This window comes from Methanobacterium sp. BRmetb2 (genome assembly GCA_003491285.1).
GTDB lineage: Archaea > Methanobacteriota > Methanobacteria > Methanobacteriales > Methanobacteriaceae > UBA117.
The window spans coordinates 1,251,885-1,309,555 of the sequence record CP022705.1; the positions used below are offsets into that span (position 1 = coordinate 1,251,885).

At 34.0% G+C, this 57,671-nt stretch carries 60 protein-coding genes and 1 tRNA gene (2 of these 61 cut by a window edge); 24 read left to right on the top strand and 37 right to left on the bottom strand.

The annotated features are described in order from the left end of the window. A protein-coding gene (locus tag CIT01_06235; GenBank protein AXV37821.1) for a hypothetical protein crosses the window boundary here: on the top strand, positions 1-1,709 show its 3' portion. The gene continues 61 nt to the left of window position 1, outside the view; 1,709 of the gene's 1,770 nt are visible here — the last part of the coding sequence; the start codon falls outside the window, past its left edge; its stop codon occupies positions 1,707-1,709. An 18-nt stretch (positions 1,710-1,727) separates the two neighbouring features. Here CIT01_06235 and CIT01_06240 read toward each other — a convergent pair whose 3' ends face one another. After that, entirely contained in the window at positions 1,728-2,666 is a 939-nt protein-coding gene (locus CIT01_06240) for a GTP 3',8-cyclase MoaA (protein AXV37822.1), read from the bottom strand. A 215-nt stretch (positions 2,667-2,881) separates the two neighbouring features. After that, positions 2,882-3,589: a molybdopterin-guanine dinucleotide biosynthesis protein B gene (gene mobB / locus CIT01_06245; protein AXV37823.1), complete on the bottom strand. Its 708-nt coding sequence runs from the start codon at positions 3,587-3,589 to the stop codon at positions 2,882-2,884. Between the two features lie 244 nt (positions 3,590-3,833). Here mobB and CIT01_06250 point away from each other — a divergent pair, with 244 nt between their 5' ends. Beyond that, positions 3,834-6,509: a formate dehydrogenase subunit alpha gene (locus tag CIT01_06250; GenBank protein ID AXV37824.1), complete on the top strand. Its 2,676-nt coding sequence runs from the start codon at positions 3,834-3,836 to the stop codon at positions 6,507-6,509. A gap of 40 nt (positions 6,510-6,549) precedes the next feature. Here CIT01_06250 and CIT01_06255 read toward each other — a convergent pair whose 3' ends face one another. Both CIT01_06255 and CIT01_06260 read right to left on the bottom strand, forming a co-directional pair. Continuing rightward, on the bottom strand, positions 6,550-6,807 hold the full coding sequence (locus tag CIT01_06255) for a hypothetical protein (GenBank protein AXV37825.1): 258 nt from the start codon (positions 6,805-6,807) through the stop codon (positions 6,550-6,552). Between the two features lie 216 nt (positions 6,808-7,023). Continuing rightward, a complete protein-coding gene (locus tag CIT01_06260; protein AXV37826.1) occupies positions 7,024-7,143 on the bottom strand; it encodes a hypothetical protein in 120 nt (39 codons plus the stop codon). A 715-nt stretch (positions 7,144-7,858) separates the two neighbouring features. On the opposite strand from CIT01_06260, the gene CIT01_06265 reads away from it, so the two are divergent. The 9 genes from CIT01_06265 to CIT01_06305 all read left to right on the top strand — a co-directional run bounded on the left by CIT01_06265 (position 7,859) and on the right by CIT01_06305 (position 14,927). Then, positions 7,859-8,308 (top strand): tRNA CCA-pyrophosphorylase, encoded by a 450-nt coding sequence (locus CIT01_06265; GenBank protein AXV37827.1) that lies wholly within the window; start codon positions 7,859-7,861, stop codon positions 8,306-8,308. Between the two features lie 4 nt (positions 8,309-8,312). Further along, positions 8,313-9,347, top strand: a complete 1,035-nt coding sequence (locus tag CIT01_06270; protein AXV38744.1) for a ferredoxin — start codon at positions 8,313-8,315, stop codon at positions 9,345-9,347. Between the two features lie 15 nt (positions 9,348-9,362). Beyond that, a complete protein-coding gene (locus CIT01_06275) occupies positions 9,363-9,593 on the top strand; it encodes a ferredoxin (protein ID AXV37828.1) in 231 nt (76 codons plus the stop codon). A 93-nt stretch (positions 9,594-9,686) separates the two neighbouring features. Then, complete coding sequence (locus CIT01_06280) at positions 9,687-10,139, top strand: formylmethanofuran dehydrogenase (GenBank protein ID AXV38745.1); 453 nt, start codon at positions 9,687-9,689, stop codon at positions 10,137-10,139. 12 nt (positions 10,140-10,151) lie between these two features. Then, positions 10,152-11,504, top strand: a complete 1,353-nt coding sequence (locus tag CIT01_06285; protein AXV37829.1) for a formylmethanofuran dehydrogenase subunit B — start codon at positions 10,152-10,154, stop codon at positions 11,502-11,504. Between the two features lie 10 nt (positions 11,505-11,514). Continuing rightward, the gene (locus tag CIT01_06290; GenBank protein AXV37830.1) at positions 11,515-13,224 is read left to right on the top strand and encodes a formylmethanofuran dehydrogenase subunit A; all 1,710 of its coding nucleotides are present in this window, start codon (positions 11,515-11,517) and stop codon (positions 13,222-13,224) included. A gap of 2 nt (positions 13,225-13,226) precedes the next feature. Next, positions 13,227-14,045 (top strand): formylmethanofuran dehydrogenase subunit C, encoded by an 819-nt coding sequence (locus CIT01_06295; protein ID AXV37831.1) that lies wholly within the window; start codon positions 13,227-13,229, stop codon positions 14,043-14,045. 76 nt (positions 14,046-14,121) lie between these two features. After that, positions 14,122-14,415: a hypothetical protein gene (locus tag CIT01_06300; GenBank protein AXV37832.1), complete on the top strand. Its 294-nt coding sequence runs from the start codon at positions 14,122-14,124 to the stop codon at positions 14,413-14,415. A 203-nt stretch (positions 14,416-14,618) separates the two neighbouring features. Next, on the top strand, positions 14,619-14,927 hold the full coding sequence (locus tag CIT01_06305) for a hypothetical protein (GenBank protein ID AXV37833.1): 309 nt from the start codon (positions 14,619-14,621) through the stop codon (positions 14,925-14,927). Between the two features lie 28 nt (positions 14,928-14,955). Here the strand turns inward: CIT01_06305 and CIT01_06310 are convergent, their stop codons facing one another. The 3 genes from CIT01_06310 to modA all read right to left on the bottom strand — a co-directional run bounded on the left by CIT01_06310 (position 14,956) and on the right by modA (position 17,711). Beyond that, positions 14,956-16,050: a Fe3+/spermidine/putrescine ABC transporter ATP-binding protein gene (locus CIT01_06310; GenBank protein ID AXV37834.1), complete on the bottom strand. Its 1,095-nt coding sequence runs from the start codon at positions 16,048-16,050 to the stop codon at positions 14,956-14,958. A 13-nt stretch (positions 16,051-16,063) separates the two neighbouring features. Further along, complete coding sequence (locus CIT01_06315) at positions 16,064-16,846, bottom strand: molybdate ABC transporter permease subunit (GenBank protein AXV37835.1); 783 nt, start codon at positions 16,844-16,846, stop codon at positions 16,064-16,066. A 73-nt stretch (positions 16,847-16,919) separates the two neighbouring features. Beyond that, positions 16,920-17,711: a molybdate ABC transporter substrate-binding protein gene (modA, locus tag CIT01_06320; GenBank protein AXV38746.1), complete on the bottom strand. Its 792-nt coding sequence runs from the start codon at positions 17,709-17,711 to the stop codon at positions 16,920-16,922. Between the two features lie 318 nt (positions 17,712-18,029). Here modA and CIT01_06325 point away from each other — a divergent pair, with 318 nt between their 5' ends. Continuing rightward, positions 18,030-18,239: a molybdenum-pterin-binding protein gene (locus tag CIT01_06325; GenBank protein ID AXV37836.1), complete on the top strand. Its 210-nt coding sequence runs from the start codon at positions 18,030-18,032 to the stop codon at positions 18,237-18,239. A 37-nt stretch (positions 18,240-18,276) separates the two neighbouring features. On the opposite strand, the gene CIT01_06330 is transcribed toward CIT01_06325, so the two are convergent. From CIT01_06330 to nifH, 17 genes are all read right to left on the bottom strand, one after another. Then, on the bottom strand, positions 18,277-18,429 hold the full coding sequence (locus CIT01_06330) for a hypothetical protein (protein AXV37837.1): 153 nt from the start codon (positions 18,427-18,429) through the stop codon (positions 18,277-18,279). A gap of 55 nt (positions 18,430-18,484) precedes the next feature. Continuing rightward, entirely contained in the window at positions 18,485-19,072 is a 588-nt protein-coding gene (locus CIT01_06335; GenBank protein AXV37838.1) for a formylmethanofuran dehydrogenase, read from the bottom strand. Positions 19,073-19,192: 120 nt separating this feature from the next. Continuing rightward, positions 19,193-19,801 carry a hypothetical protein gene (locus tag CIT01_06340; protein ID AXV37839.1) on the bottom strand — a complete coding sequence of 203 codons (609 nt, stop codon included), beginning with the start codon at positions 19,799-19,801 and terminating at the stop codon, positions 19,193-19,195. Continuing rightward, entirely contained in the window at positions 19,802-20,548 is a 747-nt protein-coding gene (locus CIT01_06345) for a hypothetical protein (protein ID AXV37840.1), read from the bottom strand. After that, positions 20,548-21,114, bottom strand: coding sequence for a formylmethanofuran dehydrogenase (locus CIT01_06350; GenBank protein AXV37841.1), 567 nt, complete (start codon positions 21,112-21,114; stop codon positions 20,548-20,550). The genes CIT01_06345 and CIT01_06350 overlap by 1 nt, the downstream gene beginning before the upstream one ends. 333 nt (positions 21,115-21,447) lie before the next feature. Next, positions 21,448-22,440, bottom strand: coding sequence for a ferredoxin (locus tag CIT01_06355; protein ID AXV37842.1), 993 nt, complete (start codon positions 22,438-22,440; stop codon positions 21,448-21,450). 4 nt (positions 22,441-22,444) lie between these two features. Continuing rightward, a complete protein-coding gene (locus tag CIT01_06360; GenBank protein ID AXV37843.1) occupies positions 22,445-22,636 on the bottom strand; it encodes a ferredoxin in 192 nt (63 codons plus the stop codon). Between the two features lie 281 nt (positions 22,637-22,917). Next, positions 22,918-24,885, bottom strand: coding sequence for a trimethylamine-N-oxide reductase (locus CIT01_06365; GenBank protein ID AXV37844.1), 1,968 nt, complete (start codon positions 24,883-24,885; stop codon positions 22,918-22,920). 125 nt (positions 24,886-25,010) lie between these two features. Then, on the bottom strand, positions 25,011-25,232 hold the full coding sequence (locus CIT01_06370) for a 4Fe-4S ferredoxin (GenBank protein AXV38747.1): 222 nt from the start codon (positions 25,230-25,232) through the stop codon (positions 25,011-25,013). 18 nt (positions 25,233-25,250) lie between these two features. Next, positions 25,251-25,571, bottom strand: a complete 321-nt coding sequence (locus CIT01_06375) for a nitrogen fixation protein (GenBank protein ID AXV37845.1) — start codon at positions 25,569-25,571, stop codon at positions 25,251-25,253. Between the two features lie 78 nt (positions 25,572-25,649). Continuing rightward, complete coding sequence (locus tag CIT01_06380) at positions 25,650-27,074, bottom strand: nitrogenase (protein ID AXV37846.1); 1,425 nt, start codon at positions 27,072-27,074, stop codon at positions 25,650-25,652. Further along, positions 27,074-28,468, bottom strand: coding sequence for a nitrogenase iron-molybdenum cofactor biosynthesis protein NifE (gene nifE, locus CIT01_06385; GenBank protein AXV37847.1), 1,395 nt, complete (start codon positions 28,466-28,468; stop codon positions 27,074-27,076). Before nifE ends, CIT01_06380 begins: the two co-directional genes overlap by 1 nt. A 172-nt stretch (positions 28,469-28,640) precedes the next feature. Next, on the bottom strand, positions 28,641-30,029 hold the full coding sequence (locus CIT01_06390) for a nitrogenase molybdenum-iron protein subunit beta (GenBank protein ID AXV37848.1): 1,389 nt from the start codon (positions 30,027-30,029) through the stop codon (positions 28,641-28,643). Further along, positions 30,026-31,498: a nitrogenase molybdenum-iron protein subunit alpha gene (locus tag CIT01_06395; protein ID AXV37849.1), complete on the bottom strand. Its 1,473-nt coding sequence runs from the start codon at positions 31,496-31,498 to the stop codon at positions 30,026-30,028. Before CIT01_06395 ends, CIT01_06390 begins: the two co-directional genes overlap by 4 nt. Positions 31,499-31,616: 118 nt before the next feature. After that, positions 31,617-31,985: a nitrogen fixation protein NifHD gene (locus CIT01_06400; protein AXV37850.1), complete on the bottom strand. Its 369-nt coding sequence runs from the start codon at positions 31,983-31,985 to the stop codon at positions 31,617-31,619. A 34-nt stretch (positions 31,986-32,019) separates the two neighbouring features. Then, entirely contained in the window at positions 32,020-32,337 is a 318-nt protein-coding gene (locus CIT01_06405) for a nitrogen fixation protein NifD (GenBank protein AXV37851.1), read from the bottom strand. A gap of 90 nt (positions 32,338-32,427) precedes the next feature. Then, entirely contained in the window at positions 32,428-33,255 is an 828-nt protein-coding gene (gene nifH, locus CIT01_06410; GenBank protein ID AXV37852.1) for a nitrogenase iron protein, read from the bottom strand. Positions 33,256-33,570: 315 nt separating this feature from the next. On the opposite strand from nifH, the gene tsaA reads away from it, so the two are divergent. Continuing rightward, positions 33,571-34,068, top strand: a complete 498-nt coding sequence (gene tsaA / locus CIT01_06415; GenBank protein AXV37853.1) for a tRNA (N6-threonylcarbamoyladenosine(37)-N6)-methyltransferase TrmO — start codon at positions 33,571-33,573, stop codon at positions 34,066-34,068. Positions 34,069-34,104: 36 nt separating this feature from the next. Here tsaA and CIT01_06420 read toward each other — a convergent pair whose 3' ends face one another. From CIT01_06420 to CIT01_06430, 3 genes are all read right to left on the bottom strand, one after another. Continuing rightward, positions 34,105-35,811: a hypothetical protein gene (locus CIT01_06420; GenBank protein AXV37854.1), complete on the bottom strand. Its 1,707-nt coding sequence runs from the start codon at positions 35,809-35,811 to the stop codon at positions 34,105-34,107. Between the two features lie 92 nt (positions 35,812-35,903). After that, a complete protein-coding gene (gene glnA / locus CIT01_06425) occupies positions 35,904-37,232 on the bottom strand; it encodes a type I glutamate--ammonia ligase (GenBank protein AXV37855.1) in 1,329 nt (442 codons plus the stop codon). 280 nt (positions 37,233-37,512) lie between these two features. Continuing rightward, on the bottom strand, positions 37,513-38,274 hold the full coding sequence (locus tag CIT01_06430) for a molybdopterin biosynthesis protein MoeB (GenBank protein AXV37856.1): 762 nt from the start codon (positions 38,272-38,274) through the stop codon (positions 37,513-37,515). A 167-nt stretch (positions 38,275-38,441) separates the two neighbouring features. Here CIT01_06430 and CIT01_06435 point away from each other — a divergent pair, with 167 nt between their 5' ends. After that, positions 38,442-39,077: a hypothetical protein gene (locus tag CIT01_06435; protein AXV37857.1), complete on the top strand. Its 636-nt coding sequence runs from the start codon at positions 38,442-38,444 to the stop codon at positions 39,075-39,077. Positions 39,078-39,198: 121 nt separating this feature from the next. Here CIT01_06435 and CIT01_06440 read toward each other — a convergent pair. Then, positions 39,199-39,307: transfer RNA gene (locus CIT01_06440), tRNA-Met, on the bottom strand. Positions 39,308-39,486: 179 nt separating this feature from the next. Between CIT01_06440 and CIT01_06445 the strand changes: the two genes are divergently transcribed. Then, positions 39,487-40,317 (top strand): hypothetical protein, encoded by an 831-nt coding sequence (locus tag CIT01_06445; GenBank protein AXV37858.1) that lies wholly within the window; start codon positions 39,487-39,489, stop codon positions 40,315-40,317. On the opposite strand, the gene CIT01_06450 is transcribed toward CIT01_06445, so the two are convergent. After that, a complete protein-coding gene (locus CIT01_06450; GenBank protein AXV38748.1) occupies positions 40,314-40,694 on the bottom strand; it encodes an inosine-5-monophosphate dehydrogenase in 381 nt (126 codons plus the stop codon). The genes CIT01_06445 and CIT01_06450 overlap by 4 nt on opposite strands. Before the next feature lie 46 nt (positions 40,695-40,740). Between CIT01_06450 and thiC the strand changes: the two genes are divergently transcribed. From thiC to CIT01_06470, 4 genes are all read left to right on the top strand, one after another. Beyond that, positions 40,741-42,015 (top strand): phosphomethylpyrimidine synthase, encoded by a 1,275-nt coding sequence (thiC, locus tag CIT01_06455; GenBank protein ID AXV37859.1) that lies wholly within the window; start codon positions 40,741-40,743, stop codon positions 42,013-42,015. A 150-nt stretch (positions 42,016-42,165) separates the two neighbouring features. Beyond that, positions 42,166-42,444 (top strand): NrdH-redoxin, encoded by a 279-nt coding sequence (locus tag CIT01_06460; protein ID AXV37860.1) that lies wholly within the window; start codon positions 42,166-42,168, stop codon positions 42,442-42,444. Further along, a complete protein-coding gene (locus CIT01_06465) occupies positions 42,441-42,947 on the top strand; it encodes a ferredoxin:glutaredoxin reductase (protein AXV37861.1) in 507 nt (168 codons plus the stop codon). The genes CIT01_06460 and CIT01_06465 overlap by 4 nt, the downstream gene beginning before the upstream one ends. Positions 42,948-43,160: 213 nt before the next feature. After that, positions 43,161-44,948, top strand: a complete 1,788-nt coding sequence (locus CIT01_06470) for a hypothetical protein (protein AXV37862.1) — start codon at positions 43,161-43,163, stop codon at positions 44,946-44,948. A 73-nt stretch (positions 44,949-45,021) separates the two neighbouring features. On the opposite strand, the gene CIT01_06475 is transcribed toward CIT01_06470, so the two are convergent. Further along, positions 45,022-45,579: a hypothetical protein gene (locus CIT01_06475; protein ID AXV37863.1), complete on the bottom strand. Its 558-nt coding sequence runs from the start codon at positions 45,577-45,579 to the stop codon at positions 45,022-45,024. A 354-nt stretch (positions 45,580-45,933) separates the two neighbouring features. Between CIT01_06475 and CIT01_06480 the strand changes: the two genes are divergently transcribed. Beyond that, positions 45,934-47,595: a DNA ligase gene (locus tag CIT01_06480; GenBank protein ID AXV38749.1), complete on the top strand. Its 1,662-nt coding sequence runs from the start codon at positions 45,934-45,936 to the stop codon at positions 47,593-47,595. 189 nt (positions 47,596-47,784) lie between these two features. Then, positions 47,785-48,177, top strand: coding sequence for a DNA-binding protein (locus CIT01_06485; GenBank protein AXV37864.1), 393 nt, complete (start codon positions 47,785-47,787; stop codon positions 48,175-48,177). 3 nt (positions 48,178-48,180) lie between these two features. Here CIT01_06485 and CIT01_06490 read toward each other — a convergent pair whose 3' ends face one another. Both CIT01_06490 and CIT01_06495 read right to left on the bottom strand, forming a co-directional pair. Beyond that, entirely contained in the window at positions 48,181-49,185 is a 1,005-nt protein-coding gene (locus tag CIT01_06490; GenBank protein AXV37865.1) for a hypothetical protein, read from the bottom strand. Beyond that, positions 49,182-49,865, bottom strand: coding sequence for a dolichyl-phosphate mannose synthase (locus CIT01_06495; protein ID AXV37866.1), 684 nt, complete (start codon positions 49,863-49,865; stop codon positions 49,182-49,184). Before CIT01_06495 ends, CIT01_06490 begins: the two co-directional genes overlap by 4 nt. Before the next feature lie 99 nt (positions 49,866-49,964). On the opposite strand from CIT01_06495, the gene CIT01_06500 reads away from it, so the two are divergent. The 3 genes from CIT01_06500 (at position 49,965) to CIT01_06510 (ending at position 53,581) form a co-directional block, all read left to right on the top strand. Continuing rightward, the gene (locus CIT01_06500; GenBank protein ID AXV37867.1) at positions 49,965-51,383 is read left to right on the top strand and encodes a hypothetical protein; all 1,419 of its coding nucleotides are present in this window, start codon (positions 49,965-49,967) and stop codon (positions 51,381-51,383) included. Positions 51,384-51,495: 112 nt separating this feature from the next. Next, positions 51,496-52,854, top strand: a complete 1,359-nt coding sequence (gene glmM / locus CIT01_06505) for a phosphoglucosamine mutase (protein ID AXV37868.1) — start codon at positions 51,496-51,498, stop codon at positions 52,852-52,854. Between the two features lie 61 nt (positions 52,855-52,915). After that, positions 52,916-53,581, top strand: a complete 666-nt coding sequence (locus CIT01_06510) for a hypothetical protein (GenBank protein ID AXV37869.1) — start codon at positions 52,916-52,918, stop codon at positions 53,579-53,581. A gap of 18 nt (positions 53,582-53,599) precedes the next feature. Here the strand turns inward: CIT01_06510 and CIT01_06515 are convergent, their stop codons facing one another. The 5 genes from CIT01_06515 to CIT01_06535 all read right to left on the bottom strand — a co-directional run. After that, positions 53,600-54,733, bottom strand: coding sequence for a peptide transporter (locus tag CIT01_06515; GenBank protein ID AXV37870.1), 1,134 nt, complete (start codon positions 54,731-54,733; stop codon positions 53,600-53,602). A gap of 160 nt (positions 54,734-54,893) precedes the next feature. After that, positions 54,894-55,610: an anaerobic ribonucleoside-triphosphate reductase activating protein gene (locus tag CIT01_06520; protein ID AXV37871.1), complete on the bottom strand. Its 717-nt coding sequence runs from the start codon at positions 55,608-55,610 to the stop codon at positions 54,894-54,896. A gap of 50 nt (positions 55,611-55,660) precedes the next feature. Next, on the bottom strand, positions 55,661-56,761 hold the full coding sequence (locus tag CIT01_06525; protein AXV37872.1) for a histidinol-phosphate transaminase: 1,101 nt from the start codon (positions 56,759-56,761) through the stop codon (positions 55,661-55,663). Beyond that, entirely contained in the window at positions 56,727-57,233 is a 507-nt protein-coding gene (locus CIT01_06530; GenBank protein AXV37873.1) for a gamma carbonic anhydrase family protein, read from the bottom strand. Before CIT01_06530 ends, CIT01_06525 begins: the two co-directional genes overlap by 35 nt. A gap of 15 nt (positions 57,234-57,248) precedes the next feature. Continuing rightward, a protein-coding gene (locus CIT01_06535) for a glucose-1-phosphate thymidylyltransferase (protein AXV37874.1) crosses the window boundary here: on the bottom strand, positions 57,249-57,671 show its end. The gene runs 870 nt beyond the window's last position; the window shows 423 of its 1,293 coding nt (coding positions 871-1,293); the start codon falls outside the window, past its right edge; it ends in the stop codon at positions 57,249-57,251.

The window sequence follows — 57,671 nt, forward strand, 5'->3', positions numbered from 1 at the left end:
TAAATGCCCCACCAGGATATGGAAAAACTTACGTTATTACAGAAAGAATCAAATATCTAATTTCAAGTGGAAATGTGAAACCTCCTCAAAAAATCCTTGCTTTAACATTTTCTAATTCCGCTGCAAATGAAATGAGAAAAAGAATTCAAAAAGAATTATTTAATTCAGAAAAATACATTGATATAATGAATTTTCATACATTTGCATATCACTTATTAAAAATTTATGGGAATTATGTGGGAATTAATAGAAACTTCACTATAATTAACGAAAGCAGAGAATATGAATTTAAAAAGTCTTATTTTAAGAATATTGGTCTTTTAAATGATCCTTATGATGATTATAAATTAATACAGAAATATGATGAGTGGTATTCTAAAAATTTTTTGGCTAATGAGCCATTTGAATTGGAAAACATTCATTTTGATGATTTAAAGGACAAAATAGATAATGAGATGATAACAGAAGAAGAACTGAATTTCAATCACATGTTACATAAATCTTTAAAGTTATTAAAAAATCATTCTTCAATTAAAAACTCATTTTATAATAAATACAAATTTATTTTAGCTGACGAGTTTCAGGACACTAATTATATTCAGTACCAATTGTTTAAAGAGATTTCAACCAATACTAATGGTGAAAGAAGAACAGTTTTCGTTGTAGGTGATATTAAACAAGCTATAATGAGATTTCAGGGAGCTAACCCTAAAAACATTATTCGAGTTTCGTCTGATTTTGATTGTAGGGAAATATGTTTGGAAGAAAACCATAGGGTTTCTTCTAAAAAAATAGAATTAATTACAGCTCGATTAAGGGGTTTTACAGATGAATCTTCTGATCAAAAGTTTGAATTTTTCATAGCTAGAACAGGAAAAACCGTGGAAAAGATTAATAATCGTATCGTCAATCTATTACTCGAACAAAAACAAAAAAATCAAGCTTTTCATGATATATGTATTTTATCTAGTCAAGAAAAAACTCAGAATAAACTTAAAAGAAGTTTAAAGCTGAATGATATAAATTATGTTTCACTAACGGAGTATAACTTTAAAAATATTAATAAAAAGTATTTTAAATTGTTTAAATGTATTGAAAGTCTAATAAATCAAAAGTATAATAAAAATAGTGTCCAAAAAATTGTTAATACACTAATCGTTAAGTTTTATCCTGAAAACCAAGGTAATTTGATTTTGAGTACAATTAAAAATTTCTCTAAAAGATTTGATAATATAAAATATTCTTCTTTAGAAATTTGGAAAAGGTTACAGGAGTTTTATAATCACTTGCAAATTGATATAGACTGGTCAAAACTATTAATATCTGCTGTTAGGGATAAAATATTTCTATCTACAATTCATTCAGCAAAAGGACTGGAATTTAAATATATTATTTTTTTGGGTGTTGTGAATTATCGAATTCCTCATAGTAGTGTTTGTGTCAATTTATGTGGGCATGGTCGTAATTATAAGGACAATATTATATCTGAAGATAAAGATTTATTTTATGTTGGGGTTAGTAGGGCTATGGAGGATATTTTCTTTTTTTACAGCCGACAAGATGAAGAAACAAATAAACCTAGAAAATTAAGTTGTGTATTGAATGAAATAACTGATTTGATGGTATTTATTGATTTGGATATTGATGAAGAATATGATGTATCAACTAATCTAGTGAGGAATTTATTTTGTAAAAAGAATAATATTTAAATAGTACAAAGTAGCATTTCAACAACCACCATAAAAAGGCTCCCTATTCTCAATTGCATCAATAAAGATCCTCTTTAACTCTTCAGAATCCTTTCCTGCACGAATTGCCCCAATTATATCCATTAAATTATCATTTCGCAGTAAACAAGGTTTTATTTTCCCGTCAGGCGTGATCCTCAACCGGGTGCAGTTCTTACAAAATTCAGTGTTATCCATAGGTTTTACTATCTCAATTTCTCCTTCATCCACGAAGTATTTCTTTCTATCCTGCATGAAGGCCCTGGTTTTAACCTGATCGGCTATATCAGCCAGTTCATCTTCCAGTTCATCCATTTCAAAATGATATTTGTCTATAAAATCAGCATCAGGACAGCTTTCTGTTTTTAGAAGTTCTATAAGCTGCAGTACAGCCCCATTTTCCTTACAAAACTGGAACATATCCCAGATCTCATCATGGTTAATGTCCTTCATTACCACCATATTCACCTTAACTGGGTTCAGTCCAGCCTGGGCCGCACTCTGGATTCCCCTTTTAGCACTTTCCAGGTAATCTTTACTGGTAATATAACGGTAAGTCTCAGGATTAAGGGTGTCCAGACTTACATTAACCCGATTTAATCCTGCTTCAGCCAGTTTTTCAGCATAACGTTCCAGCAGGGTTCCATTGGTGGTTATGGAAACGTCCTTAAAACCCAGACTAGAAATCTTCTCCACAATCTCCACAATGTCTCCCCGAATAAGTGGTTCTCCACCAGACAATCTTATCTTCTCAATACCAATATCCCTGGCTATCCTGGCTATTTGAAATATCTCATCTGGATTCATTTCGTAGTCCTGTGGCAGTACTCCGTCATGGTGGCAGTATAGACATTTTACATTGCAGCGGCCAGTTATGGATATTCTAAGGGAAATTACTGGCCTTTTAAATGGGTCTTTGATTTTGTTTTCGAGTTCCATCTTTGATCAACAGCTGAATTTTATTTGTGATAGAATGTATTGCTGTTTTTAGTATAAAAGTAGTTTTGAAACTATTTTTATGAGATAGATTTTATAAGCAATTATCTAATATCATCTATTTGCACTGCTTTTAATATAAAAATAGATAGGATTTATGCCACAAGCTGAATCAAAGAAACTGTTTACAGATTATAAAATATTAAAAAAAGGATAAATCATTTTTTATTCTTATTTTGAATCAGTATTTGTATCTTTCCAAGATCTGAAGCCCCGAATTCTTCGGTTTTAAGTGATTCTATCATACCTCGCACACCATTTTCAAGAAATATCTGTACAAATTCGTTCAGGGGGATAATTTTATCATCTACACATAGAACTACGTCTTCTGATTCATGGGGAATATCTGTTGCATTACCTTTAGTAATTGCACTGGCTAAGTCCTGCCAGGTTTTAAAATAGTATTTTTTGTAATCAAGATTCTGCAGGATGCCGAAGCTCTGTTTTTCAACTAAATCTACCATATTAGAAACATCTTTATCACTGAGATTGAAAGAATCCACATTCTTTATGGTGTAATCATCTTTAAAATCAGAGGTGGAAATATTGGCGTAAGGGTACTGTTTATAACCTTCCACCACCACGTAATCCGGATTTTTAATGGATTTAATGATAAAAAGGAGATTATCCAGATCCAGTTCCTCATCTAGAGTCATAAATGTATTTTTCCCAGAACCAATAACTATCTCAGAACCTGCCTGGTGGTGTTTCCAGGTATCTTTACCTTTTTTATCCATATCCATTGTATGGTGGCTGTGTTTTATAGATCCAACTTTGTATCCTCTTTTTACAAGTTCTTGAATTATGCGCGTACTTAAAGATGTTTTTCCCGTATTTTGACTCCCTACTACACCTATTATCTTCATTTTACCACCTTTAAAGAATTAATAATATGAAATTCAAATAGTTATACCTAGTTATATGTTGTAATTGGTAAATGAAATTTTATATAATGCAATTATATATCCTAACATACAAAGTGAGATGTCACCAGTTAAAAACTAATTAAAATTGAAATTTTTGCATAGTGTAATTAACGTATTTTAAAAATTAAATTTATTATTAGAGTACATAACATATTCTAGATATTAAAACTATAAGAGAGTTAATATGAAGGGTAAAGTATCTTTTTTCATTGATGGATTGGAAATAGGAGCTGAAGCAGGCACCTCAATTCTGGAGGCAGCCCTTAAAAATAATATTTACATTCCTAATCTTTGCTACCATCCCCTCCTAAAATCCAGGGGAGCATGCCGAATGTGTATGGTAGAACTGGAAGATGGAAAGTTGGTCACATCTTGTGAGACTCCTGTCCAGGAAGGACTGCAGGTATTCACTGAAACCGAGTCAATAAAGAAGATACGGGAATGGAATGCTAAATTACTTATAAACTACCATGAAGTGGACTGTTTGACCTGTGCCCAAGACGGTCAATGCAAATTACAGGATATTTCCTCATTTTTAGGTATAGAAAAGGAAGAATTATATGATTTAAGGCCTTCACCTACTGAAATTCCTTACGATGAATCCAATCCATTCTTTAGAAGGGATTTAAACAAGTGTATTCTCTGCGGGATTTGTGTAAGGATGTGTAGTGAAGTGGTGGGAGCCAATGCCATTGAATTTGGTTACCGGGGCTTTGAAACCAAGATAACTACTTTTGGAGATAGGGATATCAAATATTCCAGTTGTGTATCGTGTGGTGAATGTGTACAGGCCTGTCCAGTTGGTGCTCTCATTCCTAAAGAAACTGAAAAACCTGCAAGAGAAGTGAAAACCACGTGTCCTTACTGTGGAGTAGGATGTACCATACATTTAGGTGTTCGAGGTGACCAGATCATATCAGTAAGAGCTGACGAAGATAACCAGGTAAATAAGGGGAACCTCTGTGTTAAAGGTAGGTATGGATTTGGATTTGTTAATAGTCCAGATAGAATAACTAAACCATTAATCAAAAGAGAAAATGGTTTTGAAAAAGTTGAATGGGACGAAGCCTTGGACCACATTGCTCAAAATTTACTTAAATACAAAGGAGAAGAATTTGGCGCAATAGCTTCAGGTAGATGTACCAATGAAGATAATTACGTATTACAAAAGTTTACAAGGGCAGTAATGAGTTCTAATAATGTGGACAACTGTGCCCGATCCTGTCATGCTCCTTCAGTAGCAGGATTGGCTCAAACTCTGGGCAGTGGGGCTATGACCAATTCCACTGATCAAATAACTGATTGCGAGTGTATGTTTATTATTGGGACCAACCCTACTGAAACTTATCCTGTGGTGGGCATGCGCATGATGCAGGCGTTGGAGAAAGGTTCCAAACTTATTGTAGTTGATCCACGGGAAATTGATCTAGCAAAACGTGCAGATATATTTTTAAAAATTAATCCAGGTTCTGATGTGGCCCTAATCATGGGAATGGCCCGAATAATATTGGAGGAGAATCTTCACAACGCCCAATACATTGAAAAGCGGTGTGAAAATTTCCAAGAATTTGAAAAATCATTAGAAGCATTTGATCTAAAAACGGTAGAGGACATCACTGGCGTTAAAAAAGAACTTATCAGGAAGGCAGCCCGTTTATATGCTCAAAGCGAGCCATCCTCTATATTTTACTCCCTGGGAATAACTGAACATTCTCATGGAACAGACAATGTATTTGCATTAAGCAATTTAGCACTTTTGACGGGAAACATTGGAAAACTTTCTGCTGGAATAAATCCACTAAGGGGACAAAACAATGTGCAGGGTGTTTGTGACATGGGATGTTTACCTGACACCTATCCCGGATACCAGAAAGTAGGTAATGGAGAGGTAAAGGATAAATTTGAGAGGGCATGGAATGTCTCTTTACCCCCGGAAGCAGGACTTAAAATGCCGTTTATGATTGGAGCCCATGACCAGAATCAAATTAGAGCCCTTTATGTTATGGGAGAAAATCCGGCTTTAAGTGAACCAGACATAACCAATATTAAAAAATCACTTGAAAAAATGGAATTTCTCATCGTACAGGACATGTTCCTCACAGAAACAGCTAAAATGGCCCACGTAGTTTTACCCGGCTGTTCCTTTGCTGAAAAGGACGGAACTTTCACCAACCAGGAGCGTAGATTCCAAAGAATACGCCGCGCCATACCAGCTCGGGGTGAATCATTACCTGACTGGAAAATAACCTCCCTGATTGCCCGAAAAATGGGTGCTGGTGGTTTTGATTATGAAAGTGCACAGGACGTGGCCGAGGAACTGGCAGATCTAACCCCAATATTTGGGGGTATTCGTTATGACCGAATGGAAGAAGAGGGTTTGCAGTGGCCCTGCACATCCAGTGATGATCCAGGAACATGTGTAATGCATGTGGATGATTTTGCCACTCCAAATGGAAAGGGTAAATTCATGCCCCTGGAATACCGGCCACCAGAAGAATTAACTGACGGAGAATATCCTCTAATATTAACCACGGGCCGTATTATCTATCAATACCACACCAGCACCATGACTGGTGCAGTGGAAGGACTTAGAGAACTTTATAGTTATGACACTGTGGATATCAATCCACAAGATGCCAAAGAATTAAAAATTATGGATGGTGAATTAGTAAAAGTCAAATCACGCCGGGGAGAAATTCGTGGAAAAGTAAGAATTACGGAGAAGGTCCCTGAAGGTGTAGTATTTATGACCTTCCACTTTGATGAGGAACCAACTAACACCCTGACCAGTCCAGCTATGGATCCCCTTTCTAACACCCCGGAATTTAAGGTGTGTGCAGTGAAAGTGGAGAAAGAGTAGTTAGGGAAATAATAATTTTTTTAGATCATTAATATTACTGTTATTCACGTAACTGAAGAGATTTATAGGTAACGACCTGGCAAGTATCACCTTTTTTTATTTGCCCCTTTCCTTCTTTACTAATGACGTAGCAGTTGGATTCTAAAATGGATTTATTTATCCCTGCTCTGGTTCTCAGGCCTTTAACTTCACCATTTTTATAAAAAGCCCGGATAACATTGTATTTATCTGGAGATGATTTCATATCAGATAGGGCCACAGCGTCTCTGGCTTTCATTTTCCAGTAAATATTCTGCATTTTAAAGCAACCAGACCCTTGAGAGCATATTGGTTAGAATTAATAATCATACCTAGTTCTAATCCACCGGAAGGTTCTGCCAGTTCACTCCATGTTATTATTACTCCTATTTGTGGTTTTTTGTATACTCAACAGCTTTGTGCCCGGTAGAGACAATTAGGGCCATAAGATGTGGATTTAAAATTTGGTCTTTTCTTAAGATTAACTCTCCTTTTTTCAAATCTTCCCTTGAAGAGAAACGTCTTGGTTAAAGGTTACTGGTTTTTCCAGGTGGACATATTCTCCTTCCTCATAACCAAATTCCTGCATAATAACTGCATCAGATCCAGCAGGCATGGGGGCTCCGGTAGCGATTTTTACTGCTTCACCATTTTTCAGATTATATTGGAGGTGTATCCTGCTCCAATATCATCTTTGGTTTTAAGTGCAACAGGATCTGATCTGACGGCATGGGAGGTGTTTTCAGCAATGACTGCATATACGTCTATAGTAGCACGGTTAAACGGAAATAAATCAATTAAAACTTCAATGTCCTGGATAAAACTCGTATATTAGCTTCTGATAATTTAATATATCCTTTTTTTGTTTTTAATTCTATTTTTTCAATTATTTTTTGGCTTTTGCTACAGGTATTAGTTCGTCATGATATGTGTAATACATAATTGGAAGGAATTTATATGAATTATCTTATGCGTTAATCCCTTCTTTTATTTATCTGGAGTATCTGGAGGTGAACTAGTTTCTAACTTATTTCAGTTTTTTAATGCATTAATACTCTTTTTATTCATTAAATCATTATTTAAAAATTATTTTATTTTATATAATACATTAAAATAAACTTTTTTTTGAATTAAAATGTTTTGTACAAATTTTTTTTTTAATAACAAAAATTTTAAATCTATTTTGTTCTATATAGTGAATTTAGGTGTATTTTAAAATTAATAGTTAGTGTACTAATCACACAATACTATATAAACTTATCGTTATAGATTTAGTAGAAATATATATATTAATTAGAGTTTAAAGTGTAATCAATACACATGGTGACCAAATGCCGAAGCATATAGTTTCTGGATTAAAATATTTAACTGCAGTAGAACTACGAAAACAAGGCCATACGCAGAGAGAAATTGCCGATGTATTAGATATGGACAGATCAACAGTTTCACATTATTTAAATGGCCGAAATTTATCTTGGAATTCTATTGAGATAGCAGAGACCATCACGAATTTATGTCCAAAAGATTTCTTGCTTTTGACATATGCGCTGGTAAAAGACGAAGAAAAAACTCGAAGCATAGTAAAAACATGTTCAAAGCGAAAATATGAAGTCCATATAAATGACACCTGCATTGGTTGCGGACTGTGTGTAGACTTGTGTATGATGAACGCCATAGTGCTTAAAAATCTCAAAGCACATATAGACTCCAATTGGTGTTGCGGTTGCCTTATATGTGAAGAAAGGTGCCCAACAAGTTCTATAGAAATTTTGGAGGTATGAAATGATTGCAAACACGAAGGAGGTCAAAGGCAAGGACTTTGACGTTAAAAGATCAGCTGAAGAAAAAAGAGAACTGATTTATAAAGATGACATCTGTGTCGGGTGCGGTATCTGTGAAAATATATGTCCAGTGGAAGCAATAGAATTAGGATCAATCGGTGCAATTGTAAGAACCGAAGCTGATGAATCTAAAATCTGTGTAGATGAAGACAAATGTGTTCTCTGTGGAATGTGCAGTGTAGGATGTCCTGTTGATGCTCTAGATTTAAAAATTGATGATGTATCAATCAAAACCATGGATTCATATCCTAGCTATATTTCATCTGCAGAGATCGACAATGAAACATGTATCCACTGTAAAGCATGTGAAATAGCCTGTCCAAGAGAAGCCATAACCATTGCAAGAGAACTTCCTGACAGATCCAAGCTAGTAACCGGTGAAATAGAAGTAGATAAAGATACATGTGTCTATTGTGGAGCATGTGAAGAAATGTGTCCTGCAGACGCAATAAGGGTTGATCAAGACATAGATTCTCGTGATATTGAAATAGATGAAGATAAATGTGTATACTGTTTGGTATGTAAAAAAGTATGTCCAGTTGACGCTATTAGGGCTGCATGTAGAACCTGTTCATATGGAGAATATGACATTGACCCTGCAGATGCAGAAATAAAAGGAGAATCTTTCATAGATGATGAACTGTGTGTCCGCTGCGGATGGTGTGAAGAAATCTGTCCTGTAGACGCAGCTACAGTCAAAAAGGCATTTAAAGGTGAATTAAATATTGATCAGGACAAATGTACTACTTGTGGTGCATGTATTGATGTATGTCCATGTGATGTGTTGTCATTCCATCAAGCCTCAAAACCTGGTGAAATAGGGGAGAAGGTTGAAAAAGATGAAACCTTCTGTATATATTGTGGTGCATGTGAAAATGTGTGTCCTGTTGAAGCAATAGATGTCAAGAGAACGGATATAGATTACACTCCTACCAAATCAAAATCGTGGAAAAACAAACTAGAATCCTTAAAAACTTAATTCTTAGGTGATATAATGGAACTGAAAGTAAACCAAGATAACTGCCTTGGATGCGGTGTTTGCGTAGTAGCATGCCCAGTAAACGTATCCATCAGTCCGGAAGTAGAGGGAGGACACGGACCTAAAACCGAAGAAGTAATAATGATGGTTGAAAATGGAGTAATCAAATTGTTTAGCTCCGATAAATGCACTAAATGTGGGACATGCCAAGTATTCTGCCCTACAGATGCGATATGGCTAGAATGAGGTGTAAAAGTGACTTATATAGAAAAACCAAGCGTTCCAAAGGTAGTAAAATTAGAAGAACCAACTACTACAGAACGAAAAAAATTAGAACTTATGCTGAACACTGGTTCTGACATTTACCAGGGAGCATGCAAAAAACGAGGATCCACACTCAAAGATGAATACAGAAAGGTTACAGGGATCGCATACATGGACCCTATGGACATGGCTAAATTAGGTGTCACTAACTGGGACAGTGTGAAAGTGACAACTGATTGGGGAGAAGTTGTTGTTTACGCCGCCCATTCAAGGGATGCTCCTCATGAAGGAACCATATTCATACCAAAAGGCCCATGGGCAAACGTTATTACCAGCCATGAAACTTACTGTTGCTGTGACCCTACCTACAAAGGAATCATGTGCACCGTAGAAAAATCGGATGAAGAAGTATTATTAATGGCTGACCTCATGAGAGCAGTCTACAAAAAATATGTTAAAGATGATAAAAGCATCGATGGGCTTAAATCACTTGGTGAGATGCCTGTTTATAAAAAAATTAAAAATTGAGGAGGTATACAAATGGCATACGAAGAGCCCGTAACTGACTACGATAACATCGTAGAAAATTGTACTTGCGCATTTTGCGGATGTAACTGTGATGATTTAGATTATTTAATTAAAGATGGGCATGTTGTTGCAGTAAGACACGCCTGCCGGTTAGGCGCCAGTAAGATCATGGAAGATATGGATCAAAGATTAATGGTTCCAATGATCAGGGGCGAAGACGGCGAACTTGCTGAAACAGACTGGGATACTGCCCTAGACAAAGCTGCAGAACTCATAGCTGGTGCTGTAAGACCTATATTCTATGGTTGGAGTGAAACTTCCATTGAAACCATGAAACATGGTATCCGGTTAGGAGAACTGGTTGGTGCAGTGTTAGATAACCAAGCAACTATCTGCCACGGCCCTTCACTTCAGGCAGTGCAAAATGTAGGATACCCAGTAATGACACTTGGTGAAGTTAAAAACAGAGCTGATATGTGTGTTTACACTGGAAGTAACCCTATGAACTCACACCCAAGACATTTGGCCAGATACAGTACATTCCCTCGAGGATGGTTCAGACCAAGAGGCAGATTTGATAGAACAGTAGTCACCATGGATCCTAAATTCAGTGACACAGCAAAAATGTCTGATATTTGGGTAGGATTTGAACAAAATGGGGATTATGGATTTTACAACGCTATAAGGGCAGTTTTGAAAGGTAAAGAACTCCAACATGATTATATATCCGGCATACCTAAGGAAGACATTTACGAATTAGCTGAAGCCATGAAGAACACTCAATTTGGAGCATTGTTTTTCGGTTTAGGACTTACCCACACATTATCCAAACAAAGAAACATTGACATAGCTATTCAAATGGTGCAGGACTTAAACAAATACACCAAATGGGTACTAATGCCTATGAGAGGTCACTACAATGTTAATGGATTCAACATTTTCATGGCATATGAAATGGGATTCCCATATGGTGTAGATTTCTCTAGAGGATATCCAAGATACATGAATGGAGAAACAAACACCATTGACTTATTAACCCGAAAAGAATGTGATGTGTTCATGGTCGTAGCTGCAGATCCTGGTGCTCACTACCCTGGAGGGGCAGTAAAACACCTGGCAGAAATTCCAGTTATACAATTAGACATTCACTGGGGACCATCTACAGAAATTGCAGATGTAGTACTCCCTGGATCATTCATTGGTGTAGAAGCCGGCGGTACTAGTTATCGTATGGATGGTGTTCCAATCTACATGAAGAAGGCAATAGATAAACCTGAAACTTGCCGTGACGATGAATGGATCGTTAGAGAATTATTAGAAAGGGTTGAAAAAATCAAAGCTGAGCAGGCAATAGCCAGTAAATAAGGTGATTTTCATGGAATATATACTAAAAAATGGTATCGTTTATGACCCTGCAAATAATGTAGCGGGTGAAAAGAAGGACGTAATGTTTAAGGATGGTAAAATCGTTGACAATGTGTCCTCCGATGCAAAAATACTTGATGTAACTGATAAAATTGTAATGCCTGCAGGTGTGGATCCCCACGCTCATGTAGCAGGACCAAAACTAGTAACAGGTAGGATTTACCGGCCTGAAGACTCAAGAAAAGGAGTAACAGCTAAAAAAGGCGTTTGCAGATCAGAATCAGGATTTTCCATACCTAGTTGCCCTGCAACTGGATATAGGTACTCCCGGATGGGGTATGGAACTGTAACTGAAGCCGCAGTACCTCCACTGGAAGCCAAACACACCCATGAAGAAATCATGGCAATACCTAACGTTGACGTTACCCCATTGCCATTGTTTGGTAACAACTGGTTTGTACTGCAGTACGTGAAAGAAGGCCAAATAGAAGAAATAGCTGCTTTTATATCCTCTTGGTTGAAAATAGTCAAGGGATACGGAATAAAAATTGTCAACCCCTGCGGAAGTGAAGCATGGGGATGGGGAATGAACGTACACGGTATTGATGATCCGGCACCTTATTGGGACGTAACCGGAAGAGAAATGGTAAGAGCTCTTTCACAGGCCAATGAAATGTTAGGATTGCCACACTCCATCCACGTACACCCCAACGACCTGGGACACCCTGGAAACTTCCCTACAACTGTGGGCACCATGGATTGTGTTAAGGATGTAGAGAAAAACAGTTCTGTGCGAAACCAGACCATACACATTACTCATGCCCAGTTCCACTCTTATGGTGGAACCAGTTGGAGAGATGCTGAGTCAGGTGCTGGAGAAGTTGCAGATTACGTAAACAAAAATAAACACGTAACCTGTGACGTTGGACAGGTAACTCTGGACGAAACCACCACTATGACTGCCGACGCACCTATGGAATATGACCTTTCAAGGTTAAACGGGCTCAAATGGGCTAACAAGGACATTGAACTGGAAACAGCAGCAGGACTTGTTCCATTCATTTACTCTGGAAAAGCCCCTGTTTCCTCATTACAATGGGCTATTGGATTGGAGTTGTTCCTTAAAATCGAAGATCCATGGCAAGTGTGCCTGACCACTGACCATCCAAACGCGGGTCCATTTATTCGTTATCCTAGAATCATATCATGGCTCATGAGTAACCAGCGCAGGCAGGAAATGATGGACAACCGGGAAGTACACCCTTGGTCCCACAAAAGAACCTCATTGGCAACTTTAGACCGAGAATACGATTTCAACGAAATAGCAATCATCACCAGGGCAGCAGCAGCTAAAATATACGGCTATCAAGATAGGGGAGAACTCACTCCTGGTTACAATGCGGACATAGCAGTTTATGACCTGAACCCCAACGACATAGACCCATCCAAAGAACCCGCTGCTATCGAACAAGCCTTTGGAAATGCCATGTACACCATCAAAGACGGCCAGATATTGGTTAAAGATGGAGAAGTTGTACAGATTAAACCAAGCCAAACCATATGGACCAATGTACAGGGATACGAAGAACAAGAAAAAATGATCATGGAAAAAGTCATGCCTACATTCAACACGTACTACACTGTCAAATTCGAAAACTACAAAGTACATGACCATTATTTACCTAACCCAATTGAGGTAAAAGTCCAAGCAAGCAAATAGGGGTGTTAAATTTGAAGACAATAACATTAACTTTAAAGAAAAAATCCCAAATAGCCCTGGAATTTGATGAGTTAATCCCAGATAATATTTATAACTGGGAAAAATCCGATTTTGAAGAATATCAGGTTCCAGTTGGAAACTCCAGATTCCCTTTGACCGACTACTTTGATATTGATGTAGAAGGAACCGCTGAAAGTCCAGAAGAAGTTAAAATGATTCTGGATGGAGATATGGGTCGTGTTAAATACATAGGCTCTAAGATGGGTGCTGGAGAAATTATAGTAAACGGAGATGCTGATTTACACTGTGGAGCTGAAATGATTGGCGGTAAAATAACCGTTAATGGAGATGCTGAGAGCTATGCCGGCAGAGAAATGAAAGGTGGAGAACTCACCATCATGGGTAACACCAGAGAATTCTGCGGATGTTCCTACATTGGGGACTGGAGAGGAATGAGCGGTGGAAAAATTACCATTCAGGGAAATGCAGGTAAACAGCTAGGAGAATGTCTTTCTGGCGGTGAAATATACGTCAAAGGAGATTGTGACATTTTAGCTGGTATACACATGACCAAAGGATTCATTCAAATCGATGGTAATGTAACCCGATGGCCTGGTGGACAGATGAAAAATGGTAACATACTCATCAACGGACGGTTAGGTACTCTCCTAGAAGGTTTCGTACAGGATGGAGTTGTTACAGATCCTGACATCGATGGAAAAGCATTTTCCGGTAAATACATTAAATATACTGGAGATATAGCACTAAATGGAAAAGGTGGATTGTACTTAAACGCAGAGAAAAACAGAGATCTGCTTTAAATACATCTTTCCCTTTTTTTATTTTTTAAAAAATTAAAACTACAATTTAATCTGTTTTTTTTAAACATGTGATATTATGGAAAAAGAAATTACTCTAAAATCTGATGAATTACTTGAATATATAAAGGAAAATGTAGAGACTTATGATCTCTTAGAAATAAGTTACAATCGTATTTATGCGCCGGGTGAAGTTTTAGATATAGAATTTGATGATGAATATGGTGATGAAATCTTCGAAATTACCCTGCAACTTACAGGTGAACTTTTAAATGATACCATTAAAATTGACATGTTAGAATTAAAGGATGATATAATCGAGATAATTCATACTAAAGACAAAAGATCTACAGTTATTGTTGTGGAAGCCTAATTATTTTTAATTTGAATTTAAAATGGTATTATACCAGTATTAATCTTCTATAATTTTTTTTAAATATGTTTTTTAATTTTTATTGAGAATTTAATTCTAATAATTTGCAATGAAACATTTATTAGATAAATTAAATATAAAATCATACAGATAAAACTTCATGTGAAAGTTATTTCCCCGTAATTAGTGTAGGAGGGATTTTTTTGGAAAAAAAAATAACCATGGACTGTGATGAAGCCATAGAATACATAAAAAATAATGTTAAAGAGTATGATATTTTAGAATTGTCTTATAACAGAGTTTACACTCCTGGAGAAGTATTAGGAATAGAAGCCTGCGAAATTAAGGGCAGAAAAAGTTGTTGTGTGATGATAAGTGTAGCTGAGGAAACTGTAAGCACCTCTGTTGAAATTGATTTAGAAGAAATAAAAGATGATCTTATTGAAGTAATTCATATACCTCGAGATAAAGAGGAAAAAACAATAATAATGATTGAAAAGTGTGATGTTTAAGTTTCATTTTTAGTATAAAGATGAGAGTTTATACCAGAGAATTATAAGATCCATCACCATCAATTAATTTTACATTCACGGATTTAAAACTTAAATAAATTTCTTTACCTTTACTTATTCCTAATTTTTCACATGAACTAGGCGTTAAAATTCCTTTGAAACTGGTTTCACCTACTTTAACTTCTATCCACACTATGGGGCCAATTTTGATAATATCCACTACTTTTCCTTTGATCTGATTTCGGATGGAAGATATAAATGGTTCATTGGAAAATATTATGTTTTCAGGTCTAATTGCCACAAAAACTTTATTACTCTCTGATTCTAAGATATCAGAGCTGTGTACAATTAAGTTGTGGTCCATTTTAATATTAATAATGTCTTTGTCTTTTCCAATTATTTCTCCCTCAAAAACATTGTGCACTCCTACAAAATCAGCCACAAAATTATGGGATGGTTTGGAAAATACTTCAGTTACTGTACCCTGTTGTAATATTTTACCATTCTTCATAACTGCCACTACTTCTGCTAAATTCCAGACATCATTAAAATTATGAGAAACATGTATACATGTTGTTTCATAGTCTCGAATTACATTTTTAATTAGCCCTGTCATATGGGAGTGAGTCTTTACATCCAGAGCACTGAACGGCTCATCCATCAACAAAATATTCGGTTCAACAATAAGCGATCTTGCAACTGCTGTTCTCTGTTTTTCACCACCACTTAAAGTTTCAGGTTTTCTATCCAGTAGATGATCTATATTCAAGAGTTCACTCATTTTTAAAACTTTTGATTCGATTTCAACTTTGTTTTTAGTCTTTTTCTTCAAACCATAGGCAATATTATCAAAAACACTCATATGGGGAAATAGAACATAATCCTGATAAACAATGCTTATACCTCGATTTTCAGGATTTAATTCAGTGATATTAACTCCCTCCAGGAATATTCTACCTTTTTCTGGCTTGAAAAAACCGGCAATTGTTTCTAAAAGTACAGACTTACCAGAGCCGGTTGGCCCTATAATCACTAAATAATCATTTTTTTTAACTTTAAGATTTATTCCGTCAAGATAAAATTCCCCAAGATCCACACTTAAATTTTCTATTTCTAAAAACAAATTATCACCATGGTCAAGCTTCTGTTTCCTTTGCGAATTTTTCTAGAACAAAAATGGCTATAAATGATATAATAACCAGTAATATGCCTGCTGTTAATGCCATATCTACATTTCCAAATGACAAATTAAGATAAAGGGCAATAGGAAGAGTTTCAGTCTTCATAAAACTACCTCCTCCTATAAATAGTACAGCAGCAAATGTTCCAATACATCTGGCAACTGTAACAATAGAGGAAGCAAACACACCATTTTTAGCTAGGGGAAGCGTAATATTTGTAAAAGTTTCAAATTCACTGTATCCTAAACTTCTAGAAACAAATTCATATCGTGTATTAATATAATTAAATGTTGAGTAAAGTATTCTTATAGCAAAAGGCAATGCTACAAAGAATTGCGCTATAACTATTCCGGTAGTGGTAAATGCAATTTTGATACCCAACTCTTCAAGAGGTTTTCCTAAAAGTGTATTCCCAAACAACATTAATAATGCAAGACCTAAAACTATTTCAGGAAAGGCCATAGGTAAATCTAAAATACTCTTTATTAAGGTCTTTAAAGGAAAATTATATCTACTCAAAGCATAAGCAGTCGGTATAGCCACTAACATAACACATATGGCTGATATTCCTGCAGTGTAGATTGTAAGCTTCAAAGCAAATATCATTTCATCTGAAAATAATGATTCAATAAATCCAGAAGGACTGGGAATAATGAATAGACTACAAATAGCAGTAAACAAAAACAGAGTAAAAATTATAGAAATTGAAATAAATGTTAATTCAAGCTTTGATCTCATTGTATCGCTCATTTGACTGTTCATAATTAATAAAATAAAAATAGAAGTCAAAAAACTTCTATTAATTTCAATTTTATTGTGTTACTGGTTCAAATCCCCATTTTTTCCATATTGCTAAACCTTCATCAGATAATACATAGTCTTCAAATTTCATAGATAGATCTTTGTCTTTGGTGTAAACTGTAACTGCGATAGGAATTGTTTTTATTTTGTTCTGGTCTGCAGGGATTTTTATTTCCTCAATTTTTCCTTTACCTTCACTCCAACTTAGCATGTCCTGCCAGATAATAGTAGCATCTGCTTGGTCAGTTACTAAATAAGTTAAAAGTTGGTTTACAGTTGTTGTGTACCCTACTACATTTGGTTTAACTTGAGCAAGGAGATTATCTGTTCCAAGGATTTGTTCACTGGTTTTACCTATAGCAGGTCCTTTTGGATCACCAAGAACTACTCTCACTCCGGGATTTGCAAGGTCTTCTATGCCTTGAATGTTTTTTGGATTACCTGCTTGGACAGCAATAGTAGGTATATGTTTGGTTACATCTTTAATTGTATCATTAATTAAGTATCCTTTTTTTTGTCCCTCTTGAGTGTACTTGGTATCACCAGGGATAAAAATATCAGCATCTTTTTGAGTCTCTAATATGCCAAATAAATCAGCAGCCCCACCATATCTTATTTCAACTTCAACACCAGGATTTTCCTTTTCAAAATTTGCTTTTAATTCGTTAATAGCTTTTATAGTACCTGCACCAGCAAGAACTTTTATAGTTTTGCCGTCAGCACTATTAGTATTACTAAAAATTCCACTAGCATATACTCCTGCAATTACTAAGATAATTACTATAACACCTATAATTGCCATATTTTTTGATTCCATCTAATGCCTCCTTATTTGGGTATTAATAAAAACCTATCATAGTCTAATGATATGTACTTATATACTTATCGAGCTTTAAATGAGATCTGAAAATCTTAATTATTTCGTTCAATTTGATTGAATATAAAATAAAATCTTAATTATCAATGATTAACAGATGAATTTTGTTCATTCCTTGTTTTAATTTAATAAATTATTCTAATTTAATTAAATACTGATAAGCACTGATTTTTAACTGATTTATAAAATTTTTCATGTCAAAGTATATACAAAAAAAATTACAAAATTAAATGTGGTGATAACATGAAAATAAGTGCTAGAAATGTTGTTGAAGGAACTGTTGAATCCGTGAAAGAAGGAATGATAATGGCCAACATAAAAGTGAGAATTGAATCTCCGGAAATTATGACTGCAATAATTACCAAAGAAGCAACAGAAGAACTGGGTATAAAAGAAGGGGAAAAAGTAAAGCTAGTTATAAAATCTACGGAAGTAATGGTAGGTCGAGATTAATCAACATTACTTTCAATATTTTTTTTAAAATCACAATTTATAAAAGACCTTTCAGTTTATTTTTCCTTAGATAGTCTATTATAGCTCTTCTAATAAGATTTCCAATTGTTATATCTCCTTTTTTAATTGATAATTCTCTAAGTTCTTCATAAACTTCTCTTGGTATTTTTATAGTTATTTGTTTATCCATAAAAAAACTTCCAGTTTTTAGTTAAGTATTAAACGGATAAGTATAAATTTATTCCCTATTTTGATTGATTTTTAGAATTCAAACATCCCAAACAAATGTTTCCACCATCTTTACTGATAAATGATTCGTTACAGATTTCACATATTACTATATTTTTTTTCTCTTTTTTAGGTACCTTTACTTGAACATATTCCCAACTGTAAACAGAATCTCTAGCTTCAATTAAATCTGATATTGCATCCTCATGAGAAATTTTCTTTTTATTCATGTACCATGAATGAAGTAAAGGATATTCAACGGTTTTTGAAGGGTCTAAAAATATTCTGACTCCCTTAACATAACTTTCACCAATTTTAGCCATTTTGTTCATAGTAATTGCCATTTTTTCATAATCATGTACTTTTAGTCTTTTATTTCCAACTGTACATCCACAGATTATCTGAAAAGGATCGGGTAGGCAGTTTAGAGTCTCACAAGTTACATAAACTCTTTCATTTTCCTTAACATCCAGTAATTTAAATGCTAAATTTAACATCTGTATCCCAATAAAAGCTCCAGTACTTAAATGCCCATGGAAGGGTACAACTTTATCTATTTGTTCAATCATTTGTGGATTATTGATTTTATCGGTTATTTCATCCATTTTATCACCGGGTTTTATAAATAATATTTAGCTCGATATGTTATTTATTGTACTTCCAGCCTATAAATTTTATAAAATTTTATTATACTCTATAAATATGAATTTATGAACTGTTTTTTGTTACTTATGAATATGAATCCATAAACCTGTTTTATCGTTAATTATTTTGTAATTTAGAATATTTGTCGAATTTAAACAGTCATTTAATTTGTTTGTGCTGATTTTGGGTGGTTTTTTAATCTCTTTAATATTATTATCTGTCTGTTTGAGAGATCTTCTGTATTTTTTATGGATTTTGTCTAATCCAGAATTTCCATATCCACCTCCAATATAAGCAAAACCTCCTTTTTTCAAAGTTCTATCTATTTCATTAAATGCTGTAATCATATCTTTCCAGAAGAACATGGATCCCCGGCTGACAATTAAATCTGCAAAATTATTTTCAAAAGGCATGTTATGAACATCTGCAACCAAGGGAGTTATCCTATTTTCTAACTTCTCTTTTTTGATATTTTCTCGAGCAATTCTTAACATTTCGGAGGAGATATCTGTAGCGTATATTTCTAAGTCTGAATTTTTAGCAATTTCTATAGCTAGGAAAGCAGGTCCTGTACCTATATCTATACAGATTCCATTATTAATGCTACTTAACTCTAAAATATCACAGGATATATTAGTATAAATATTCAAAGTGTTTTTGCAAAGTTTATCCATTTTTCCTTTAGTCATTTAATCTTCCATCACCCGGTATATTAACTCGTTTTTGCAAATTTTACTGTTAATCATCCCTCCACTTTGACTTATTTTTTGAAGGATCGGTTGGGCTTTAATTATTTCTACCCCTGCCAGCATATTAGCCCCATAATCGAATAAAACTTCACTCATTGTTGTGCTTGGACCTAAAATAATTACATAAGTGTCTTCATTACACAGATTTAAAAACCTCTCCATGGACTTGTTGATAAGTGTGGAACCTGTAATGATTACAATATCACTTTTAGGAATTACATATTCTGCTGCAGATTCATTTATTATTCCTTTTTTCGGATTTATAATGGAAGGATCAGATTCTAAAACCCATAATTGGCTGGATGAAGCTTTAATTTTGGGTATTAAAGGAAATCTTCCCACCATTGTAATTTTTTTGTCCTTTCCCATTTCTATTGCTAAACCCAATGCATTAATGTCAGTTTTTCCTTTAGGTTTCACCATGGAATTTATTGCAGCAACCCCTATGCTGGCTTCTACCATATTCCATGAACGGGAATATTCAGCTAATTCTAATGTTGTTTTTGAATTTAACTCTCCTAGATCTTTAGTGTAATTTCCATGTTTGAAGGGAATACCATATGTCTTGGCAACACCACAGTATTTCCCATCTACTCCGGTCCATGATATGCCTACCCGAACATCTTTTACAGGGGAGGCATTGCTTTTTAATGAAGAGATTAAATCATCGATTAATTTCATTTCCATTAGTTAGTCTCCAATTTTGTGTAGTACGGCTTATTGGCGCATGAGTGGCACACTTTGTCTCCATTGATTATTAATTCTCTCTTGTCTAATATCCGCTCACCGCAGATGTTACAAACTGCTTTAAATTTGGGGAAACCCGGTAAATCTTCTTCAGGTATTTCTACACAAACTTCTTCTATCTTAAAAAGCTCTTCTTCTGGAATCTGTGATAGTTCTTTTACCATGTCATCCATTTCAAATTCACCTGGAGTTCTATTGGAGTTTTCTATGGTTGAAATTCTAACGGCTCTATTGTTACTAGTATCAACAAATGTACTTGCGAATTTACCGTAATTAAGGTATTTTAAACTTCGATGGCCGAGAGAACATCCAGTAATAGCTTGCACAGCATCGGCCATACAACGGTCTATCTCTAAATACACGATCAAATCCTTATTTCTTTTATATAAATTCATATCCAGTTTTTTAAGCCCAGCAATACTCATTCGAGTTCCGATAACAATGCCGGGACAAAGACCACCATGAAACTTTTGTGCCTTTTTAACCAGTTTCTCAAAATCACTCATTTTTTCACCAATTAAACAAATATAATCGAAATGTATATATAATCATATCGTTTACTCTAATTTGATTGTTTAATGATCAATTTTCTGGTTAAATATTAACAATTAGGAGGCTATTAATTTAAAAACATGAAAATTAAAGAATAATTAAAGAATTATACTTGTAGGTTATTTAAATACAAAATGAAACACTATTTTTTCATGATAAAATTAATTTTCCAACTCTAAATTTAGTAATTCCTACTTTTTTAATAAACTTTTTAAGAAAGTAAAAAATTAATAAATAGAATATTATAAAGTCTTTTAGGAAGAAAATACAGGTATTTTTGCATGAATTTACTCTACCAGTCCTGAAAGTATTCTTTGCCAGGATTTCGAGCGTATATTCTCTAAGTTCATTTTATATCTATTTATTATAATTCCATTTTGAGGACAGGCTTTTGCACAAGCTCCACATAGAACACAAACCTTAGAATTTACTACAGATTTATTATCCTCAATTTTGATGGCATTGCATGGGCAAACATCTTCACATGCATGGCATGTTTCACCTTTACATTCAAAATCTTCTTGAAAAACGATTTCACCTTCAAATGGTTTTGTAATTTCTGCAGCGTCAACTGGACATACTTCTTGACACCATCCACAATTTATACATGAATACTCACTTAAAATGATATTTCCAGTAATTTCTGTATCTTTAGGATCCAAATCCTGTTCACCATATGAACATATCCTACAAACTGCTTTAATTGCATCTGCGGGACATATACGTTTACATATCAGACAGTAAACACATTTATTTTCATCTACTTTAATATCTGATATCTGTTTCTGATCTCTTTTTGTTGTTATGGCCTCAGCAGGGCACATTTCCTCACAAATACCACAACTAATACATTTTTCATCCTCAATACTAATTTCGCCAGTTACAAGATCTTTTCTTTGGGGTAATGTTCGGGCAACATTTATTGCATCTCTTGGACAAGCTATTTCACATGCTCCACAATATATGCATGTATCATCATCGATACTGGAGTTATGGGTCCATTTAGGATATTCTTCCATATATTTGATGTTTTTATCGTTAATTGCAAATTCTAATGCACTAAAAGGACATGCTGATGCACACAAACCACATAAAGCACAATCATCTTCATTGATATTGATGTAATCCATTTTTAAAAGTCCTCTTGCTATGGGCAAGATAGGATTTAATTTTATGGCAGTTGTGGGACATATATCTGAACATATTCCACAGCCTACACAGTTCTCAGTTAAATAATTAAGAGAACGTATTTGGTCTCCATTTCTTTCAACAGTACTCATCTAATCATTCCTTACTTATGGCTTGATTGGGACAATTTTGGATGCATAAATCGCAATCATCACAATTTTCTGGGAAAAAAACTATTTCGTCGTTTTCCTCTTTTAATGCCCCTTTTTCACATAGTTTAATACATAGGCCTTCGCCAGGGCAATTTGATATTTTACCACATTTTTCATCATCAATTATTATAGACATTATTAATCACCACGATCTGAATCTGCTTACATATCGATAGTTATTAACTATTTATATACTTTTTCATCTAGTTAAAAAGGAAGATTCATGCTTAAATTTTGTTTAATAAAAGTTTATTATTAGAAATAACAGATTTAACTTGGTTTCAATATTAATACAGAATGTAAAAATCAAATTTTTATTATAAACGCCTTCAAAATACTTTTATAGAAAATTAAAATGTTTTATTTTATTTTAGTTTAATTGAGTTATACGTACCCAAAACTGATTTATTATTATTTTTATTTACGGTGATTATCCAATTTTTTAAGGCGGACCTGAGTATCATAATAGGCAGTTCCATCTCCAATTTCACTAATCAAGTCCTCTGTTAGAACGTTCACGCATTTATTATGCTTCAACCATCCGCCTTTATACGCGAGAACATAATCATTTCGCACATGGTAATTCGCATTTACTTTAACCATAAGGCACCCCACAGGAGATTCTAATAATGCAGGGCTTCCATCAACCAGATTTTCTCGTTCTAAAATGTCTGGATTAACTTGGATTTCTAAAAATTCTTTCACTAACTCATTTTTGGGAACCACAGACCCTACATGTTCTTCACTTGCAGTGGAAAGGAATTTAAGGGGAAAATCCTTTTTTAAATGATCATAGGTACAATTTGTATCTGACAAATCTTCAATAAATTCAAAAAGTCCCGATTTCGTATCAAATTTTCTATCGTTAAATGGAATTTTGGATGTTGATTTCATTTTTTGAGGGGCATTCATCATAGCATTAAAACTTATGCCCTGTTTTAATATAGGGGTGGCAATTTTTTTAAGCCATTTTCTGGGAGTACCCGCCATTTCATCCCCAAAACCTAACCTCTGAGCCAGTAACTGGAAAATTTCAAATTCGGATTTCGTTTCGCCTTGAGGTGGCAACACCTGATTTATAGGGGATATCCAGTTATGTCCATAACTTCCAATGAGATTTTCTTCTTCTAAAAAACTTGTAGAAGGAAGAAACAAGTCTGCAGTATCAGCAGTATCATTTAAGAAGTGATCAATCATTATAATAAAATCCACACTTTCAAAAGCTTTTTTAACCTTTAAAGAATTAGGATTTAGATTAACAGGATTTCCAGAAGCTAAAAAGATTAGTTTTATAGGGGGGTTGTTAGTTTTAAGTATGGCTTCACCAATCTGGGGCATGGATATCTTCCGTTGATTTTTATTTAATTCCTCCTTTTCCAGATTGAAGTCAAAATATTCATATTCCTCGAAACCCTGACTAACTCCACCTCCGGAAACACCAATATTCCCAGTTACTGCGGCCAGTGCATCAATCATACGAAAAGCAAGGTGGCCCCTCAAGTAACGGTGAAGTCCCCAACCAGTGATAATACTAGAAGGATGTTCTTGAGCATAAATCAATGTTATTTTTTTTAATTTTTCTATATCTACATCGCATTTACCAGATAGTTCTTCGAGAGAATATTGTTCCAGAATTCGTTTATAGGAATTGAAATTTTTAGTATAATTTTTTATAAACTGGCCATCTTCAAGATTATTTTTCAAAACTATTTTTACAAGGGCCATAGCTAAATAATGATCAGATCCTGGGGCGGGCTGGATAAATATGTCAGATTGATTAGCAGTTTTTGTTTTGACCGGGTCTATTACAGCAATTTTTACTCCATTTTTCTGGGCTTTTTTTAAGATTTTCCACAAATGCACGTCAGTTACAGCAGGATTTCTGCCCCATACAATTATAAATTTACTGTTGAGGTGATCAAGTGGATCATGGGATAATTTACCACCAAAATCCATTTCCATGGCAGCATGACCTATGCCTCCACATATTGTACCATAAGTAGTTGTAACTCCACCTAATAAATTAAAAAATCTTTTGTTCATGGCTTGAAGAGCGGTACGTGCACCAAAACCTTGATAATAAAGTATGGCTTGACTGCCATATTCTTCAATCACTTTGGAAATCTTTTCAGAAGCAATATTCAGTGCTTGATTCCAAGTAATCTGTTTCCATTTTCCTTTTTCTTTTAAAAGGGGGTGGAGAATCCGATAAGGACTATAAAAATAATTTTTAAGATAATTTGAAGTATTTTTACATAAAAATCCATCTGTAACCTCATGGGCAGGATTTCCACGTAATTTAACAACTTTATGGTCCTTTACGTAGGCTATAATGCTGCATGCGCCGGGACAGTCTCTAGTACACGCTGTAACAACTTTTTTCAAAAATTACCCTCATACAATTTTTAAGAAATAATACAGTTTAATGGATATAAATTAATTTAGATAAATTTAATAATATTCAACTCATCATCAAAGAAAAAAATTTTGCAAAGGGGTTTTTTATGGTCCTAATTAATTGTGTATTTATTTTTTTCAAGGGTTATAGCAGCATTAGGACAGATTTCTAAACATTTAACACATAATTTACAGTAATCTGGTGATTTTATTGATATTACACTATCTTTTATTGTAAAAACGTTTGTGGGACAGATAAATGCACATGCCCCACATTTTGAACCTTCACATTTTTCTTTATCCAATTTTATATTCACCAGTATATTAGTTACCATTATTTCGCCCATTCTCCTTTAACTCAATAAATGTCTAGAACACTCTTTTACCGCCTCTTTAACTTCACAATCAAGTTGTATTGGTTTAATTCCTAATTTTCGAAGTTCTATACTTGGTTCATTCCCAATTTTCCTGCAGAGAACTGCTTTACAATCGTTTATCAAATCAATGGATGATAACCAACGTTCTTGATGATCATTTAATTGTAATGGTGTTTTTTCTCTTATTTCATGAAATTCAACTTCACCTTCTTCAATTTTAAATATTAAAAAACGGTTAGTATCTCCAAAATGTGAATCTACAAACTTACCCTCAGTTGATGCTACTGCTATTTTCAATTAAGTCTCTCCTTTAATTATTTACTAATCATTTACAGAATTTTCAGTTTTTGCAATGGTTTCAGGATAAATCAATTATTAAACTTTCATTCCTTCTTTTTCTTTTTCACATATTTCATATCCAGATTCATCATAGTAGAAATCAAGTATCATATTGGTTAAACGATCCACTGTTTGAAGTCCTCCTTCATAACCAACGCAACATATGCGCTGTGCTCCCAAACGATCAAATATGGGAAAACCTGCTCTGTAAAGAGGAATATTTTCTTCACTCGCAATACGTGCCCCATAAGCATTTCCAATCAGTACATCAGCACCATATTTTTTGATTTCTGCATGCAGATCTTCTAAATCGAAACCAGACAATATACGGGTTTTAATACCTCTCGAAGCAGTTATATTTTTAATTTCCTCTACGAAGCGGGGGCTATTAACTCCAGTAGAAACTACAGTAGGGTGCATTCCCATTTCACTTGTTATCTGGGTCATTCCAGACACAAAATCTGGTTCTCCAAATATCGCTACCCTGCGCTGATAATTATAAGATTCAGAATCAATCATAGCATCTATAAGGCGGCCACGTTCTTTTTCAAGATTTTTAGGAACTTCAACTTCTGCTAAAGAGCAGAGAGATGTAACAAACTGGTCAGTATAATTAACTCCTATGGGAATAGGTCCAGAAACCGACGGAACGTCAAATTTCTTTTCCAGTAAAGACCCTGCAGAATCAGCATGTCTGGAGAGAGTTATGGTTCCTCTGGAATTTGCAGAATCTACAACTTCATCTACACTAGTTCCTTGTGTATATAAACCAAGAGAAGATTCTCCAAAGGGAGCATCAAGATTCTCTGAATAATCAGTTAATATTATTGATCCAATTTTCAGTTCTAAAAGGATTCTTTTAACTTCTCTTACATCTGCTGGTGATAAAATTCCAGGTACAATATTGATTTTGTGATTTGCATTCTGGGGAGATGCCAACTTTTCTACTAAAGACTTTATAGCTTGGTCATATCCTTCTACATGGGAACCAGCATAGGATGGTGTGGAAATAGGCACCATACATGGAAGTTCTTTTTCAATATTTGAGTCTCTAAATTTCCCCACTATCATATTCATATCATCACCAATAGTTTCTGTAAGGCAACTAGAAACGATTCCAATTAGATCGGGGTGTTGTTTTTCACTGATATTTTTTAGAGCTTTCATGAGGTTGTATTCGCCACCATAAATAACAGTTTTCTCACTCATTGAGGTGGATGCCACTTCCATTGGTTCTCGAAAATGTCTTGTCAGCTGAAAACGCATGTAAGTACTACAACCCTGGGATCCATGAATCAGGGGCATGGTATTTCTCATCCCTAAAATGGCATATATGGCACCCATGGGTTGACACATGCGGGAAGGATTAACTACAGAGAAAATTTTTTCTCTTTTTCCTGATAAATCGTCAGGAATTACGTGGCCATGTTTACAAGATTCAGCCAATATTTTATCGTTCATTAGGCAATCTCCTTTGAATTTTTACTATTTTCATGTGGTGATGTTAGTCTGGTTTCAGATAGATCCCATACTCTACTAGATACTGATGCATCTACTTCTTTGGTAAAGTTAATAAATCCTTTAAATCCCGCAAATGCAGATATTCTATCATGATTAAAGTCACAGAAGGGTATTCCCAATTTTAGTGATATATACTTTTCTTTTGCTCCAGAAATTAGCAGATCAGGTCGATATTTCTTCAGCAACCGGGTTAATTCTACAGTGTTGGCATCATCCACAATGACTGTTCCCTCTCGAACAGCATCTTTAATCCGTTCATAATCTTCTCTCATACCATTTTTTGTTCCAGACATGATTACATCCATTCCTAACTCTTCAAAAGCCCTTACCAGTGACCAAGCTTTATTCCCTCCTACATAAAGGGCCACAGTTTTTCCTGCAAGCCTCTCTTTATATTCTTCAATAGCAGAATTAACTCCCTGCAGGCCAGATTCAATAATACCTTCTGCTGTTTTTATCATCTCTGGATCTCCAAAGAAGTCAGCAACTAATCTTAAAGAAGTTATGGTTTGTTCTATTCCAAAGAAATTCACTTTCAAACTGGGTGTTCCATATTTTTTCTCCAGTTTTTTGGCCAGGTAGTTTGATGACTTCTGGCACTGTACAATATTAAGTTTTGCCTGATGTGCTTTGGCAATATCATCCACTACTGAATCTCCAGAGATGGTACTAATAATATTGACTCCCATACTTTCAAAAAGAGGTTTTATTCCCCAAAGATCTCCAGCTACATTAAATTCTCCCACAATGTTAATATCATATTTACCAGTATTTTCAGGTTCTTTAGTACCTATGACATGATCTAAAAGAGCATCACATCCGATCCAGTGCCCTTTAGTTTTATTATGATCTTTAAAACCTTCTGATTGTACTGGAATTACTCGGCAACCTGTAATTTCTCCAGCTTTTTTGCATACACTATTAATGTCATCTCCTATAACTCCTGCCACACAGGTAGCATATACAAATATAGCTCCGGGATGGTAGAGCCGATCTAGTTCAAGTATAGTTTCGTAGAGTTTTTTTTCACCACCAAAAACAATGTCTTTTTCACGAAGATCAGTGGAACATCCTTTTCGGTATAAGTCATATTCGGAAGATTTACTTCCTCTTATGTCCCAAGTGTGTGCAGCGCATCCAATTGGGCCGTGTACTAAATGTATGGAATCTGTGATGGGCATGAGTACAATTCGAGCCCCACCAAAAACACATGTTCTTTGAGTAACAGTTCCAGGTAAACTGGCTTTATCACAATTTGGAATTGATAATTCTCCACTCTCCTTGATACATATATGGCTTTTACGTGATTTAAAGGTTTCAATTACGGGTTCCATTCATATAACCTCTTAGATACTAATTTTAAATTCAAATATGTAATTTTGAATCCATATTCAAAATTTATTATTTTTCCTCCATTTATCTGTAAATTTTTAAATAAAGCTTAATCATCAATCAATAACTTTTAAAAAAATAAAAAAAAGTTATATTTTTGTTTAAAAGATTTTTTCATTGCTGTAACTTCCAGTGAGTTACAGGTTCATAGATTTTTTCCAGCACAGTATTGGTTAAGAGATTAATGAGGTTTAATCCTCCGTTATAACCAATGATTGGATTTCTATGATAACCTACCCGATCAAACACAGGAAACCCAAATCTGACCAGGGGGATATCCAGGTATCTGGCAATTAAACGTCCATCAGAATTTCCCATCATCACTTCCACGGGATTTTCCTGTAAATATACCTCCAGTGCCCGTAAATCCTGGCCAACCATTACATCTATACTGGATCCAATTTCACGTGATACTGTTTTCATTTCATTTACAAATTCTTCACTTTTTGCACCAGTACACACTACAGAAGGTTCCATACCTAGTTCACCTACAAATCGGGCAATTCCTGCAGTCATACACGGATCTCCATAGATGGCAACCTTTCTTCCAGCCAGATATCTGGAAGATAAATCAGCCATTGCATCTATGAGTATTCCTCGCTCGTCTAAAAGTTCTTCAGGTATTTTTACCCCTGTTAAATTTTTCAGAGAACGTAAAAACTCATCAGTGTTTCGAATACCTACAGGAAACGGTCCAATAGATGATTTAACACCATACTTTTTTTCCAGAGTTTCTCCACCGGATGATGCATAATGGCATAATGATATAGTGGCAGTACTGTTAGCAGAATCTGCAATTTCTTCTACTGAAGTACCTCCTTTAGGATAATATGGGAGCATTTCAGCTTTTGATGGTCGAAGTGGAGAATCAAAAGGATCTGATGTATCAGTTAATATAATTGCTTCCAGATTCATCATTCCTAAAATGTGTTTAATTTCTCTAATATCTCCAGGATTCACCATGCCCGGTACTACATTGATTTTTTCATTTGTTTCACCAGGCTGGGCTAGGTGAGTTACCAGAGCATTTAGCGCATTATCATAACCTTTAAGATGGGTTTCCACGAAACTGGGTGTACTAATGGGAATTATGTTAATTTTTTTTGATTTTTCTTCCCCTAATTGTTCTGTAAGCTGTTGTTGGGCAGTTTTAATAAAGCCAATTACATCGTCTCCAATTATTTCACTGGAACATGTGGTGATTACTCCTATCAATTCTGGTTTGAACCTCAAAGCCAGATTTATAATACCTTCAATAAGGTTTTTTCTTCCACCAAAAACTGCTGCATCTTCGTGAAGTGAAGTAACTGCTATTTCGGAAGGTTCACGAAAATGTTTGGACAGACTATATCTTACAAAGGTGGAACAACCCTGGGAGCCGTGAACCAGAGGAATACCTTTACGTATTCCTGTAACGGCAAACATGGCTCCTAAGGGCTGGCAAGTTTTTAGGGGGTTAATGGTTACAGTTCTTTCTTTTTCCATTACATTTATATCGCTCATTTACTTTCCTCCTCTGCTGCCTTTTTTACGTTTTCTGTAATGGAATCATTAAATTGGGGATTAGGATTTTCTTCAAACTCTATCAAATCCCAGACAGGATTATATACATAATTATACATGTCTTTGGCTAAATTTACAAATCCTTCAAATCCAATGTATGGGCCGTTTTCATAGGAGTGAATCATTATAGAGGGAACTCCCAGTTTATGTACCAAATATTTTTCTTTAATTCCGCCAAGTATCAGGTCGGGTTTGTATTGTTCTATAATTTCTTCCAGTTCCAGAGAGTTTGGGTCGTCTATGATCAACGTTCCTTCTTTCACCCGATCTTTCATCTTCTCATAACCATCTTTATGTTCAAAAAGGGATGAAACAGCTACTGTGTCCATTCCTAACTCTTTTTCTAGAGGTTTTGACAAATGCCAACTTTTAGGTCCTCCCGAAAAAATGAAGACTTTTTTGCCTTGGAGTTTTTCTTTGTAAAATTCCAATTCATCTTTTACTTTAGCCATTCTATCGGCGATTACCTTTTCAGCTTCTTCTTCTAATCCAAAAAATTTTCCTATAGCTCTAAGATTTTCAGAAGCGTACTCTGTACTGAAAAAGTCCACATTCATGTAAGGAACATTATATTTTTCTTCAATCAATTCTGCGATATAGGTAGCTGAACGCTGACACCTCACCAGGGAGAGTTTAGCACGATGCATCCAGCATATTTCGTCGTGACAACAATCTCCAGTGAATGTAGAAAGTACATTGATTCCCATTTCTTCTAAATAAGATTTAAGAAGCCATAAATCACCGTCGATATTGTATTCTCCAATTAAATTAACGTCGTAAGGTGTAGTTGCCGGAGGTTCTTTAGTTCCGACCAGATTTTCAAAGAGAGTATAATTTCCTACATGATGACCTTTAGATTGAGTTGGCCCGGAAAATCCTGGTGCATTAAATGCTAAAACTGTTTTATCCAATTCTTCACTCAATTCTTTTACTACAGCATCCATATCATCTCCTATTAATCCAGTAGTACATGTAGAATATGTATATATTGCATTTGCTTCAGGAAATTCTTTTGCAGCCTCCAATATAGATTGTTTTAATTTTTTTACCCCTCCAAACACTACATCTGATTCTTGTAGATCTGTACCCAATATATAACGAAGGTTAAAATCAGGTATTGGAAATTTTTCTCCATTAGGAAGATCCGGTGTAGTGGGATATCTCTTAGCACCATAACCATAAGATGTACATCCAATTGGGGAATGTACAACATGTACAACGTCTTTAATAGCACCAGTTATAACTCCTTTTACTCCTGCAAAGGCGCAACCCCGCTCAGTCATGGAACCGGGGATAGTTTTACTGTTACAGTGAGGGAGATCCTCTTTAGGATCTGAGCAGTGCTTAACATAGATGTGTTTTTTCCTTTCTGGAATCTCTTTGGACACATCAAAAAGCTTGTAAGGCATATATTTTCTCCTTTATTTTCAAATTAATTATATTTTTATGATCATTATTTGTTTAATCGATTTTTATCTGTTTTTAATTAGTTTAACTTCATTTTTATACTTTTTTTATTTAATTAATTTATACCAGTGCTTTTTGGCCTCTTTCTTCAGTTCTCACACGAATAGCCTCATCCAGAGGGCATACAAATATTTTTCCATCGCCAATCTTTCCAGTACAATTAATTTTCATAATGGTTTCCACTACCAGATTGAAGTCTTCATCTGGTACTACAAGGGTAATCATTCTTTTGGGTATGTATCTCATAGATCCTTCTTCTTCCAGAAGTTCTGTTTTTTCTATATCAAAACTGACCTCTTGAATGATTGCTTTTTGCTTTCCTCGTCCCATGACTCGCTGAGCTGTCATGGCGGGGAATCCTAGTGAATCCAGGACTTCTTTGGTTTTTATCATCATTTTTGGTCTTATAATGGCAATAATTTCTTTCATAAGCTCAACTTTCCTTATAATAAATATATAGGATTTATAATCCTTTACTTCTTGTTCTTACAGTATAAGACTCATCTACAGGACTTATAAATACTTTACCATCTCCAAAATTTCCAGTATATGCTTTTTCATTTATTATACTGACGATTTTCTCAGTTTGATCTTCATCTGCCACCAGCATTAGCATGGTTTTTGGAATTTCATCATAGTAGATGTTATCTAAATGGATACCTTTCTGTTTACCTCTTCCAATAACGTTCATTTTTGTTAAAGCTACGAATCCTTCATCTGCCAGTGAATCTACTACTTGTTCAGTCATATCTGGTCTTATAATTGCTCTTATCATCTTCATTTTTTAACTCCAATATTAACGTTTAATCAATTTTTTGTAATTTTCTAATTCTATCAAACTTTTTAAGTGATTAAAAACGGGTTGGGATACTTAATCCATCATACCGTATTTGACTACCAATTCTTCCATTTCTTCCATGGTCATGGGAGTAGGGATTACAAAATTTTTATTGTTAATAATTTTATCAGCTAATGTCTTGTATTCTAAGGCCTGATTACATGTATCATCAAATTCTATCACTGATTTTTTATTGAACTCTGCCTTTTGTACGATATTATCTCTTGGAACAAAGTAAATCATCTGTGTTCCAATTTTTTCGCAGAATTCTTCCAGTAATTCATGTTCACCATCTACCTTACGGCTGTTACATATTATTCCGCCTAATCTAACTCCGCTTTGTTCTGCATATTTTACCATACCTTTACAGATATTATTAGCAGCGTATAGTGCCATCATTTCTCCTGAAGCTACTATATATATTTCTTCTGCTTTACCGTCTCTTACAGGCATGGCAAATCCACCACATACAACGTCACCTAGTACATCAAAGAAAACGAAATCCAGATTGTCTTCGTAAACTCCGTACATTTCCATGAGAGTTATGGCTGTAATAACACCTCTTCCTGCGCATCCTACACCTGGTTCTGGACCACCGGATTCTACACATTTTATTCCTTTGTAACCGGTTTCAATCACATTTTCAGGGGTACAAGCTTCTTCACCTTCCTCTCTTAAGGTGTCCATCATGGTGGTTTGCATAGTTCCACCAAGAATCAGTCTTGTACTATCTGCTTTAGGATCACAACCATGTATCATAACGTTTTTATCGTGAAAATGAGCCATTGCGGCTGCGGTGTTCTGTTGGGTTGTGGATTTTCCGATTCCGCCCTTTCCATAAATTGCTATTTTTCTAACCATTTTCAATTCCTTCTGTTTTTCAAAATTATCTCACCGGAATAAGGAAACATACTTCCGACAATAAGTAATTGATCAATTTCTTATTTAAACTTTTCCTTATTGAACACCAAAAACTAATATTTATGAAAAATTTACAGATGTTCTAGTACAAATCTGAACATTATCTAATTTTTCAATTTAATCAAAAATGAACTAAAAATATAAAAAGAAAATATTTATACTATTTAAAGTTCCACATGTCTTTGATTGCTTAACGATATAATTTTTTTGTTAAAAAAAATTGTAAATATATCATATTAAATAGAGGTATTAACTATGGATATTATAAATTACAAACCAATAGGAATCATTTATTCTCCATTCAAAGATCTTAAAGGCATGCCTATACAACCTGTAGGGGCTAAAGGAATAAAAGGAGAAATCGTAATAGAAGAAGAATTTACGGATGGATTAAAAGATTTAGATGGATTTTCACATATAATTCTAATTTATCATTTGCATATGTGTCGTTCACATTCTTTAACGGTTAAACCATTTTTAGATACTGTTGAAAGAGGAATTTTTGCTACTAGAGCTCCAAAACGTCCTAATCCACTTGGAATTTCAGTCGTAAAGTTAGATAAAGTTGAAGGTAATAAAATCTACATATCCAATGTGGATATTTTAGATGGTACTCCACTTCTCGATATAAAACCGTATATTCCTCACTTTGATAGAAGTGAAGATGAAGAAGTATGTGTAGGTTGGTTTGAAGATAAACATCACGAAGCTTCTAATAAAAAATCTGATGGACGTTTCCTTGATTCCGACTAAATTTCCATCTAAAATCTAACTTTTTTATTATTTTAATTAAAATTCTTCCATTTCTTTAAGATTCATCATAGCTGCAACTGATTTAACTTCAACAGGTATATTGCTCTCTTTTAATGCAGCTATCGGATTTAATCCGCCAGGCACAACTATACCTGCGTGATATCTTTCTACTTTAGCATTAAAAACTAGTTCACTTGGATCTCCAACTTTCAATATGGAAAAACCACATTTTTCTATTTTATCAAGTAGTTCGAGGGCGTGTGGGCGTGCAAGATATGGGATCTGTTTAATGCTTGATAATATTCTACCATAATTTTTAATGGAATCTAAAACAGAAGTCATACCCTTTGATATATATATTTCATGGGCATCAAGGGATGATCCACTGTAAGCGGTCAATTCAACAAAACGAGGACCTTTTTCTTCCATTTCAAGAATTCCACCGTATCTTGGAACTGATTGTATTCCGTTTTTAATTAAAATTCCATCTATAGTTAAACTACACACTGTTGCAATACCTGATATTTTTGGATCCTGTGGATGAGGTGATATTTTATAATATTTAGTTGTAGCATATTCTGGCCTAAGTTTCAAAACTCTATTCATTATTTCTAATGATTCATCAAGGTCATTGTTGTCTATATACGATATATTTGTTATTACATTACCTTCAAGAGATTCTACATCCAAATCAACATTGTATATGAGGTTCCAGGCTTTAGAAAGTATAAATTTAACTTTTGCGGAAGATTCAGGCCCCGCAGTCTTTATGACAGGTTTAACATTTGTTATGCTTTTCATTTCTTTGAAATCGACAATATTTTCAGCTAATTTAATATTTACTTCGCATCCTGCTTCATTAGCTGCATTTAAAGGAGCTATACCTCCTATGATTGCTATTCCTATCATATCATCTTCTACGGGAACGCCAAGCACAGATTCTCCATTTTCTCCTATCTTTAAAAGGCCAGATATTCCAATTTTTCCAAGTTTTTGGAATAATTCTTTTGCTTTTTCCCGGGCAGAGCTTGGAATTATCCTGAAGTTGGCAGGTATTACTCCTGTTCCTTCTTCAACAACTTGAAGTACCGAAGTCATATCTTTAGCAGTAAAAGCTTCCAGCGGAGTCATTGATGTCTTTTTGTATGCAATCAGTTCTGTAAAACGCGTTGGAATGTTATCTTCAATACTTACAAGACCCCCATACTGGGGAATTACAGGGATTCCCTCGTTTAAGAGCATACCGTCAACTGTTGTTCCACATACTGTTTCTAGCTTTACTTCGCGTTTTCCCGATGTTTCAGAATGATTATCTATAATTTTTACATAAGGACTAACAGCAATACCACTTTTAAACACTTTTTTAAGTATATCCATTACTTTTTTGTTATAAATAAAACTTGAGGTGTTAACCACAACTTTCCCAGCACCTTCAACAGGATTTAGAGTGGTTTTATACATCATTCCTTCAAATTTAGAAAAAACAAAATCAACTTGATCGTATATTAAACCTTTTTCTAATTCTCTAAGACCTCTTTCAGTTATACGTCGCCCAGAATACCCTATACGTTCTGTAAATCCTTTTTCGTCCAGAATTCGCATGTGATATCTTACAGCTCTTTCCCCAATAGTGTAACCTTTGTTTTTAAGGCCGTTAGCTATTGTTTTTGCTCCGAGAACATCTTCACTATCTGAGAGTATCCTTAAAATTTCCATCATTTTACGATCAGTTTCATTTGGCATCTAGTCACCGATTGAATTATGATCTAATATTCTGTTTACTCTAATAAATAGTTTAAAATAAAAAATTAATATAAAAAAAAGAAATTGGGATTTTATATGGTCAAGTATCGGTCTAATTCATACTGGAATACTTGTATTCTGTAGTCATCCCATTCTTCTCTCTTCAAATCCATGAATTGATCGTATATGTGGTCTCCCAATGAGGATTTAACTATATCATCCTTTTCCAGAGCATGATATGCTTCCCATAAGCTGGAAGGTAATGTTTCGATTCCCATACCAGCAACTTCGTTTGAATTTAAGTCAAATACATCAATTTCTGTTGGATCTCCAGGATGGACTTTATTTTTAATACCGTCCATACCTGCTTCGAGCATGGCTGCGAATGCAAGGTAAGGGTTACATGATGGGTCAGGACATCTGAATTCAACTCTAGTTCCGTTACCTCTGGAGGCAGGGACTCTTACTAGAGTAGATCTGTTTCTTAAACCATATGCTATGTATACTGGAGCTTCGTATCCAGGAACTAGTCTTTTGTATGAGTTTACTGATGGTGCAACTACAGCGGATAATGCTTTGGAGTGTTTTAGAAGTCCTCCTACAAAGTATAATGCTTCTTCTGATAATTGGTTTTCTGTGTCTGGGTCAAAGAAAATGTTCTTACCGTCTTTGAATAAACTCTGGTGGCAGTGCATTCCACTACCATTTACTCCAAAGAATGGTTTTGGCATAAAGGTTACCATATATCCAAGTTTAGCTACAATGGCTTTTATGGCTTGTTTAAATGTTATAACTGCATCAGCAGTTTTCATTGCATTATCAAATTTAAAGTCTATTTCATGCTGACCAGGACCTACTTCGTGGTGACTTACTTCTATATCAAATTTAAGTTCTTCTAATCCTAAAACCAGTTCTCTTCTAACGTCAGTTCCTTGATCTACAGGTTCAACATCAAAATAAACACCTGAATCATGAGGTACAATGTTGCCTTCTTCATCTTCACCTATAATGAAAAATTCTGGTTCTGGTCCAACATTGTATTCATAACCTTTTTTCTCAGCTTTAGCTAAAGCTTTTTTTAATATATACCGGGGGTCTCCTTCAAACGGAGTTCCATCAGGCCAGTAAATATCACATATAAACCGACAAACACCTTTTTCTTCTGGTCTCCAAGGTAATGTGGAGAAAGTGTCTGGGTCTGGTTTGATTACGAGATCACTATTATTTATATCTACAAAACCTTCAATGGACGAACCGTCGAATAATAGCCCATCTTTTATTATATCTTCTATATCTTCTGATTTAACCAGGGGAACAGCCATGTTTTTTGGAGTTCCGTGTATATCCACAAATTGCAGCCTTACAAATTTAGTACCGCATTTTTCTATATTTTCAATTACTTGTCCGATTTTATCTGGCAATTATTATACCTCCATGAAAATTAATGCCGGAAACAAGTTTCCTTTTTCTTATATATAAATGTTTTGACATATAAAGTTTTTTTTTCAATTGGTTCATTTTATGTCATTTTTTTGATTTAATTTTTAGATAGTACTATTTTTCTTTGGATTAAAAATAAATTCAAAAAAAATCTTTTTTTATTTAAAACTTCTTTTAACCTTAATAATGTCCTTGATTGCAAATAAAAAGAATATCAAGCTTTTTTATCAATTTTTAAGAAAAATAATTCTTCTTATTTTTTTATTTATCTCCATGGTTAATCATAGAGAATGGTTCTTCTCTTAATAGATCAAAATTTAGAACTTTAGGAGCAAAAACAGGCTTACCTCTCCCCGTAATTAATTTTAAAGACTCAAAAGCCTGTAAACATCCAACGATGTTAGGAACAGATGCAATAACTGGTGGAACATCTTTATTTAATTTTTCAACTTCTGAAACCACATTTGCATCTAAATCTTTATTTGAAGAGGGCAATTTAAATGTTTCCTCATAATTTGGAGTTTCACTGGTAAAAGTGGTGATCTGACCCATCGTTCCATGTATTGCTCCATGAATGAAGGGAATGTCTAAATCTAAGGCAGATCTACTTACTATAATCCTGCTAATAAGATTATCCAGAGCATCTATGATAATATCACTATTTTTAATGATTTCCTCTACGTTTCCATCATTTAATTCGGTTTCAACAGCCTCTAAATTTATAAAAGGGTTTATGGATTTGGCAATTTCCTCTGTAATTTTAATCTTAGATTTACCTACAGTGTAAAAACTACTCATAATTTGTCGATTTATATTTGAAACATCAAAAGAATCTTTGTCCACTATTCTAAGATTACCTATTCCCATTCGACAGAGCATTTCAATAGCAGCTCCACCAATACCTCCGCATCCAATAACTGTTACACGAGATTTTTTTAATTTTAGCTGGTCTTTTTTGGTTAATATACCCATTTGTCTGCTGATCATTTCCCAGTAAGCCATTCCCTCATATCTTTTAGGCATATATTCACCTGAACTAGTTATATTTAAATTTCGGTTAATAAAATATGTTTTTTCAAAGATGATATCCTAGTTTAACTTAAGTAAATTTTACTTAATCTATGTATTATTCCTCATTCAGTTAGTTCTATCTAAATCAATATATTTTATTATAGCTAATAATATATTTCATGAAAAATTGGGATAATATTTACAAGAAAAATGGTATGGTTCAAGTAGAGCCTTCACCTTATGTAATTGATGCAATCAACTTCTTTAAAGATGAAAATTTGGTAAAGATATTGGATTTAGGTTGTGGAACCGGCCGGCACGTATTTTGCTTGAAATACCATGGATTTAAAGTTTGGGGCTGCGACAAATCTGATCATGCTTTGGATATAGCCTCTGAAGATACTCCTGAAGCTCAATTATCTCAGTGTGATTTTAAATCGTTGCCCTATCCAGACGAATTTTTTGATGGTGTCATATCTCATGGCGTTATTCATCATGCCAGAATCAACGAAATAAAAAAGGCCATATCAGAGATTCATAGGGTTTTAAACATGGATGGGCTTGTTTATATTCTTGTACCTTCGGTAGAACATGAAGAATTTCCCACAGGAAATTCAATAGAGAAAAATACTAAAATTTACATTGATGCAATTGATGGAGATTTACCACACCATTATTTCACTAAAAATGAGTTGGAAGAATTTTTCAGTGATTTTGAAGTAATTAAACTGGAACACGTGGTTTATAAAAGTGAAAAGAATCCTGCTAAAACCGCGGCAGGTTTTGTTTTATATGCTAAAAAGGTGGAAAGTTGAGTAAAATTTTTAATAAAAACAGATCATAATTGAATAATTTTTAATCAGAGATAAATAATATAACTGAAGTTTAAATGGGAAATGTTTTAGTAATTATTTATAGAAAGAATTAATACTTGAGTGCCGGGGGCGGGATTCGAACCCGCGGCCTCACGGTATCCCAGATAAAAGTCAGAGCACTGCTTAATACCCTATGAGCCGTGCGCTCTAACCAGCTGAGCCACCCCGGCATGGCTTATATGCTGTTATATCTCATACAATTTAAACTTTTCTATAGTTATAATTAGTTTCGTTATTTTCAAATAAATTTATCTGTAGCTTAATAATAATGGTTAAGTGTCTGCCTTATATTTTAAAGTGATTGCTGTTGTTTACTAAATATATTTAAATTAAATTTGAGGGTGTTTAATTGGATGAACACGTAATAGAAGCTTTGGGAAAGTCTAAGATCGTGATAAGAGACGGTAAAATAGTGAAAATTGGAGATCCACAAATTCATTACTGTCCTCTATTTGAAAAATACAGGGGAATCAAAAAATTAACTCCTACTACAATTGAAGAAAATATTAAATTTAGAATTGAAGATTTTGGAATGTGCACTCCCCATAGAATCTTAAAAATGAAGGATTTCCTTTCATTTGGAATATCCGAAACTTTAAGTACTCTGCTAGAGGATAAAATAATTGAATGTGCAGTTATTGTCTGTGAAGGTGCAGGAACAGTTATAATAAATGATCCAGAACTGGTTCAGGGTATTGGTGGCAGAATATCTGGATTTACATCCACTTCTCCTATCCAAAAAATTATAGATGAGATAGGAAGAGACAATGTTCTTCTACCGGAAGAGGCAGAGATTGATCAAGTTGAAGGTGTTCTCAAGGCCATAGATTTAGGTTATGAAAAGATAGCAGTTACCATTACTTCAGCAAAACATGCTAAAAAAATTCGAGAAATTGAAAAACAGTATGGTGATGTAAATATTTACATTTTTGCAGTCCATACCACGGGAATATCTGAAGAAGATGCAGACGGTCTCTTTAGATATTGTGATGTTATAACTGCATGTGCTTCTAAATCTTTAAGAAAAATCGCAGATAAAGATAAAGTATTCAGTGTAGGGGCTTCAATACCTATATATGGTGTTAGCAAGGATGGTAAAGACTTTTTAAAAAGAAGAATTAAAAAGATCGGAGGTTTAAGGGAAAAAAAGGATGCTAAAATCCCCGACCCCTTGATCTAATCCAGATAATCTGCAAATGCTTTTATTATGGTACTTTGGGTTATTAATCCTACTAAATTCCCATTTTCCACCACAGGAATTCTTTGAAAACCAGTGTTGGCCATAATCTTTGCGATTTCACCAATTGGGGTGTTTTTGTTCACTACAATAAGTTCTTTACTCATCAGATCCTCAACTTTAAGCCCAAGGGCTTCACTTCCTGCGAGTAAAACATCGCGATGTGTTAAAAGGCCAACAAGCTTTTTTTGGCCCACTATGGGGACAGCTCCGATGTTACAACGCACCATTTTTAATTTAGCAGCAGCAACCAGGTCATCTGGTGAGCTTACATGAATATCTGTAATCATCACGTCCTGGGCAACTAGTTTCTTAATCATAGACATATTTGTAATTAAAGTCATATATTAACATGAGGGATAAAAATTGACTCAAATGGATTCAGCAATTAAAGGTAAAATAACCAGAGAAATGCAAGTTATTGCAGAAAAAGAAAATATTGACGTTCATAAAATTATTAAAAGAGTAGCTAAAGGTCATATTGCCATACCAAAGAATATAAAAAGAGATACAATTCCATTAGGTGTGGGAAAGGGATTAACAACCAAAATAAATGCTAATTTAGGATCTTCCTCAGAATTAGAAGATATTAAACTTGAAGTGGAGAAGGCAAAAATTGCTGTGGATTATGGTGTAGATACCATAATGGATTTGAGCACTGGATATGACTTTAAAAATGTCAGAAAACAAGTTATGGACGCGGTAGACGTTCCTATAGGAACAGTTCCTATTTATGAGGCGGGTGTTGTTGCTTCCGAAAAAAAAGGAGCAGTAATCCATATGGACGAAGACGACATGTTTCAGGCTATTATAAATCAGGCCAAGGAAGGTGTTGACTTCATGACAGTGCACTGTGGAATTACCTGTGAGACTGTTGAAAAATTAAAAAGATCCAATCGTCTTATGGGAATTGTAAGCCGAGGCGGGGCATTTTTAACTGCGTGGATTATGCACAATGGTGAAGAAAATCCATTATATAAAAATTATGACTATTTACTGGAAATAGCACATGAATATGATGTTACTCTGAGTTTAGGTGATGGCATGAGGCCGGGTTGTCTTAATGATGCTTCAGATATTCCTCAAATTCAAGAACTTCTGATTTTAGGTGACCTTGTTCAAAGAGCCCGAGATCATGGTGTTCAAACCATGGTAGAAGGACCAGGACACATGCCCTTAGATCAGATAAAATCCAACATGGAAATACAGAAAACTGTGTGTAAAAATGCTCCTTTCTATGTATTGGGCCCCATAGTAACTGACATGGCTCCAGGATATGATCATATAACTTCTGCTATTGGCGGTGCCATTGCTGCCAGTTCAGGGGCTGATTTTTTATGTTATGTAACGCCTTCTGAGCATCTGGCAATACCTGATGTGGAAGCAGTTAAAGAAGGGGTAATAGCATCTAAAATTGCTGCTCAAGCAGCAGATGTTTCATTAGGGCTTAAAAATGCATGGGATAATGAACTAAACATGTCTAAGGCTCGAAAAAATTTTGACTGGGAAAAACAATTTGAACTGGCTTTTGATCACCAAAAACCAAAAGAATATCGTAAAAGAAAATTAGTTAAAACTGATGACATGTGTACTATGTGCGGAGAATTCTGTGCATTGAGATTGGTTAGAAACGATTTTTAAATGCCGGATAAGTAAATACCAGTTATAATTTTATTATATTTTTCCTGAATTTTCTTTATCTTTTTGAAATTTACTATTTTTCCTATTAAAATAAAATAATATATAGCAAGATCACCATAAAATACTATTAGAGTTTATGGGGGAAAATGAATGAAATTGGTTCATGTAAAAGGTTTTAAAAAAGGTGATGTTATTCTTTTTGCTTTGAGTACTTGTGGATGGTGTAAGAAGACTCGGGAACTTCTCGAAGATATTGGGGTGGATTATAGCTATGTTTATGTTGATCTTCTGGAAGGAAGTGAAAGAAAAGAGGCCTTGAACCACTTAAAAAGGTGGAACCCACAACTTTCTTTACCTACATTGATCCTTAACCAGGAGAGAATCATAATTGGATTTGATAAAGAAAGCATATTGGGGGCTCTAGCGTGAACGAAGAGGTTAACGAGGAAGAAGTTGACCATTATTACCATAAAATTAAAGATAATGCCGAAAAATATGGATATCACCTGAATCCCGATGTTGAATTTACTAAAGATCTAATAAAGAGCATATTAATAAATAAAAACAGATATGGCTATGGTGCATGTCCCTGTCGATTGGCATCTGGTAAGAGAGAAGAAGATTTAGATATAATCTGTCCCTGTGATTACCGGGACCCGGATCTTAATGAGTTTGATGCTTGTTATTGTGGTTTATATGTGTCTGGCCCAATACTTAAAGAGGAAAAAGAATTAATTCCTATACCAGAGCGAAGGCCTACCTGGGAAGAACGACAAAAAAATAAAATTGAAACTAAAGATCTATCAAAACAAACATTATCCCTACCTGTGTGGAGATGTAGAGTTTGTGGATACTTATGTGCCCGTGATGAACCCCCAGAAATATGTCCTATATGTAAGGTAGGAAAAGAACGATTTGAACGATTTATGTAATTTATAAGTTATATACATAAATTTTCTTTTAAATATGATAAGTTTTTTTACAAAATTTATCCAATATCATCAAATTAATCGTCCTATATATTTAGTAGTAATTAAGATTTAATTAATTAAAAGTTTGCAATGGATTTGGTGCTTCAAAATTAATTCAAGATTATTTATCCATTTATTATAGTTTATAGCAATTTGAAATTGCGGAATTATTAAATTTTAAATTTCATCATATTGGTGGTTAAAATCAAATTTGAAATACTCACCGATTACTTGGAAAAACTTGAAAACACAAGCTCTCAAACAGCCATGATAAATATTCTTTCTGAAATATTTCAGGAATCGGGAAAAGAAGAAATTGATAAAATCTGTTATTTGATTTTGGGCCAAATTGGCCCTGGCTATGAGGACATAAAGTTGGGAATGGATGAAAAAATGATACAGGCTGCGATTGCCATTGCAGCCAATATAGATAAAGAATCTGTGGCATCGGAAACAAATAATTTAGGTGATATTGGAATTGTAGCCACTAAGTTCATTGACATATCAAAAAATAAATTTAAAAAATTTTTTTATTTTAAAGGGGATTTGTCTGTAGATGACATTTACAAAGCGTTTAAGAAAATTGCAAAGGTAAGTGGAACCGGATCTTACGAAATAAAAAAGAAAACCTTAGCTTCAATGTTAATTGAAGCAGATGACTTGGGTAAAAAATTTATAGCTCGATTGGCCAATGGAAAAATGAGACTTGGTGTGGGGGATATGACCATATTATATGGTCTTTCTGTATCGGTTTTTGGAACAAAGGATAAAAAAGATGAGTTGGAACATGCATACAATGTTAGTTCAGATATAGGGTATGTTGGTAAAATTTTATTTGAAAAAGGTATAGATGGTGTTAATAATATTAATATTACATTAAATAGGCCTATAAAAGCCATGTTAGCCCAAAGAATATCTGATTTTTCACAAATTAAGGTTAAAATTAATTCTGAAAATATTGCAGCAGAAGAAAAATATGATGGAGAGAGAATTCAAGCTCATAAAGAAGGGGATAATGTAAAATTATTCTCCAGAAGATTGAACAATGTTACCAAACAATTTCCCGATGTGGTAAAAAAAATTAAGAAGCATATAAATGTAAAAAATATAATTTTAGATGGTGAAATTGTTGCTTATAATTTTGAAGATAAAAAATTTTATCCTTTCCAAAAATTAATGCAACGAAAACGAAAATATAAAATTAAAGAATACAGGAGAAAGATTCCAGTCAAATATATAGTTTTTGATGTTCTGTATGTGAATAATGAATCCTTTCTAAGAAAAAGTTATCCAGAAAGACGAAAGAAATTAGAAAATATATTAGAATCTTCAAAATATATTAATTTGGCTAAAAGGGTGGTAAGTTCAAATTTAGATATTATTGACGGTTTTTTCCAGGATTGTATTGATAGAAACCTGGAAGGAATTGTCTGTAAATCATGTGCCAATGATTCCTATTATCATGCCGGGGCACGTGAATGGTCTTGGATTAAATGGAAAAAAGAGTATATAACTAATTTAACTGATACTTTAGATTTAGTAATAGTTGGAGCATTTCCTGGTAGGGGCAGAAGAAGTGGAACCTATGGGGCGCTTCTATGTGCAGTTTACAATCATGAAAAGGACGTATTTGAAACTGTAACTAAAATTGGCACGGGATTTTCTGACCAACAGTTAGAACAACTCCCATCAAAATTGGAAGGAGTTTTAACTGATAAAAAACCAGCAAGACTGGAATTAAGTAAAAAAATGGACATTGACTATTATTTAATACCTGAATATGTGATTGAGACATTGGGATCTGAAATAACTAAAAGCCCAATACACACTTGTAATTGGAATGAAGAAGAAGAAAGGGGTATGGCTTTAAGATTTCCACGGTTTGTTCGGTGGAGGGAAGAAAAAGCCCCAGAACAGGCCACCACTTCTGAAGAAATTTTACAAATGTATAGAGAACAATAAAATTTTCTCATCAAAATTTGTTAATGATTCGTAAATATTAAAGCTTTAAAGTAAATTTAATATGGTATTATGTTCATAACACTGATGCTCTATTTTGCATTTTTTCAAGTTTTATCATATCTTCTTTGAGTTTTGGGAGTAAAGCACGATTATATAATACTGCCGCAGGATGAAACATTGCCATGTACTTTTGCCCATTTGATTCATAGATATTTCCATGAATCTTATTGATATTTTTTTTACCAATAATTGCGAATATGGAGCTATTTCCAAGAAGACCAATGATTTCAGGATTAATTAATTCTATCTGCTTTTTCAAAAAAATATCTATACACGTGGAATACTCTAATTTTCTCGGTTTCCTATTATCTTGAGGCCTACATTTTACTATAGACGTTATATAAATATTGGAACGATTTAGATCGGCTTCTTGTATGATACTGCTTAATATTTTTCCAGCACTTCCTACAAATGGTCTTCCTGTAATATCTTCATTTTTTCCTGGTGCTTCTCCGATTAACATTATATTTGCATTGGAAGGTCCTTCACCAAAAACCACATTTGTTCTATTTTTTTGTAAAGGACATTCATTACAATTACTTGCTTTTTTACATAGCTTTTTAAGTTGCATATTATCGTTAACCAGTTTAATGAATGTTTAGTCAGATTATGACTAAACTATTTTTATTCTTTTTCAGGATTTACATAAATTATTTCTTTAACTTTTAAATTAATATGGGGTAATACGACCTTATATATTATTTAAATTATAAAATCGCGTTTTATCATGTTTAGTTACATAATTAACTTTTTATATGATAATTAATTAATTATAAGATTTTAAAAATTAATTATACAATTATAATTTATAGATATAGGCATTAGGAAATATTAAATAATTAACTATTAATAAGTACTTAGATAAGAGAATATTTGGTGAAGATTAATAATTCGCTGGGATATTATGTCGCATTTTAACAATAACATGAATTATAAAGAACTTGTGGATGTTTATGAAGCATTAGAATCCACTACTAAGCGATTGGAAAAAACAGCCATTCTTGCAGATTTTTATAAAAGTCTGGATGATGAAAAACTTCCCATGATTACTATGATGACTTTAGGGAAGGTTTTCCCTTCATGGAGTGAAGAAGAAATAGGGGTCGGCTCAAAACTTCTCATGAAATCTATAGCTACTATTGTAGGTGTTTCTGTTGATGATGTTGAAGATAAATTTCGGGACACTGGCGACTTGGGAATTGCTACTGAGGAACTTTACAAAAAAAGATCACAGATCACTTTTTTTTCACAACCACTAACCATAGAGAAGGTATACAATAATATAAGGAGAATGGCAAACATATCTGGAAACAGAGCGCAATCAAAAAAAATTGATAGTTTACTGGAACTTTTTTCTTTAGCATCTCCAAGAGAGGCTAAATATATTGCTAGAACAGTTATTGAAGAGCTAAGAGTTGGTGTGGGGGAAGGAACTATACGGGATGCTCTTGCTGAATCATTTAAGGTAGACAAGGATGTGGTTGAAAGAGCACACATGCTCACCAATGACCTGGGACTTGTGGCCCAGGTGGCTTACAGAGAAGGTGAAGATGGCCTTAAAAAATTAACTTTAAAACCTGGCAAACCAGTTAAACCAATGCTGGCACAGCTTGCAGAAGGAATTGAGGCAAGTATTAATGATATTGGTGGAGCATATTGTGAAACCAAATATGATGGTATCCGCGTCCAAATCCACCGTAAAGGCGATGAAATTTTAATCTTCACCCGTAGACTTGAAAATATTGGAAATGCAGTTCCAGATATAAGAGGATATATAGATAAATCATTACCAAAACATGATTTTATAGTGGAAGGAGAAATAATTGTCACCAAGGATGGAAAACCAATTTCATTCCAGTATATTCTTCAACGTATCCGGAGAAAGTATGAAATTGAAAAAGTAATGGAAAAAGTCCCTTTAACTTTGTATCTATTTGATGTTCTGTTTTATGAAAAACCACTTATTGATGAACCCTTTGAAAAACGCCGCCAAATTCTTGAAGATATCGTTACAGTTGACGGGCATAAAATTGAGCTTAGCCGCCAGGTTAAAGTGACCCCTGAAAACATTCAAGACGCAGTTGACCTTTTCAATATATCTATTGAACAGGGACACGAAGGGATCATGATAAAGGATCCTACTGCTCCATATATACCTGGTATTCGTGGTAAAAAGATGCTTAAATTTAAGGCCGAACCTGAAACCCTTGATCTGGTAGTGGTGGGAGGTACCTACGGCCGTGGTAAACGGGCCCATTTTATTGGTTCTTATCTTCTGGCTTTAAAAGATGGTGATGATCTTAAAACTATTGCTCATGTAGCAACTGGTTTGGATGATAAAACTCTTTTAGAGTTATCTGAAAAAATGGGAAAACTTTTCATAAATAAAAAAGGAAGGCAAGTTGAAGTTGTCCCTAAAATCGTTCTGGAAGTTGCTTACAGCGAAATAGTCAAAAGCCCAGAATATGAAAGTGGATATTCGCTAAGATTCCCCGTAGTTAAAGGAATAAGGGAAGATAAGGGTGTTGAAGATATTGATACCCTGGAAAGAGTTGATTCCATGTTTAAAATGGCTAATGTTAAATAATCTTTTAATATTATTTGTTTACTAGTTTTTGCTAGATATTTGTAAATTTAAAAAAGATTTGAACTCTTATTTTATAATTTATCTATTCAGAATACTTTTATTTTCTAATTTAATTTTGATTTAGTAATACTAAACTGCAAAATTTAAATACTTTAATAAATTAGTATTACTATATTTTAGGTGTTTATTATGCAAGATGATGATATTTTTAAAATGGCCTTTATAACAGCCATTATTGGTGTAGTAGGAATGATAATTTTTTCAAATTACATTTTACCTCGAGAAATTGAGATTATAGATATTGATAAGGGCATGTTGGATGAAGAAGTTTCATTAGAGGGATATGTATCAAAATTGGAAAAATCAAAAAACAGCAACACCTATTTTTTAGAAATAATTGATAATACTGGCAAAATTAGTGCAGTAATCTTTGAAAAGACTGTAATAGAAATTGAAAAAGGTAATTTCACTGTAAAATCGTTGAAAAATCGTCGAATAAAGATTGTTGGAACAGTTACGCAGTATAATGGCGATATGGAAATTATACTAAAAGATGCTAAATCTATTAAAATAATAGCTTAAAATTCATTTTTTTGAGATTTTAAGATCGATACTAAATTTTTTAATCTCATCAAAGATGTCTTTAGCATAATAGAATGAAAAAATCAAACCCAATACAGTAACAACCCAGAATGATACTAATCGATCGGCAAGAGCAATACTCCCACTTAGAGCTCTTGGAACTCCAAAAAGGACAAATAGGCCTGTAAGAGATATTTCTATAGATCCAATACCTCCTGGAAGCACGGTAACTACGCCAATAATATTGGCCAGTAAGAATATTATAATTACTGCAACAAAGCTAATTTCTAGGTTAAAGGCATAAAAAACAGTTAGAAGACGAAGACATTCTACAAGCCAGGATAAAGCTGATAAAATTATTACCAGGATCAGATTTTTATAAGTTGTAAATGACTTAGTATAGGTAACCATGCTCTTTAGTAATTGCACCGCTTTTTCATAAAAATTATCAAGAACTTCTTCTTGTATGGGCAACCTTTCAATTAAAGGATGTATTTTTTCATAAAGCCATATACTGGCGTTTTCTCTCCAGTTTATGAAATAAATTAGAACAACGAAGCTTAAAGATAAAATTCCTCCAATTATGGCAAGATAACGTATTTTGGGCAGCCAGATACAAGAAATCAGAAGTAACAAACCTACAATTATGAAATCAAAGAACCTCTCAGTTAGCCCTGCTGATAATCCTTCAGATAAACTTATTTTATTAATTTTTTTACCGGCAATTGCAGTAACCGGCTCCCCCGCAGTCCTAACTGGGCTGAAATTACCGGCAAAAAGTCCGATAGTTTTAACCACAAAATTATTTTTGAATTCTTTAGGTTTATTTATAATAAATCCCCATCGTATGGATCTCAAACCTACTGCCACTAAATGGATTATCATAGCTAAAATTAAAAGTCCCCAATTTGCAGTTTTAAAGGCATCAATGATCTGTTGAGGTCCAATCCATAATATTAATAGTACTATAAGTACCAAACTAATCATGAATACGTAAAATCTTTTCAAAGATCGAATCTCCCTTTAAATTTCATTAGCAAATGTATTATGATGAAAATCACGTAATTCAAGGCATTTTTAAGCGTGACATATGACTTTTCTGTACCATAATCGCAAGCTATTTTTATCTCTTTAAGTTTTATATTATTTTTTGATGCTTTGTAGAGCATTTCAGATTCGAATACATAATCATTATATTTTATATCAATAAAAAGATTTAATATATCTGCTGAAATTGATCTAAAACCACTTTGACTATCAGTTATTTCATATCCCGTAACATATCTTATTATTCCCGTTGTTAACTGATTTGCCAGTTTGCGTTGGAAGGGCATATTATCTGGAAATTTTCCCTTAAATCTAGAACCTATAACTATTTGCGCATCATCCATAGCAGATGTAAATTGGGGGATATACGAAGGATCGTGCTGTCCATCTCCATCAATAAATACGATAATATCATAACTACTTTCCAATATAAATTTAAGTCCAGTTTTGATGGCTGCACCTTTACCTAAATTTTTCGGGTGTGTTAATACAACGGCTCCTGCATCCTCAGCTATCTGACTAGTATTATCATTTGAACCATCATCCACTACAACAACGTCTGAATGTTTTTTAGAACATTCCACAACTTTTTTAATGAATTTTTCTTCGTTGTATGCAGGAATTATGGTGATTATTCTCATTTTTGTTCCTCGTATAATCTTTAAAAATTTTATATAGTGTAATCATAAAATTATTACATCCAATTCTTCATTATTATTTGAAAAAAAAGAGGATTTTCCATGTTGAAGTTTCATATTATAAAGAGAAACAAATCTCTATTTATATTACTTATACCCGTTATTATTACCTTTTTTATAACTTTAATTCCTACACTTAAATATCAATGGCCCTTAAGTTGGGATGTTTACTATCATGTACATATGGCCAAATTATATATGGCAAATGGCGTCACATTTTTTGATCCACTTACATTTGCCCCTTATGGGAGACCAACATTTTATACGCCATTATTCCACTATTTAATTGCATTTTTAAGTTTATCTTTAAAATTAGACCCTTTCATTATTGCTAGATGGTTACAACCAATCTTAGCATCATCTATTGTACTCAGCATTACTTACACAGTCTACAAAATTTATGATCTCTACACCGGGGTCTGGGCTGGATTTTTTTTAATGTTTTCTGTCCCCTTTTTTAGATTTATGTTACCTATACCCGAAGCAATGGCGTTGATCATCTTTCCTTTGGTAATTTATTTTTATTATTCTGCAATGGAAAATGATAACTACAAAATGGCGATTATAGCTGGGATATTAGGTGGATTAATATTATTGACCCATTCTCTGACTGCCGTGTGTTTAATTTTTGTTTTAACTGTTTACACTATTTTAATTAAAATCCTTAAAAGAAAAAATAATTTAAAACATTTTTGGGTACTTTTGATTTGTATGCTTCTTTTAGCATCCATCTGGTGGATACCAATTGTGTTGATGCACGGATATGTGTTTAACAACCCTCCAGGAATCCCCTTACCCGTTTTAAGGTACTTTAAATTTTACGGTGTTATAACCATTATATTCGCAGTTATAGGCGGTTTTTTAATGTTTAAAAGGAGATTGAATAGTGACATTTTCATGTTATCTGGAGCATTGTTAATGATTTTATTGAGCCAGATCTACTGGTTGGGAATACCTATTTTAAGCGACAGAATATTGACCTTCAGCATTTTTTTCGTAGTTGCTCTGGCTGCTTATGGATTGAGAAATTTTAGAATAAAAAATCATAAAAATGTGTATAATATTTTGATCTCAGTTATTATTATATCTGCTATTTTTTCTGGTCTAACCTGCGGACTAAAAATGGAACCAACAACCAATTGGGCTGAAATAGATATTTCAGAGTGGTTCAAAGTTAATGGAGATAAAGAGCATGTGGTGATAACCTCTAATTATGAAATGTCACCAGTAATTGTTTCTATAGCCAGACAACCTGTTTCTGAAGGAGGTTATGGTCCCGGTGCAATACATTTATTGGATAAAAAGAGGTATTTACTTGGAAATTTCAATTATTCTGATGTTATAAAAGATAATGTAGGATACATAGTCCTAGAAACGGGTAAGCCCACACCACCCAATACCAAGGTTGTATATTCTAATGGAAAATATAAAATATGCAAGATAAAATTAAACAAAATTTAAATAACCATATTAATAAAAAATTAGTTAATTTAAAGGGTAATCCTACGAAATTAATTTAAAATATATAATTATTCAGATCTATTATCAGATTTAATCTAATGAGGTGTTTTATATGAAAAGACTTTTTGGAACCTTTGGGGTAAGAAGATTAGCCAATGAGGAATTAACACCCGAATTTGCTTCAAAGTTATCAGGTGCTTATGGATCTTTAGTGAAAGGAAAAGTAGCAATTGGGGGTGATACCAGGACATCCACGGAAATGATAAAACATGCGGTAATTGCCGGACTTTTGTCTACTGGTTGTGAAGTCATTGATCTTGGTATTCTTCCCACTCCCGCTATTCAATATGCTGTAAGAAAATATTATGATGGTGGAGTAATTATTACTGCCTCTCATAATCCTCCAGAGTATAATGGCATAAAATTTGTGGATTCTGATGGTATAGGAATCCAAGACGATATGGAAGAGCAAATAGAGGACATATTTTTTGATGATACTGTAAAAAGAGTGTCCTGGAAAGAACTTAAAGAATATTCCATAAATACTAATGCAATAGAAGAGTATATGGAAGGTGTTGTAAGCCGGGTAGATATGGAAGCTATAAAAAATGCTAATTTAAAAGTAGTTGTTGATTGTGGCAGCGGCGCTGCCTGTTTTACAGCTCCTTACATTTTAAGAGAATTAGGGTGTGATGTTTTAACTTTAAATTGTCAACCTGACGGTTTTTTCCCCGGAAGGGAACCAGAACCCATAAAAGACAATCTTAGAGAATTAATCGATGTGGTGAAAACTACGGGTGCCGATTTGGGTATTGCTCATGATGGTGATGCCGATCGTACCATCTGTATTGATGAGAATGGAGAGTTTGTTTTCGGAGATAAAACCTTTGCACTGGTAGAAAAATACATGTTAATTGAAAATAACGGTGGATTAATCGTTACAACTGTAGCAACTTCCTCGGCTATATACGATATTGCTAATGAATATGGTGGGGAGGTTATAGCGACTGCTGTGGGAGATTTATTGGTTGCAAGAGAATTAAAAAATAAAAATGGATTGTTCGGTGGGGAAGAAAACGGTGGTTTAATATTTCCTGATTTTGTTTACGGGCGAGATGCAGCCCTTTCTGCAGCAAAAATAATCGAAATAATGGCTAAAGAAAGAAAACCCCTATCTTTGCTCATTAAAGAACTACCAGTTTATTATTCAGAAAAAATGAAAGTAAAATGTCCAGATAATCTTAAAAAAGAGGTGATGGAAGACGTTACCGACGAAACCAAAGATTATAAACTGGACACCACAGACGGAGTAAAGATATTCACTGAGGAAGGATGGGTTATTATAAGACCTTCAGGAACTGAACCCATATTTAGATGCTTTTCAGAGGCTGAAAATCTAGAAAATGCTAAAAAAATGGCTGAATGGGGAATTTCACTGGTTAAAAAACATTTAGACAAGGATAAATCTTAACTTTCCATATCCTTTTTTAATATTTCTACAAATTTTTTAAAAAAAACCATTTAAAGAGAAAATGAATGTAAATGAACTTATTCAGGTAAATAAAGATGTTTTTCGGGAAAACCTATTAAAGTATACTCGTAAAGCATTTTTAAGTTTACCTAAAATTGAAAATCCTAAAATACTGGACATTGGCTGCGGTACCGGTGTTCCCACCTTAGAACTGGCAAGATTGTGTAAGTGCGATATAACTGCTATCGACATTGACGAAAATTCATTGAGATATCTTGAACAGAAAATAAAAGACTTAAATCTCACTAAAAAGATTAAAACAATGAACTGTTCTCTTTTTGAGATTGAACTACCTGAAAATAGTTTTGACATTATATGGGCTGAAGGTTCTATTGCAGTTATCGGTTTTAAGAGAGGATTATCTGAATGGAAATCTTTAATTAAAAATAGGGGATTTTTAGTTCTTCATGATGGATATGATAATCATGATGAAAAATTAAAGATTATAAAAGAAACAGGTTATGAATTAAAAGATTATTTTATTATATCCCATGAAAAATGGTGGTATGAATATTATAAACCCTGGTCAAATCAAATTTACCATTTAAAAAATTTATATCAGAGCCATAATAATCTAAATAAAAAATTAGATGAAGAATTAAAGGAATTAGAATTTTTCAAAAAGAATCAGGACGGTTCCATATTTTACATATTAAAAAAAATTTAGTATGCATCAAAACTTTTTTTATAAGTTTTCTAGGCATTCATCCATTAAAACCCGGGCGTCATCATTTTCAGGGTTTATCATCAGTGCTGTTTTAAAACTTTCAACTGCATCTTCAAATTTATTTAGTTCCATCAAAGCCACGCCTTTATTACTCCAGAATATATCATTTTCATTTTCTAATTTTAAAGCTTCTTCGTAACATTTCACTGCTTCATCAAACCTTCCAAGCTCTAAAAGGGCATTTCCTTTGCGGTTCCATGCAGGGGCATCTGGAACATCATCTAAACATAATTCTAATGCTTTATCATAGCAACTTAAGGCATCATTGGTTCGGTTTAGTTCTGATAATAGATTTCCCTTTGCATTCCACACATCTGGATTTTGTGGATCGAGTTCAATCACTCTATCATACACTTTAAGTGCATCTTCATATTCACCTAACATCTCTAAAATAAATCCCCGCCAGTACAAAACCAGGGTGTTATTGGGATTTAATTTTAATGCTTCATCATTGGAGTTTATGGCCTCTTTTAGTTTATTGGCATTTAAAAGCGCAATCGCCCGATTGTTCCAGATATATTCATTGTTAGGTTCAATTTTGAGGGCCTGGTCATAGCATTCAACTGCTTTTTTAAATTTTCCCAGCCGCGTAAGGTTATCTCCCTTTTTATTCAATAGATAAACATCAGAAGGATCAAATCTTAGAGCGGCAGTGTAACACATGACAGAATCATTGTATTTACCAGTATCAAACAAAATGTCTGCTCGTTTGGTTATCCTGGCTTTTTCATTTATTTTTTCTCCTTCCCATTCTTCTAACGGAATTTTTTTGAATCTAATAACTTGAAATAAAGAGTCGTCATCTGTATCTTCTGGATAAGTTTTTCTGAATTCTTCTTCCAGTTCAACTGCATCCTTAAAACCTTCTTCCTTGGCTAGTTGATGGTTTTTTATCAAGTCTTTGAATTTTATGATGTCAACATCAGTTACTTCTGCTTCAAATAATTTCTCTCTTTCCTTGGATACTAGGTTCCAGTAGCAGTGTAAACGATCTCCTACTTTCAGCGGTTTTTTCCATAATTTTCTAATGGTAGATTTTTTCTGACCAGTTATAAGTTCAATGTTACGGCTTCCAAAGGATAGAATAGGTATAATTTACCCCTCCAACAGGATTTGTTAAAAAGAGATTCGATAAAATTTTTTAATTATCAATTATGGTTTTTTATTATAGATTTTCCTAAATGCTAAATAAGTTGGATTGATACTATTATTAACGAATTTATTAAATAGATATAATAATCATTCTTCTAAATTATTTAGCCTTTTCTTCTTTTATGATTTCCTCTCCAAATTCTGAAGTTTTAATTTTAACGTTTTTTAAATAAGGTTTCACTTGTTTGGCAATTTTTAAGAGCTCATCCCGAGTAGGGCTGGGTACTTTCTTCAATTTCTCATCCAGAACCACGCGGTTTCTAAATTGTTGTAAGGTATAGAGATCACAGTCAATTTCCTTAGCAATAGTCACCACATCGTCTTCATCCATCAAGGTTGGAACATATGTGGTTTTACATTCCAGATATGTATCTGGAGAATTTAAACAAATTTTCATGGTATCTTTTACTTTATCTCCAACAGGAGATCCAATAATCTCTTCATACTTGTTAAAAGGAGCTTTAACATCCAGTCCAATGTAATCGATGAGATGAATAATTTTTTTAAGTCTATTTGGGAAACAACCATTAGTATCTATCTTCGTGTGCAATGAATGGTTTTTGCAGAATTTCAAGATTTTTTCAACATCTTCTGCTTGGATTAAGGCTTCGCCACCAGTTATAACTATTCCATCAATGAATTCTAGTGAATCTTCAATTTTACTAAAAATATCCTCTAGGTCTATGGATTTTCCACCGTCAATAATTTCTGGGTTATGACAGTAAGGACATCTGATGACGCAACCTCCGCAAAAAATTACCAGAGCAATTTTTCCGGGAAAATCCAGTGACGATATCGCTGTTCCACCAATAATCATCTCATCACATTTTTAATATTTGAAATCCGCTTATGAATATTAAATTCAAATTATTTGATAATTTCTTTCAGAGCATCAATAAATTTCTTATCTTCCTCTAAGGTACCAACACTTACCCTGATCCAGTATTCATCTAAACCACGAAATGAACTACAATTTCTTACTATAATACCTCTTTTCAACAGTTCTTCTGTAAAAGATTCAGAATTGAAACCAGTTTTCCGTATATCCACCAATAAATAATTGGCTTTAGAAGAATATACCTTCAAATCTTCAAACTTTGCCAGTTGTTCATAGAGAAATTCCCTACTTTCTATGGAAACTTGGGCCGATTTTTTTATGTACTCTTCATCTTGTAAGGTGGCCAGAGCTGCGACATGTGACAGTTTAGTAAGACTAAAAACAGGTTTAACTCGATGCATATATTCTATAAACGATTTATTTGATATTCCATACCCAATACGCATTCCTGCAAGTCCTAATACTTTGGAAAATGTTCTTAAAATAAAAAGGTTTTCATATTTATGCAAAAGTTCAACATTATTAGGTCCTGAAAATTCGATGTAAGCTTCATCTACAACTACCAGAGCGTCAGTACTGTTTAGAACAGTTTTAATATCTTTTTTATTTATTAAACCACCAGTAGGATTGTTTGGGGTGCATAAAAATATGATTTTTGTTTTGGGAGATATACAATCTATTACTGAGTTCACGTCTAACTCGTTTTCATCCACATCCCATTTTGCAAATACTGGGACTGCACCATGTATTCTCAGTGTAAATTCGTAGTACATGTAAGAGGGTATAGGGACAATAAACTCATCTCCAGGTTCTATCAATGTTTTACCCAAAACATCTAAAATTTCATCAGCCCCATCTCCACCCACAATTATATTTTCTGCTTTCACACCAACATAAGAAGCTAATTCTTCTTTTAAATCTTCTATATTTGATTCTGGGTATTGGTGGATATATTTCAGATTATCAATAACAGTTTTTACAGCTTTTTCGGATGGCCCTAATGGATTTTCATTTGAACCTAATTTAATTATTGAATCAGGATTTAAGTTATATCTAGAAGCTATTTCTTCGATTGATTTGCCGGGGACATAAGGATCAAGTTCTTCTACAATTTTTTTTACTTTGACCATGGTAATCACTTTTTTTTGCCAGTTCTACATATCGTAAAGCATTATCTTTAATAGATTTTATCTCTTCTTCTTTAAGTTCTCGGACCTGTTTTGCGGGTATCCCCAGTATTAAACTTCGTGCCGGAAATTTTTTACCCTCTGTAACCACGGCTCCAGCACCAACAATACTGTTTTTCCCTATTTCAACCTGGTTAAGGATAGTGGAATTCATTCCAATTATACAATTGGCATGGATGGTACAGCCGTGGAGAACTGCTGCATGTCCCACAGATACGTAATCGTCAATTAAAATTGGATGGTTTTTGGAAGCATGTACCACGCAGTTATCCTGTACATTTGAAAATTTTCCAACTTTGATTTCTTCTATATCTCCCCTCAAAACTGCATTATACCATATTGAAGAATTTTGGCCAATTTTGACTTTGCCAATGAGTTTTGCTCCGGGAAATATTTTTACAGTTTCATGAATCATTTCATTTAACTCAAATTATTTTTCCTTTTTGTAATTGTTAATTTTGATGATTTCATGGTTTTGTTTAACTAAAACAAGCATTTTTGAGGGTATATCTTTGTGAATTATAGCCCCCGCACTTATGGCGGCTCCCTCACCTACCTTTACTCCAGGATTGAAACTGGTATTAATACCGGTTTTCACGCCGTCTGCAAATATTACTCCCATTTTACGTCTGTCACTATCAATTTTTTTGCCTTTAACCTCTATTTGCACATTTTCATCATCAAAACGGAGATTGGCTATATTTGTACCTGCTGCAATATTACAATTTTCTCCAATAACCGAATCCCCAACATAGGAGAGATGATTCACATTAGTATTATTCATGATAATTGAATTTTTTATTTCAACAGCATTACCAATTCTCACGTTATGGCCGATGCTGGAATATTTTCT

What these genes read in the sequence shown, in the direction of transcription:
- CIT01_06450 (AXV38748.1), bottom strand. Translation starts at nt 40,694, where the DNA reads ATGATTAAGAAACTAGTTGCCCAGGACGTGATGATTACAGATATTCAT.
- CIT01_06250 (AXV37824.1), top strand. Translation starts at nt 3,834, where the DNA reads ATGAAGGGTAAAGTATCTTTTTTCATTGATGGATTGGAAATAGGAGCT.
- CIT01_06475 (AXV37863.1), bottom strand. Translation starts at nt 45,579, where the DNA reads ATGCAACTTAAAAAGCTATGTAAAAAAGCAAGTAATTGTAATGAATGT.
- CIT01_06435 (AXV37857.1), top strand. Translation starts at nt 38,442, where the DNA reads ATGAAAAATTGGGATAATATTTACAAGAAAAATGGTATGGTTCAAGTA.
- CIT01_06300 (AXV37832.1), top strand. Translation starts at nt 14,122, where the DNA reads ATGGAAAAAGAAATTACTCTAAAATCTGATGAATTACTTGAATATATA.
- CIT01_06345 (AXV37840.1), bottom strand. Translation starts at nt 20,548, where the DNA reads ATGGAAATGAAATTAATCGATGATTTAATCTCTTCATTAAAAAGCAAT.
- CIT01_06340 (AXV37839.1), bottom strand. Translation starts at nt 19,801, where the DNA reads ATGACTAAAGGAAAAATGGATAAACTTTGCAAAAACACTTTGAATATT.
- CIT01_06400 (AXV37850.1), bottom strand. Translation starts at nt 31,985, where the DNA reads ATGAAAGAAATTATTGCCATTATAAGACCAAAAATGATGATAAAAACC.
- CIT01_06260 (AXV37826.1), bottom strand. Translation starts at nt 7,143, where the DNA reads ATGCCTGCTGGATCTGATGCAGTTATTATGCAGGAATTTGGTTATGAG.
- CIT01_06380 (AXV37846.1), bottom strand. Translation starts at nt 27,074, where the DNA reads ATGAACGATAAAATATTGGCTGAATCTTGTAAACATGGCCACGTAATT.
- CIT01_06370 (AXV38747.1), bottom strand. Translation starts at nt 25,232, where the DNA reads ATGGTAACTAATATACTGGTGAATATAAAATTGGATAAAGAAAAATGT.
- CIT01_06390 (AXV37848.1), bottom strand. Translation starts at nt 30,029, where the DNA reads ATGAGCGATATAAATGTAATGGAAAAAGAAAGAACTGTAACCATTAAC.
- CIT01_06355 (AXV37842.1), bottom strand. Translation starts at nt 22,440, where the DNA reads ATGAGTACTGTTGAAAGAAATGGAGACCAAATACGTTCTCTTAATTAT.
- CIT01_06480 (AXV38749.1), top strand. Translation starts at nt 45,934, where the DNA reads ATGAATTATAAAGAACTTGTGGATGTTTATGAAGCATTAGAATCCACT.
- CIT01_06275 (AXV37828.1), top strand. Translation starts at nt 9,363, where the DNA reads ATGGAACTGAAAGTAAACCAAGATAACTGCCTTGGATGCGGTGTTTGC.
- tsaA (AXV37853.1), top strand. Translation starts at nt 33,571, where the DNA reads ATGGATATTATAAATTACAAACCAATAGGAATCATTTATTCTCCATTC.
- CIT01_06525 (AXV37872.1), bottom strand. Translation starts at nt 56,761, where the DNA reads ATGGTCAAAGTAAAAAAAATTGTAGAAGAACTTGATCCTTATGTCCCC.
- glmM (AXV37868.1), top strand. Translation starts at nt 51,496, where the DNA reads ATGAAAAGACTTTTTGGAACCTTTGGGGTAAGAAGATTAGCCAATGAG.
- CIT01_06530 (AXV37873.1), bottom strand. Translation starts at nt 57,233, where the DNA reads ATGATTCATGAAACTGTAAAAATATTTCCCGGAGCAAAACTCATTGGC.
- CIT01_06500 (AXV37867.1), top strand. Translation starts at nt 49,965, where the DNA reads ATGTTGAAGTTTCATATTATAAAGAGAAACAAATCTCTATTTATATTA.
- CIT01_06420 (AXV37854.1), bottom strand. Translation starts at nt 35,811, where the DNA reads ATGCCAAATGAAACTGATCGTAAAATGATGGAAATTTTAAGGATACTC.
- modA (AXV38746.1), bottom strand. Translation starts at nt 17,711, where the DNA reads ATGGCAATTATAGGTGTTATAGTAATTATCTTAGTAATTGCAGGAGTA.
- CIT01_06405 (AXV37851.1), bottom strand. Translation starts at nt 32,337, where the DNA reads ATGAAGATGATAAGAGCAATTATAAGACCAGATATGACTGAACAAGTA.
- nifH (AXV37852.1), bottom strand. Translation starts at nt 33,255, where the DNA reads ATGGTTAGAAAAATAGCAATTTATGGAAAGGGCGGAATCGGAAAATCC.
- CIT01_06485 (AXV37864.1), top strand. Translation starts at nt 47,785, where the DNA reads ATGCAAGATGATGATATTTTTAAAATGGCCTTTATAACAGCCATTATT.
- CIT01_06280 (AXV38745.1), top strand. Translation starts at nt 9,687, where the DNA reads ATGCTGAACACTGGTTCTGACATTTACCAGGGAGCATGCAAAAAACGA.
- CIT01_06335 (AXV37838.1), bottom strand. Translation starts at nt 19,072, where the DNA reads ATGGATGAAATAACCGATAAAATCAATAATCCACAAATGATTGAACAA.
- CIT01_06360 (AXV37843.1), bottom strand. Translation starts at nt 22,636, where the DNA reads ATGTCTATAATAATTGATGATGAAAAATGTGGTAAAATATCAAATTGC.
- nifE (AXV37847.1), bottom strand. Translation starts at nt 28,468, where the DNA reads ATGGAACCCGTAATTGAAACCTTTAAATCACGTAAAAGCCATATATGT.
- CIT01_06290 (AXV37830.1), top strand. Translation starts at nt 11,515, where the DNA reads ATGGAATATATACTAAAAAATGGTATCGTTTATGACCCTGCAAATAAT.
- CIT01_06460 (AXV37860.1), top strand. Translation starts at nt 42,166, where the DNA reads ATGAAATTGGTTCATGTAAAAGGTTTTAAAAAAGGTGATGTTATTCTT.
- CIT01_06240 (AXV37822.1), bottom strand. Translation starts at nt 2,666, where the DNA reads ATGGAACTCGAAAACAAAATCAAAGACCCATTTAAAAGGCCAGTAATT.
- CIT01_06520 (AXV37871.1), bottom strand. Translation starts at nt 55,610, where the DNA reads ATGATTATTGGTGGAACAGCGATATCGTCACTGGATTTTCCCGGAAAA.
- CIT01_06265 (AXV37827.1), top strand. Translation starts at nt 7,859, where the DNA reads ATGCCGAAGCATATAGTTTCTGGATTAAAATATTTAACTGCAGTAGAA.
- CIT01_06255 (AXV37825.1), bottom strand. Translation starts at nt 6,807, where the DNA reads ATGCAGAATATTTACTGGAAAATGAAAGCCAGAGACGCTGTGGCCCTA.
- CIT01_06395 (AXV37849.1), bottom strand. Translation starts at nt 31,498, where the DNA reads ATGCCTTACAAGCTTTTTGATGTGTCCAAAGAGATTCCAGAAAGGAAA.
- CIT01_06510 (AXV37869.1), top strand. Translation starts at nt 52,916, where the DNA reads ATGAATGTAAATGAACTTATTCAGGTAAATAAAGATGTTTTTCGGGAA.
- CIT01_06285 (AXV37829.1), top strand. Translation starts at nt 10,152, where the DNA reads ATGGCATACGAAGAGCCCGTAACTGACTACGATAACATCGTAGAAAAT.
- CIT01_06325 (AXV37836.1), top strand. Translation starts at nt 18,030, where the DNA reads ATGAAAATAAGTGCTAGAAATGTTGTTGAAGGAACTGTTGAATCCGTG.
- mobB (AXV37823.1), bottom strand. Translation starts at nt 3,589, where the DNA reads ATGAAGATAATAGGTGTAGTAGGGAGTCAAAATACGGGAAAAACATCT.
- CIT01_06330 (AXV37837.1), bottom strand. Translation starts at nt 18,429, where the DNA reads ATGGATAAACAAATAACTATAAAAATACCAAGAGAAGTTTATGAAGAA.
- CIT01_06430 (AXV37856.1), bottom strand. Translation starts at nt 38,274, where the DNA reads ATGCCTAAAAGATATGAGGGAATGGCTTACTGGGAAATGATCAGCAGA.
- CIT01_06315 (AXV37835.1), bottom strand. Translation starts at nt 16,846, where the DNA reads ATGAGATCAAAGCTTGAATTAACATTTATTTCAATTTCTATAATTTTT.
- CIT01_06495 (AXV37866.1), bottom strand. Translation starts at nt 49,865, where the DNA reads ATGAGAATAATCACCATAATTCCTGCATACAACGAAGAAAAATTCATT.
- CIT01_06350 (AXV37841.1), bottom strand. Translation starts at nt 21,114, where the DNA reads ATGAGTGATTTTGAGAAACTGGTTAAAAAGGCACAAAAGTTTCATGGT.